The sequence below is a fragment of the Actinomadura sp. GTD37 genome, assembly GCF_041951365.1.
In the GTDB taxonomy this organism is placed as follows: Bacteria; Actinomycetota; Actinomycetes; order Streptosporangiales; family Streptosporangiaceae; genus Spirillospora.
Genome location: NZ_JBGNUS010000001.1, coordinates 381,897 through 436,542, shown reverse-complemented (window position 1 = coordinate 436,542; position 54,646 = coordinate 381,897). Strand labels below are relative to the sequence as shown.

Below are 54,646 nucleotides of genomic sequence, written 5' to 3'. Positions count from 1 at the left end.
TGCCCAAGGCCCGCACCCAGTTGCGCCGGAAGTTCGCCCGCCGGAGCAGCGCGCCTTTACCGCCGACGAAGATAAGCCCCTCGTCGCCGTCCTGCGCGAACGCCTTGACGTGCTCTTTCAGCTCAGGGAGCACGATTGCCGGAATCGGAAGCGTCCGCGCGCCCGCCTCAGTCTTCGGAGGCCCGAAGTGGAGCGGCTTACCCGTCACCTCCACCAGCGTCCGCTCAACCCGGACGGTGCCGGCCTTGAGGTCGACGTCCTTCCGCCGCAGCGCCACGGCCTCACCCCAACGCAGGTTCGCGAAGGTCGCGAGCAGGACGAGCGCCCGGTAACGACGGTCGATCGCCTCAGCTAGGGCGAACACTTCGGAGATGCTGAGGACGGGCCGCTCTGGCGAGTTCTCGGCCCCGCCGCCCTTGACCGTGCAGGGGTTCCGCTTGATCATGCCGTCACTGACCGCCGTGTTCATGATGGCCTTGAGCAGCCGATATGCCTTGGCCACCGTGACGGCACCGGTTCCGGAATCAAGGGGCGGCGGCGCTCGCGCCTTTGGCGCGGCCCGCCGCCCTGGACGAGCCCGCGTCATGGCGTCGAAGCCGTTCGGCGATTAGGACCAGGCCGTGAACGTGGCCAGGCATCGTCACATGTCACGGCAGGTTCGTGGAGTTGGTTACGCGTGCGCTACTGGGGAACCCCGTGGTTCCCCAGACCCCTCCTGGAGCCGGAGGGCACTCCCGCGCGGACCGCTCTGTCAGGGGTTGAGCGCCGTTCGCGCGGAAGCACCCTCCGGACAGGTCCGTTCGTCTGTTACGGAGCGCGGAACGACGGCAGACGGGAAGCTCAGGCGGGGCGGGGCGGGGCGGGGCGGGGCGAGGCATGCGCTATGGGGCGCCCGGATTCTGGTGCGCAGCCGCCTATATGGAGCGGCGTATTGGCAACATATCCAGTTTTATACACTTCGCGCGCCTAGGACTTAGGTGAGAGCACCTCGCGTAGCCGCTTGACCTCAGTCAGCCATTCCTGGATGGCCGTGCTCTCCTCCCAAAGGTCTCGCAACTCCGAGTTATTGGCGACAACTCGATCGAGTGCTCTGACCGCCAAGGGGCGTAGATCGGCGGGCAGTGGGGGTATCGGCTTTTCCGGTCCATAGACCGAATCGACCGGTTGACCGTTCGGGCACTGTGCGGCCACAAGGGCAGCGGCAGCCACCGCAGGGACGCCCTCGAAGCTATCCAGATAGGCTGTCTCGCGAAGAGCCGCCAAAAGCGCTTCTCGGATTGCCTCTGGCCGATCCTCCGCAGCCAGATCATCGAGTTCACATGCAAAGTCCGCCGCAGTGTCATTGCCGAACGGGCTCGTGTCCCAAGTTCCCATGGTCTCCACCTCTAGATAGACATATACAAGATATCGGTGATACAGAACCGGTGCCTCGGACGTTGTAGTTGACAGCAGCCGGGACAGCAACCAGGGAACGCCGCCGCACGTGATCAGCCCCCGGCACGAGGTCACGAAGGTGGGGAGAGTCGGTCGCCTGCAAGATCCGGAACATACGCGGAACCCGACAGGGATCAGCGACGGAGATACGCGTTCGTTCGCAGGTCAGCGCCCTCCGGGACCGCGTACGTGCCCGAGGGGGCGCTGATCAAGAGAGACTCGTGGTCACTTGCGGTGTGATCGGCGAGGAGGCCCAGGTCAGCGGGTCGCCAGGTCGGGCGGGTGGGGCCGCGATCGGCTTTGTGAGCGGGTATCAGGGGGGCCAATCCTCTAAACCCGCATGCAGAAACGCCCTCATCCGGATCACGGATGAGGGCGTTTGGGCATTCAGGTCATGGGGGCGGTGCTACCGGACGGTCGCGGTGCCGTCCGGCACGGTCATGGGACTGGTGCTGTGACCGGGAAGGTTCGACGTTTTGTGCTAGGGCTGCGGCCAGTAGCGCTTGTGCTGACTCGCGCATAAGGGTTGCGGCCTCCGTTCGTGACACGGCGGCGATATCGACCATCCAGACCCAAGCCTCGATTCCGCAGCCGGCGCGAATGGCGATAGCGAGTCGTCTGCGGTCGATGTGCGGGTGCGACTCGGTCAGTGGTGCCAGGGCGTCCTCGATCCATGCGATGGCCCTGCCTTGCCGCAGCACTGGGCGGGCGTCGCGCGGCGTCTGCGGTTCCTGATCCAGGGATAGCCGCAGCGCGGCTCGCAGTTGCGGCTCCCTGTTGCGCAAGATCTCCGTCTGCTCGGCGATGACCAGGTCGAGGCGGGCGTGGACGTCATCGGGTGCGTCCTGGTCGAGCAGGCTGGGCCGGTCGATGGCCGGTATCGCGGCCTGGAGGAGCTGTCTCTGGTTCGGGAAGTAGCGGTAGGCCGTGGTGCGGGAGATGCCGGCGGCGTCGGCCGACTGTTCCACGGTCGGGGTGTGTCCGCTCTCCAGCAGGGACCGGGCGGCCTCGACAAGGGCGTCGCGAGTGCGCTGCTTCTGCCGGATCCGCCCCGTCGACTCATATGGTACTGCCATCCCGTCATGGTACGTTAGTCCCATGAATGACGCTGTGGTCACCGACCCGCAGTTGTACCGGGTCGTGTGGGAGAACGAGCGTGTCCGGGTTCTGGAGTATCGCGATATGCCGGGTGATGCGACGCACCTGCACGCTCATCCGGACAGCGTCATGGTGACCCTGTCCTCGTTCCAGCGGGTGATCTCGGCTGGAGGCCGGGAGGTCCCGGTCAACCTGGAGGCGGGACAGGTCCGCTGGTTGGACGCGCAGGAGCACCAAGGCCGCAATGTCGGCCAGACCGCCACCCACACCGTGTTCATCGAGCTCAAGGAACCCCGTCCGGGTGCCCCGCGCCCGGACGCCGCATTGGGGCCGTCTGCCTCCTGAACACGGCTCGTCGTCCCACAGGGGCGGTGCCGCCAAGCCACCAAGGCGATCCGGGGTGAAGCACAGTTCGACCTTGTTCTTTTCGCCCAGCGGCGGATGTCCGTGCCGGTGTGGGCGGGGATTCAAGACGATGTAGATCGGGGCGCCGGCCTCCCGTCCATTGAGGGCCCAGGCAGGCGAGACCGATTTCGGTGAACCGATGGATCACTTCCCCTCTGTATCCCGCGAGCCGTAGTGATGCGGTGGCGCACTCGTTCTGGGAGTGGGAACCGGTGATCGGCGTCGACCGTCTCAGCGGCATGAGCGTGTCAACGACGATTCTGCCGCTGGCAGGAGTGGTTCTCGGGTCGGCTGGAACCCTGATCGGTCAATACCTCTCCACGCGTGTGGAGGCACGACGCGCGCGATTCGAGCAGGCCAACGCGGAACGCTCGGAGCGCAAGGAAGCGCTCATGGAGTTCCTCTCGGCGGCCCAGCAGGTGGAACTCTGCCTGGACCGGCTCTCCATGGGACAGCAGCTTGAGGATTCCGAGAAGTGGCAACGGCTGCACACGCTTTGGCTCGCTAAGAAGGTTCCGGAACTCGTGTGCTCGCCCCCGGTCGCGCAGGCGGCGCATGACTATACTTTCGCCCTCCATGCGCTGCTCCGGGGCCAGGACACCGAAGAGGGCACGCCGGCCAAGCGCGAACTCCGCTTCGCGTTCATGGAGGCCGCTCGCCGAGAACTCGGCACGGCGAGCGAGCCGCTGCGGAGGGATCCACCGGCGCAAGAACTCAGCCAGTAGTCATCTTCGAGTGGCTTGCCGAGGGCAGTGACAGCGGCATCGCAGAGCCCAGGTCAAGACCGGAATTGTGGCTTGGTGCTCGTGGCTGCGGGTCTTCTTGGGCGGGGGCCGGTAGCGCGGGACGTCGGGTGGGTGTGCTTCTTGGGGGCGGGCTGAAATGATTGCCGCATGTCGCGCGAAGTCGAGGGGGCGAGCGATGAGGAGCTTGCCCGCAGGGCGCAGTGGTTTGAGGGGTACGTCAACACTGTCTCCAACCACAGCATTCATCGGCCTGAGGACAGCGGGCCGTATGCATGTCCTTGCTGCGGCTATCTCACGCTCGCGAGCAGGGGCGACTACGAGATCTGCGGTGTTTGTTTCTGGGAGGACGACGGGCAGGACGAGCATGACGCCGGGGTGGTCCGTGGCGGGCCGAACGGGCGTTTGAGCCTGACCCGGGCACGTCAGAACTTCGCCCGGTTCGGTGCGTGCAAGGAGAGCATGTTGGGCAACGTCCGCGAGCCGCTTCCGCATGAGCATCCGCTCGCTGACCAGCCCTGACGGCAGTTCAGGCGTTACCTGTCCGAGGCGGCTTGGACGGGGCCGGTCTCTTCGCGGGTCAGTGGCGGCGGAGCATGCGGGGCCACAGGGCACCGAACAGGAGCGACTCCACGACGAATGCGATCAGGACGTATCGGGGCCAGCGTGGGCCGGACGGGTCGGCACCGGTGCGCTCGGTCGGCATGTCGGCGATCTTAATGGGGCACGACGCATTGGGCTTTAGACGTTGAGATCAACGGCCAAGCAGTGCCTGCCTTAATTGCGCGGTCAGGTGGGCGCGGAAATCCCGTGGCGTCGGGGACCTGTCGGGGTTGGGGATTGTCAGGTCGTCACCGGCGAAGCGCGGGATGACGTGCACGTGAAGATGAGAGATCACCTGGTCTGGGGCGTCGTTGTTGTTCAGGACGGTGGTCCCCACTGCGCCGAATGCCGCTGGAGCGATCCTGGTGAGCGTGGTCACCACGTTGAACACCTCGGCCAAGAGTGATGGCTCCACGGTGTGCAGGGTGGTCGCGTGCGTGACGGGGCAGACCAGGACGTGTCCGGGGTTGGCCGGTCGCTGTTTTTGTGCCATCGAAACGAAGACACGATCGGTTCGGAAGGCGACCATGTCTTGGTCTATGTCGCCACGGCCGATCAGGCAGAACGGGCAGTCGTCGTCCATGGGGAATGCTCGTATCGGGGGTGTTCGGGGCAAGTGCGGGTGCGGTCTACGTCGAGGTTCCGGGCTCGATAATAGGTGTTGGTGGTAGGGCCTGGGATGCCGAACGAGCCCTCCGTTTGCAGGTTGATTATGAGCCACATCGAGTGGCCGGCGAAGTTCGCGATGATCGTGGAACAGCCGCTGGAGGCGTTCCGGTAGGTGTCGAACCAGTTCCGTGCGTCGCCCTTGTATTCGAGGACGTCGCTTTCCGGGGCCCGACGCGGGGCTTCGGCATGCGCCTCTGCCGGAGGTCAGGAGGGCGGACGCCGCAACCGCACCAGCGGCCACCCCGAAGAATTTCCTGCGGTCTATCGCCATCCGGTCATGGACTGGTTCGTGTATGGGGAAGGCCCTTCCGGCCGCGAACCTAGGGCCTTCAGGGCTTTCACGGCCGGCGGCGTCCACCTACCGCGAAGCCCGGATGGGCGGTGCGTTCGCGTTGCCATAGGGAGCGGTAGAGGCCCGGCCGGGAGACGAGGTCGGCGTGGGTTCCGCGGTCGGCGACGCGGCCCTCGTCGAGCACGATGATCTCGTCGACGGCGTCCAGGCCGGCGAGGCGGTGGGTGACGAGGAGGGTCGTCCGGCCCTCGGTGGCGGCCAGCAGGTCGGCGGTGAGGTCGTCGGCGGTCGCGATGTCGAGGTGCTCGGCGGGCTCGTCCAGGAGGACGATCGGGAAGTCGGCGAGGAGGGCGCGGGCCAGGGCGATGCGCTGGCGCTGGCCACCGGAGACCTGGGCGCCGTGCTCACCGACGTGGGTGTCGAGCCCATGCGGAAGGGATTCGACCCAGTCGAGGATGCGGGCGCGGCGTAGGGCGTCGCGGATCTCGTCGTCGGTCGCGGTGGGGCGGGCCAAGCGGATGTTCGCCCCGATGGTCGAGTCGAACAGGTGGGCGTCCTGGGCGCACAGGCCGACGGCCTTGCGGACGTCGTCGCCGGTCAGCGAGTCCAGCCCTACCCCGTTGAGGGTCACCTTGCCGGACGCGGGTTCCAGGAACCGGAGCAGGACGGACGTCAAGGTCGTCTTGCCCGAGCCGGACGGACCCACGATCGCGCACCGGCGACCCGGCGTCAGGTCCAGGGAGACGCCGTCGAGCGCGTAGGGGGAGGTGGGCGTCCACCGGGCCCGGAGGTTCTCGACCTTGAGCGTGTACGGGGACGCGGGGAGCGGCGCCGGGTCGGCCGGGTCCTGGACGGGCGGCGGCGCGTCCAGGACGGCGAAGATCCGCGCGGCGGAGCGCCGGACCCGTTCCAGGTACTGGGCCGCCAGGGGCAGCCCGGCGACGACCTCGAACGCGGCCAGCGGGAGCAGGACGATCACCGCGAGCAGCACTCCGTCGAGGGCCCCGGAGCGGACGGCCGGCACTCCGACGGCGAGGCTGCCCCACACGGCCAGGCCGCCGGCGAGGGCGGAGACGGCCGCGCCGATGCCCGTGGCGGCGGCGGAACGGGCGGTGGCCCGTGTGAAGTCGCGGTCCAGGCGGGTGGCCTCGGCGAGCTGGGCGGGGGCCGCGCCGTAGGCGATGAGTTCGGGTGCGCCTTGGAGGATGTCGACGACGTGGGAGGTCAGTTCACCGCGCAGGTCGGTCGTCCGGCGTTCGGCCCTGCGCGCCATGGCGGAGGACAGCCAGGGGGCGGCGACACCGGCCAGCAGCAGGGCGAGCAGGAGGACGACACCCGCCGATGGGAGCAGCGCCCACGCGAGCCCTACCGAGGCCCCACCGACGACGGCGGCGACCGTGCACGGCAGCAGGACGCGCAGGAAGAGGTCTTGGACGGCGTCGACGTCCGCGACGAGCCGGTTCAGTAGGTCGCCGCCACGGAAGGCGGGGAGTCCGCCGGGTGCGAGCCGTTCCAGTCGTTCGTACACGCGCGCGCGCAGGTCGGCCAGGATGCGGAAGGTCGCGTCATGTCCGACGAGGCGTTCGACGTAGCGGAACACACCGCGTCCCAGCCCGAAGGCACGGACGGCCACGATCGCGACCATCAGAATGAGGACGGGTGGATGCTGCGCTGCACGAGAGATGAGCCACGCAGAGGTCGCCATGAGCCCGACCCCACTGCCGAGGGCCAAGACCCCGAACAGGACGGCGAGCAGCAGCCGTCCCCTGGCCGGACGGGCGAACTTGATGAGCCGCAGAATCACCGTGCCACCTCCACGGAAGCAAGGCCCCGGCCGCGTGCGGCCCTCGCCTGCGGGGCAGGCGAGACGGTTGGGGGCTGCGAGGTTTCACGTGAATCAATGAGGGAAACCGGCGCGGCGGCGCCGCTGCGGGGCCTCATGCCGTCACCGCCGCGGGCTCGACTGAGACGACCCGGTCGGCCAGCGCCATCAGGGCAGGCCGGTGGGCGACCAGGAGGACGGTCCGGCCGGTCTTCAGACGTTCCACGGCGTCGATCACCGCGGCTTCGCTCTCCACGTCCAGGTTCGAGGTCGGCTCGTCCAGCAGGAGGAGCGGCGCGTCGCGGAGGAAGGCGCGGGCCAGGGCGAGGCGCTGCCGCTGGCCCGCCGACAGTCCGGCGCCGCGGTCGCCGAGCCGCGTGTCGAAGCCCGCGGGCAGCGCCTCGATGAACGAGAGCGCGTTCGCGGCCTCGGCGGCGGCCCGCACCGCGGCCGGGGACGCGGCGGGGAGCCCCAGGCGGATGTTCTCGGCGACCGTCCCGGCGAAGAGGTGCGGGCGCTGCGGTACCCAGGCGATCTGGGCGCGCCACGCGTCCAGCGAGAATTCGCCGAGGTCGTCCCAGTCGACCAGGACCCGCCCCGAATCGGGCTGGACGAACCCGAGCAGAACCGACAGCACGGTCGACTTCCCGGCGCCGCTCGGCCCCGCCAGCGCGACCGTTTCCCCCGGGTGGACGGTCAATGAGAAGTCGTCGAGCGCGGGCCCCCGGTCGTAGGCGACCGTCACCCCGTCCAGGCGGAGGGTCGCGTGGGAGACGTCGGGAATGTCGGAGCGGGTCCCGGAGGCGGGCAGCGGCGTCTCGAGCACCTCGAAGATCCGCGACGCGGCGGTGAGGCCCTCGACGCTGGCGTGGTACTGCGCGCCGACCTGCCGCAGCGGCAGGTACGCCTCCGGTGCGAGGATCAGGACGAGCAGCGCGGTCTCCAGCCCGAGACCGCCCTCGACCAGCCGCAATCCGATCGACACGGCGACGAGCGCGACCGACAGGGTCGACAGCAGTTCCAGCACGAGGGCCGACAGGAACGCGATCCGCAGCGTCGACATGGTCGCGCGGCGGTGCCGGTCGGTGACCTCGCGGATCCGGTCGGCCTGGGCCCGCGCCCGGCCGAAGATCTTCAGCGTGGGCAGCCCGGCGACGACGTCGAGGAAGTGCGCGGCGAGGACGGAGAGCGTCCGCCACTGCCGGTCCATCTTCCGCTGTGTGGTGAGCCCGACCAGGATCGCGAAGACCGGGATGAGCGGCAGCGTCGCCGCGATCGTCACGGCCGACAGCCAGTCGCCGAGCAGGATGCGCAGCCCCACCGCCGCCGGGACGATCACCGCGAGGACGAGTTGCGGCAGGTAGCGGGAGAAGTAGTCGTCCAGCGCGTCGATGCCGCGCGTGGCGAGGGTGGCGAGTTCGCCGCTGCGCTCGCCGGACAGCCAGCGCGGCCCGAGGCCCAGCGCGCGGGCGAGCAGCCGGCCGCGCAGCTGCGACTTCACCGCGGCGGACGACCGGTGGGCGGAGACCTCCTGCAGCCAGGCGACCAGCGTCCGGCCGAGGACGACGGCGAGCAGGAGCAGGAGGGGAGTGCGCAGGTCGGCGAGCGACGCCCCGCCCAGGAACGTCCGCGTGAGCATGTCGGCGAGCAGCGTCGCCTGCGCGATGATCAGCCCGGCGGTGGCGGCGCCGAGCGCCACGGACGACACCAGGAAGACCCGTGTCGTCCGGGCGTACTTCAGCAGCCGGGGGTCGAGGGGTTTCACGGCACCGGCTCGGGCTTCTTCGCGGCCGGGATGTGCGCGGTGCCGATCCGCTTGCGGAACACCCAGTACGTCCAGCCCTGGTAGATCATCACGATCGGGGTGAACACCACCGCGACCCACGTCATGATCTTCAGCGTGTAGCCGGTCGACGCGGCGTTCTGCGTGGTCAGCCCGCCCGAGCCGAGGGTGGACGGCATGACGTCCGGGAACAGCGCGGCGAACAGGGTGACGACGGCGAGCACGATGGCGGCGCCGGTGCCGAGGAACGCCCAGCCCTCGCGCCCGCGCCGGTTGGCGGCGGCGGCGAGCAGCAGCCCGGCGGCGGCGCCGCCCGCGGTCAGCCAGGTCACCGGCTTGCCGTGCTGGAGCTGCGTGATCAGCAGGAAGCTTCCGCCGGCCGCGACGGCCGCGAAGACCGCGACGTTCGCGAGGCGGCGCGCCCGGAAGCGGATCTCGCCGGACGTCTTCAGCGCGAGGAACACCGCCCCGTGCAGGACGAACAGGATCGTCGTGGTGAGCCCGCCGAGCAGCGCGTACGGGTTGAGCAGGTCGGCGAGCGTCCCCGCGTACTCGTGCGAGGCGTCCAGCGGCACGCCCCGGACGATGTTCGCGAACGCGACGCCCCACAGGAACGCGGGCAGCAGGCTGCCCCAGAAGATCGCCTTGTCCCAGCGCGCCCGCCACCGCGCGCCGTCCCTCTTGCCGCGGTACTCGAACGCGACGCCGCGGACGATCAGCGCGATCAGGATGGCGAGCAGTGGCAGGTAGAAGCCGCTGAACAGGGTGGCGTACCACTCGGGGAACGCGGCGAACGTGGCGGCGCCGGCGACGATGAACCACACCTCGTTGCCGTCCCAGACGGGGCCGATGGTGTTGATGACGACGCGGCGCTCGACGTCGTCGCGGCCGAGGACGGGCAGCAGCATCCCGACGCCGAAGTCGAATCCCTCCAGGAAGAAGTAGCTCGTCCAGAGGAAGGCGATGATGATGAACCAGACGGTGGTGAGTTCCATGGCCGGCCCCCTCAGTAGGCGAACGCGAGCGAGCGCGCGTCGTCGGAGTCGGGATCGGAGTCGTCGCCGGAGCCGGTGGACGGCGGCGGCAGCACCTCGTCCTCGGTGGGCGGCCCGGCCTTCGCGTACTTCAGCATCAGCCCGCCCTCGATGACCATGAGGACGCCGTACAGCGCGGTCAGCGAGACGACGGAGATGAGCATCGACGTCGCGGGCACTCCGGGCGAGACGCTCGCGGACGTCTTCAGCACGCCGAACACCGACCAGGGCTGCCGTCCCATCTCGGTGAAGATCCAGCCGGCGGAGTTGCCGATGAACGGGAGCGTCAGCGAGAGCATGCCGGCCCGGTACACCCAGGGGCTGGACGGCAGCCGCCCGCGCCGCAGCAGCCACAGCCCGGCGAGGGAGACGAGCGCGGTGAGCATCCCGACCCCGACCATGATCCGGAAGTTCCAGTAGGCGATCGGGATGTTCGGCCGGTAGTCGCCGGGCCCGTAGCGCGCCTCCTCGGCGGCCTGGACGTCGTCGATGCCCTTGACCTCGCCGTCGAAGGTGCCGGTGGCCAGGAAGGACAGGACGCGCGGCACCTTGATCCCGAAGACCTCCTCGCGGCCGTCGGGCGTCCCGACGGTGAAGACCGAGAACGACGCGGGCTGCTCGGTCCTGTAGAGGGCCTCGGCGGCGGCCATCTTCATCGGCTGCTGCTCGGTCATGACCTTGCCCTGGAAGTCGCCGCTGATGGCGACGCCGATGGACGCGACCGCCGTGACGGCGAGGGCGAGCTTCAGCGACGGGCGGAACACCTCGACGTTCTTGCGGCGGGCGAGGTGCCAGGCGCTGACGCCGGCCATGAACATGCCGCCGGTGACGAACGCCGCCGTGATCGTGTGCGGGAACGCGACGAGCTGCGTCGAGTTGGTGAGCACGGCCCAGAAGTCGGTGAGGACGGCCCGTCCGGACTCGTGGTCGATCCGGTAGCCGACGGGGTGCTGCATCCAGGAGTTGGCGGCGAGGATGAAGTACGCCGACAGCAGCGTCCCGATGTGGACGATCCAGATGCACGCGTTGTGGAGCTTGGCGTTCAGCCGGTCCCAGCCGAAGATCCACAGGCCGAGGAAGGTCGACTCGACGAAGAACGCGAGCAGGCCCTCGATGGCGAGCGGCGCCCCGAAGATGTCGCCGACGAACCGGGAGTAGTCACTCCAGTTCATTCCGAACTGGAACTCCTGCACGAGGCCGGTGACGATGCCCATCGCGAAGTTGATCAGGAAGAGCTTGCCCCAGAACTTGGTGGCGCGCAGGTACTTGGTCTTCCCCGTCCGCAGCCAGGCCGTCTCCAGGCCGGCGACCAGCGCGGACAGCCCGATCGTCAGCGGGACGAAGAAGAAGTGGTACACGGTGGTGATCCCGAACTGCCACCGTGCGATGTCGACCGAGTCCATGGCTCCAGACGCCTCTCCGGCTCATCTACTACAAGCTGTAGTACTACATCCTGTCAGTAATACTACGACCTGTAGTACTACGGCCGGTCGTAACGTCCCTCACAGGTGAGCACGGCCTGGAGCCCTGTCGTCGGCACCCGTCCGGACCGGCGGTTTCGCCGGGCCCTGCCCCTAGCGAAGGGCGCCGTACACGCCGGCGGCGACGGCTCCGTAGGCGAGATGGGGCACCGCGTCGACGGCCCAGTCGGTGGCCGACCACTCGCGCGGGTCCGTCAGCCCCAGCGCGGTCATCGGCGCGCTCGACCCGACCATCGCGAGCGCGGTCAGCAGTACGGCCGCGACCGGCAGCGGAACGCCGCGCCGCCCGGTGAGCACGCCGTAGGCCAGCCCGGCGCCGAGGCCGGTGCCGAAGCCGAGCATCGGCCCGAGCCCCGCCTTCCGGTTCTCCGCCTTCTCCCCGTCGCCGAGTTCGACGCCGGTCATGTCGGCGATCTTCTCCACGCTCCGCTCGGGCGTGCTGCTGGCCGGACGTCCCCGGACCGCCATGTCGAGATACGTCACCATGTTGAGTGCGGTGGTCCCGGCCGCCCCGGCGACCAGTCCGCGCGTCAGTCTGTCCATGCCCTCGCGCTACCCGCACATCGGCCGAACCCACCACGAACGCTCTTTGCGCGGGGCCGCCCGCCGCCCGCATGGACGTCCGGGCAGCGGGTAGCCCGTGCGCAGGCCGAGAGGACGGGGCCGGGGAAGTCGGCCGTGGAGCAGGGCGGACGAGGGAGACCGGATGAGGGATTCGATCCGGCTCGGCAGCATCGCCGGCATCAGGATCGGCCTGAACTACAGCGTGCTCGTGATCGTGGTGATCCTGGTCTTCGGGCTGTCGTTCGGCAGGTTCCCGACGGTGTACCCGGGCTTCGCCATGTGGGCCTACATCGTGGCGGGCGTCGTGAGCGCGGTCCTGCTGCTGGTGTCGCTGCTCGTCCACGAGCTGGCGCACGCGGTCGTCGCGCGCCGCAACGGCATCGAGGTCGCCGGCATCACGCTGTGGCTGCTCGGCGGCGTCGCCCAGCTGCGCGGGGAGCCGCGGAGCGCGGGCGCGGACCTGCGCATCGCCGTCGTCGGGCCGCTCGCCAGCCTGGTCGTGGGCGGGATCTTCGCGATCGCGGCCGTGCTGGCCTCGGCCGCCACCGGGCCCGGCCTCGGCGTGGAGACGCTCGCCTACCTGGCGGGCCTCAACGGGATCCTCGCCGTGTTCAACCTGGTCCCCGCGGCGCCGCTGGACGGCGGCCGGGTCCTGCGGGCGTTCCTGTGGTGGCGCCGCGGCGACCGGACCGCCGCCGCCGTCGTCGCCGCCCGCGCCGGCCGCGTCTTCGGCTTCGTCCTGATCGCGCTGGGTCTCATCCAGTTCGTCGTCGACGTCGGGTTCAGCGGACTCTGGCTGGTCCTGATCGGGCTCTTCCTCGTCGGGGCGGCCAGCTCCGAGGAGCAGCAGGCGCGGGTCAACGCGGCCCTGCACGGCGTCCGCGTCGGCGACGTGATGACGCCGGACCCCGCCGTGGCCGACGCCGGGAGCACGGTGCAGGACCTCATCGACGAGGTCGTCCTCACCCACCGGTTCTCCACGTATCCGCTGGTCGAGGACGGTCGCCTGGCGGGCCTGGTGACGTTGAACCGCGTCCGCTCGGCGCCGCCGGAGGAGCGCGCGACGCTCCGCCTCGCCGACATCGCGTGCCCCCCGGACCAGGTCCCGACCGCCCACCCCGACGACTCGCTGACCGACCTGCTGCCCCGCATGGACGGCTGCACCGACGGCCGCGCCGTCGTGCTGGGCGCGGGCGGCCAGGTCGTGGGCCTGGTCAGCCCGAGCGACATCAGCCGGGCGATGCAGGCCGGCGACTTCCGCGGCAGCCGCCCGTATCCGCCGCCGCGCGGCGCCGACCTGACCGTCCCGCACGAGAAGCCGCCCCGGCCGCCCTGACCCGGCGCCCCGGTGCGCCGGCTCAGGTGTCGCTGGTGACCTGCTCGGACACCGCGACGGCCGCGGGCTCCCGGCGGTGGACGCCGGAGGCGCGGCGTCCGGCCGGGATGGCGGACGCGATGGCGCCGGCCAGCAGGGCGACGCCGCAGCCGATCAGCAGGCCGACCCGGAAGCCGTTCTCGGACGCCAGCTCGTGGCCGCCGAGGTCGGTGGTCATCTGGGCGAGGACGACACCGATGACGGCCGCGCCGATCGAGGTGCCGAGCGAGCGCATGAGGGTGTTGAAGCCGTTGGCGGCGGCGGTCTCGCTGAGCGGCACCGAGCTCATGATCAGTGCGGGCATCGCGCCGTAGGCGAGCCCGACCCCGCAGTTGATGATCATGAGGCCGACCATGAGGCCCCAGGCCGCGCCCATGAGCGCGAGGGACGCGCCGTATCCGGCGGCCACCACCAGGATGCCCACGACGAGGGTGAACTTGGGGCCGCGGATGTCGGTGAGCTTTCCGCCGAGCGGGGACACGAGCATCATCACGATGCCGGCGGGCGCCATCCACAGGCCCGCGGCCAGCATCGACTGGCCCAGGCCGTAGCCGGTCGCCGAGGGGTACTGCAGCAGCTGCGGGACGATCAGCATCGAGGCGTACATGCCGACCCCGACGAAGATCGAGGCGAGGTTGGTCAGCAGCACCCGGGGACGGGCGGTGGTGCGCAGGTCGACGATCGGCTGCTTGGTGCGGATCTCCCAGGCGCCCCAGGCCAGGAGCACGAGGATCGCGGTTGCGAACAGGCCGATCGTGGTGGCGGACGCCCAGCCCCAGTCGGCGCCCTTCGACACGGCCAGCAGCAGGCAGACCAGGCCGATGCCCAGCCCGACCGCGCCGGGCGCGTCGAAGCGCTCCCCCTTGGCCCCGGCGGGCACGTTCGGGATCAGCCGCCAGATCAGCACCGCGATGGTCACGGCCAGCGCGGCCGACCCCCAGAACAGCACGCGCCAGCTGGCGTACTCGGCGACCGCCGCGGCGATCGGCAGGCCGAGTCCGCCGCCGATGCCCATGGACGCGCTGACCACCGCGATGGAGGAGCTGAGCTTCTCCGGCGGCACGACGTCGCGCAGCAGGGCGATGCCGAGCGGCACCATGCCCATGCCCATGCCCTGGAGGCCGCGTCCGACGATCATGGGGACGACCGAGGACGACAGCGCGCACACCACCGAGCCCGCGATCAGCGGGACCGCGCAGACCAGCAGCATGGGGCGCTTGCCCACCAGGTCGCCGAGGCGGCCGAAGACCGGCACGCAGACGGCGCCCACCAGCAGCGTGACCGTGATGACCCACGCGCTGTTGGAGGGCGAGGTGTGCAGGATCTTGGGCAGGTCCGCGATGAGCGGCGTGACCAGTGTCTGCATGACCGCCGCCGTGATGCCGGCGAGTGCCAGCGTGGCGACCACGCCGCCCGAACGGGCGGCGGGTTCGGGAGCGTCCATGACGCGACTCCTCGGATTCTCGTCGTATGCGTCCGGCCGTCGACCGGAACCAAATATGCACAGTACACGTAGTATGTATGAAGCACACGGTATGTGTGTTGCATACCTCTCCGCAGTGGCGGAGATCTCTCTGCGAGGATGGAGCCGGGACGCCCCCGACAGGGCGGGCGTCCCGGCGGGAGGAGGCGCATCGGCCATGGTGAGGCCCACGCACGAGGTCGAGTACGAGCAGATGCTGCTCAGCCGGCACGAGGTCATGCGCCACCGGGCCGGGCGGCTGGAACGCAGCGCCTACGTCCTGCTCAGCCGCATCCGCCTCCAGGGGCCGATGTCCATCGGGGAACTGAGCGACGCGTTCGGGCTCGACGCGTCCACCCTCAACCGGCAGACCGCCGCGGCGATGCGCGCCGGACTCCTGGAGCGCATCCCCGACCCCGCCGGGGGCATCGCCCGCAAGTTCCGCATCACCGGCGAGGGCGCCCGCCTCCTCGACGAGGAGCGCGCCTTCGTCATGAGCGGCCTCGACAAGGTCATGGCCGACTGGCCCGACGAGGACATCGCCACCTTCGCCGCCTACCTGCGCCGCTTCAACACCGACATAGAACGGCTCAGCGGACGCCCCTGGCCCCGTCCCGCCGACACGGACCGGTCGGCGGACGCCAGCCTGAACGCCTGACCCCGGAGCCCACCGGCCGGACGCCCTCGCCGCCTCGGAGGCGACCGGCCGGCGTTCCCGCGGAGGTCCGGGCGTTCACAGCGTGCGCAGCGCCTCGGTCGGCGAGAGGCGGGCCGCGCGCAGGGCCGGCAGCAGGCCGGCGATCGCGCCGATCACGATCGCGGCGCCGATCCCGCCGCCCCACGCCTGGGCCGGGACGACGACCGCCCAGCCCTTCGTGCTCGCGTAGACCGCGGTGGTCAGCGCCCCGGCCGCGACCCCGGCCACCCCGCCGAGCAGCGCGAGCATGACCGCCTCGGACAGGAACTGGGTGCGGATCTGCCCCCGGGTCGCGCCGAGCGCCCGGCGCAGCCCGATCTCCGAGCGCCGCTCCAGCACCGAGATGATCATGATGTTGGCGACCCCGACCGCGCCCACGATCAGCGCCACCACGCCGAGCCCGAGGAACAGGCTGTCGAACGCGCCCTCCGCCGCGGCGCGCGCGGTCAGCGCGTCGGACGGCTGGCCGACGTCGACGTCCCCGGGCGACTCGGGGTTCGCGGTCTGCGCGAGCACCCCCTGCACCGCGTTGACCTCGTCCGTGCGGGCCCGCACGTACACCGTCGTCGGGGGGCCGGCCACCGGCCCGCCCTTGTCGACGGCCGCGTAGCCGAAGTAGCGCTCGGCGGCCGGGTAGCCGATCAGCGCACTGGTGTCGACGTCGGTGGACAGCGCCGCGGGTTCGAGGATGCCCGCGACGTAGAACCACTGGTTCTCCAGCCAGATCCGCTGCCCCGGCTGGACGCGGTCGATCCCGAGGCGCCGCGCGGCGAGCGCGCCGAGCACCGCGACCGGCTGCCGCTCGGTCGCCGCGTTCAGCCAGCGGCCCTGCGCGACGCCGGTCCCGACCACCTCGGGGAGGTTGAGGCTGGCGGCCGCCACCTTCAGGGCGTTGGTGTTGATCGCCGGGATCAGCGGGCTGCGGTACACGTTCGCGTTCGGGACGGTGGCGGCGTGCGCCGTGTCCAGGACGCCGGGGATGTGGGAGATCCGCTGCGGCGCGGCGACCGGGAGCTGCGCCGTCCCCCCGGTGACCGATGTGCCGGTGTTGGCGGTCAGCAGGTTCGTGCCGAGCCGGTCGATCTGCGCCAGGAGCCCGGCCTGGGACGACGCGGACAGGCCGAGCACCGCCACGATCGCCGCGGTGCCGATCGCGATGCCGAGCGCGGACAGTGCGGCCCGCAGGCGGCGGGCCCGGATCCCGGCCCCGGCCACGCGCATCTGGTCCGACAGCCTCATACGCCCTCCGTCGAACGCGCCGCGCTGTCGGCGACGATCCGCCCGTCGAGGACGTGCAGCTGCCGGGGCATCCGGGCGGCCAGCCCGCCATCATGCGTGATCAGGAGGATGGTCGCCCCGCCGGCGTTGAGCTCGTGCAGCAGCTCGATGATGGCCGCCCCCGTCCCGCTGTCGAGGTTCCCCGTCGGCTCGTCGGCGAGCACGATGGCCGGGCGTCCGACCAGGGCGCGGGCGATCGCCACGCGCTGGCGCTGCCCGCCCGAGAGCTTGCCCGGACGGAAGCCCGCCCGGTCCGCCAGCCCGACCCGGACGAGCGCCTCGGCGGCGCGCTCGCGCCGCTCGGCCCGTCCCGCGCCGCCGTACAGCAGGCCGTCGGCGACGTTCTCCAGCACGGTCGTGTGCTCGGACAGGTGGAACTGCTGGAAGACGAACCCGATGCTCCGCGCCCGCAGCGCGGCGAGCCGCCGGTCGGTGAGCGCCGCGACGTCCTCCCCGTCGATCCGGACCGTGCCCTCGCTGGGCCGGTCGAGCGTGCCGAGGATGTGCAGCAGCGTGGACTTCCCCGATCCCGACGGGCCGACGATCGCGACCAGTTCCCCGCGCCGCACGGTGAAGCTCACTCCGCGCAGCGCGTGGACGGCGGGTTCCGTCCCGTAGGTCTTCGTGACGCGCTCCAGTTCGATGACATTCGGCGCGCTCCCGGGGGAGAGGGGCCGCGCCCCCGAACGACTCGTCTCGCTCACGTCGCCGGCACCACCACTCGGTCGCCGGCCGTCAGGGCGCCGGAGACCTGCACCCGTCCGTTGGCATGGTCGAACAAGCCCAGCGTGACCGGGACGAACCGGGTCGGGCCGCCGTCCACCGCCGCGACCTCGACCGCGTACCCGCCGCCGGCCCGGCCGACGAGCGCGGTCACCGGGACGCTGAGCGCGTTCTCGACCCCGTCCGTGGTGATCTGCACCTGGACCGGCGCCTGGTCGAGGGTCCCGGCGTCCTTCGGGTGCTTGAGCGTGATGTAGACCGGCAGTGTGGCGGGCTCCGCGTCGGAGTCGTCCTTGCCGGAGGACGCCGCGACCGTGCCGACCCGGCTCACCACGCCGGGCGTTGTCCGGTTGTCCGGCAGCGTGATCTGCGCGCTGTCGCCCTTCCTGACCTCCGACTGCTGGGAGGGGTCGAGTTGCACGACCACCTCGCGCCGGTTCGACGACGCCTCCATGATCGGACGTCCCCGTGCCGCGCCCGTGCCGTTCCCGGCCGTCACCTTGCCGATCCGCAGCGGGCCGGGCAGGAACACCGCCTGGCCGAGGTCCAGCCTGCCGGTCACGTCGGCGCCGCGCCCGTCCTGAAGCTTCTCCAGGGCCGCCGCGGTCGCCCAGCCGAAGTGCCCGGAACCGCGATCGAGCCCGGACCCGCCGGCGTAGCCCTCGTCCACCAGGGTCCTGTTCAGCGCCCGGACGTCCTTGCCCTCGTCGCCCACGGCCAGGCCCCGGTAGGCGGGCGTGCTCCCGCAGATCAGGATCACCGGCTTCTGGTCGACCTTGTACAGCGTCTCGCCGCAGTCGATCTGGGCGCCCGCCGCCGGCACCCGGGTGTACGTGCCCTTCGCCTGGTTGACCACCGGGTACGGCGCCCCGCCGGGGCCGCCCGCGTACGAGAGCGTCCCGCCCTGGCCGACCTGCGAGGAGAGCGGACCCTGCTGGACCGCCACGAGGGACGTTCCGCCGGGCACCGCCTCCGTCCCGCCGCCATCGTCGTCGGACGAGCCCGCCATGGCGACGGCCGCGACGGCCGCGGCCACGACCGCGAGCACGGCACCCCCGCCGATCACCCTGCGGCGACTGGGCCGCCGCCTCGGCCGGACGGGCGCGTCCCGCGTCCCCGGCCCCGATTCGGTCATCTTGATGCTCATCGAGTCCCGCCCTCAGCCGCCGGCGCCCTTGGCGCCGCCGGCTTCGAGGGGGCGGCAGGCTTCGACGGCCTTCCGGAACTGCGGTGTCCTGCTGTCGATGGCCCCCTTCTTCATCAAGATGCGCCCGTTCTGCGGGTCGGGGAAGTTCGGGACGCCGTTCTGGCGCATGCACTGCGTCCACTTCAGCATCTTCGCTTGGAGTTCGGCGTTCTCCGGCGTACCGGGCCGGTTCTGGGGCGGCTCCAGCGACTGGCATGCCCGCACCGCCTTCTGGAACGCCGGAGAGTCGCGGTCCGGGAGGTTCGCGCCCGCGTCCTGGCCGGGGTCGGGGTAGCCCGGGAGCCCGTTCCCGCGCATGCACTGCGCGTGCTCGATCCCCTGGTCCGCCGTGGCACTCGCCTTCACACCGGATGACCCGGACGAGCCGGACGAGCCGGTCTCAGAGGCTCCGGAGCCTCCGGAGCCCCCGCATCCGGCGGCGGTCAAGGCGAGGGCGGCGGCCAGCAACACAGAGGCCCTGTTCATCGTTCCCCTTCCGAGGGACATCGCTTGCGGGAGACATCGCTTGCGAGAGACATGTCTAGGGAAGGAGCGGTCACATGGCGGTGCGAGAGGCTGTGACCCGGCTGTGACCGCGCATCGGGCACGCTGACCGGCGATGAGAGTCCTGGTGGCCGAAGACCACGCGGAGCTGGCGGACTCCGTGGCCCGGGTCCTGCACCGCGAGGGGATGGCGGTGGACGTCGCCCTCGACGGCCGCGCCGCCCTCGACCGCACCGCGCTGACCGACTACGACGTGGTCGTCCTGGACCGCGATCTCCCCGTGGTGCACGGCGACGACGTCTGCCGCGCGCTGGTCGCCGACCCCGGCCGCCGGACCCGCGTCCTGATGCTCACCGCGTCTGGCACGATCGCCGACCGGGTCGAGGGGCTGAGCCTGGGCGCCGACGACTACCTGCCGAAGCCGTTCGCGTACGCCGAGCTGGTCGCGCGGATCCGCGCCCTCGGGCGGCGGGCGCAGCCGGCGCTGCCGCCGATCCTGGAGCACGGCGACCTGCGGCTCGACCCGGCCCAGCGGGTCGTCACCCGCTCCGGGCTGCGGCTGGCGCTGAGCCCGAAGGAGATGGCGGTGCTGGAGTACCTGCTCGCCGCGGGCGGACGCGTCGTCTCCGCCGAGGAACTGCTGGAACGCGTCTGGGACGAGGCGGCGGACCCGTTCACCACCACGGTCAAGGCGACGATCAACCGCCTGCGCGCCAAGCTGGGGCCCCCGCCGGTGATCGAGACCGTCCCGCAGAGCGGCTACCGGATATGAGGCCGCTCGTGCGCAAGGCGCCGCGGACGGTCCGGATGCGCCTCACGCTGCTGTACGGCGCGCTGTTCGCCGTCTCCGGCACGGCCCTGCTGGCGATCACGTTCGTGCTCCTCCGGAGGAACACGATCTTCAAGGTGCGGGTGTCGTGCTTCGACATGAAGGCCGAGGACTGCGCGTCCCGCCTCGGCCTGCCGGCCGAGGCGGCCGATTCGGTGGGCGCCTGGCGGGACCAGCAGGAGCAGACGCTGACGCACGGGTTCCTCACCCAGGCCGGGATCGCCCTGGCGATCATGCTGGTGGTCTCCCTGGTGCTCGGCTGGTTCGTCGCGGGGCGGGTGCTGCGCCCGCTGCGCACGATGACCACCACCGTGCGGCACATCTCGGCGCGCAACGTCCACGAGCGGCTGGCCTTCACCGGCCCCCGCGACGAGCTCAAGGACCTCGCCGACACCGTGGACGGCCTGCTCGGACGCCTGGACACCGCGCTCGGCGCGCAGAAGCGCTTCGTCGCCAACGCCGCGCACGAACTCCGCACCCCGCTCACGCTCGAACGCGCGCTGCTGGAGGAGACGCTCACCGACCGGCGGCCGACCGTCGACACGTTCCGCGCGACGTTCGACCGCGTCCTGGCGATCAGCGACCAGCAGGCGCGGCTGCTGGAGTCACTGCTCACCCTCGCCACCAGTGAGCGGGGGCTGGACGGCCGGGTCCCCGTGGACCTCGCCGCGCTCACCGAACAGGTGCTGGCCGACCGGCGGGAGGCCCCGGCCGGCGGCCCGCGCCTGTATCCGCGCATCGCACCCGCCGCGACCACGGGCGACCCCGCCCTGGTCGAACGCCTCGTGGCCAACCTGGTCGACAACGCCGTCCGGTACAACGTGCCCGGCGGGAGCGTCGACGTGGCGACCGGTTCGCGGGACGGGCAGGCCGTGATCAGCGTCAGCAACACCGGCCCGGTCGTCCCGCCGGAGCAGGTGGCCCGGCTCCTCGAACCGTTCCAGCGGCTGGACCGGACCGCGCGCGGCGACGGGCACCACGGCCTCGGCCTGTCCATCGCGCGGGCGATCGTCCTCGCGCACGGCGGGACCCTCAGCGCCATCCCGCGCCGGGACGGCGGCCTGGTCGTCCGGGCCGCCTTCCCGTCCCCGCATCACGGTTGAACGCGGCCACCGCCGTCCAGACGGCCGTGCGCGTTGTGGCGGGTTCGACACCTGGACTCGTTCACCGCGCCAGGCGGGGTGTTCCCGCGGCCCGCCGCTGTCGGGCTGCGACGGCTGCGAGATCCCTCGCACGACGGAGGTGAACATGCCCGCACCGATCCGATACTGGGTGGATGTCGAATCGGTTCCGCGATCTCGGTCGCCTTCGGGCGCGTGCGGGTGTCGGCCGCCTCGTGGACGTGCTGGTCGCCGCGGCGGTCGCCGTCCCGGTGTTCGTGCCGTTCGCCACGGCGCCGGAGGTGACGCCGCTCGGGGTGGTGTTCAACCTGGGGACGGTCGTGCCGCTGGCGTGGCGGCGGCGGGCGCCCTTCGCGACCGCGCTGGTCGTGGCGTGTTCCGCCATGGGGGTGTCGCTGCATCACCAGCCGGGCCAGGTGCTGCAGTACGGCGCCCTGGTGGCCATCTACACCCTCGCGGACCTGGGGCGGCATCGCTGGCAGCGGTGGGGGTTCATCGGCGCGATCGTGGCGTCGATCCCGCCCGGCGCGCTGCTCGTCAAGGGCAACGACGCGGGCGAGTTCATGTTCACGCTGCTGCTGCCCATGACGGCGTTCCTGCTGGGCACGCTGGCGCGGACCGCGCGGGAGCGGTCGGCGGAACGGGCCGCGCAGTTCGCACGTGAACGCGAGGCCCTGGAGCGTGAACGCGAGGCCGAGGCGGCGCGGGCGGCGGCGGAGGAACGGGCCCGCATCGCCCGCGACATGCACGACGTCCTCGCCCACGCCGTCAGCATCATGGTCGTGCAGGCCGAGGCCGGTCCGGTCGTGGTCCGCTCCGATCCCGACCGGGCCGAGCGGGCCTTCGACGCGATCGCCGACGCGGGCCGGGACGCGATGGCGCAGCTGCGCCGCACGCTGGGCGTCCTGAAGGAGGACCAGGACCACGGCGTACGGGCGCCGCAGCCGACCATCGGCGCGCTGCCCGGCCTGGTCGAGCACGTCGGCCGCACCCAGGTCCGCGTGCGGCTCACGGTCGAGGGCACACGCCGCGACCTGCCCGCCGACGCCGACTTGGCGGCGTACCGCATCGTGCAGGAGGCGCTCACCAATACGGTGAAGCACGCCGACGCGCGGGCGGCCGAGGTCCGGCTCCGCTGGACCGACCACGAACTGGAGATCTCGGTGACCGACGACGGGCAGGGCCACGACGGGGATCCGGGCTGGCGGCGCGGCGGCGACGGCATCATCGGCATCCGCGAACGCGTCGCCGCCTGCGGTGGCACGGCGCACGCCGGCCCGCTGCCGGGCGGCGGGTTCCGGGTCCTGGCGCGTCTCCCCTACGCCGCGGCGGTGACCGCGTGATCCAGGTGGTGCTCGCCGACGACCAGGAACTCGTCCGCAGCGGCTTCGCGATGATCCTGGACGCCCAACCCGACATCGAGGTGGTGGCCGAGGCGGGCGACGGCACCGCCGCGATCGCCGCCGTCCGCGAACACGGCCCCGACGTCGTGCTGCTCGACATCCGCATGCCGGGCCTGGACGGCATCGAGGCCGCGAAGGCCGTGTGCGCCGAGACCCGGACCCGCGCGCTCATGCTCACCACGTTCGACCAGGACGACTACGTCTACGATGCGCTCTACGCAGGCGCCAGCGGGTTCCTGCTCAAGGACGTGCGCCGCGACGACCTCGTGCACGCGGTCCGGGTGGTCGCGGCGGGGGAATCACTGCTCGCGCCCAGCGTCACCCGCCGCCTCATCTCCGACGTCACCCGCAACCGCCCGCGCGCCGGCGCGACCGCCTCCGACCGCCTGTCGGTCCTGACCGAACGCGAGCGCGAGACCCTGGGCCTCCTCGGCCGCGGCCTGTCGAACGCCGAGATCGCCGCGGCCATGGTCGTCAGCGAGCACACCGTGAAGACCCACGTCAGCAACGTCCTGGCCAAACTCGGCATCCGCGACCGCGTCCAGGCCGTGATCGCCGCGTACGAGACCCGGCTGATCGAGCCTTCCTGAGGGGGAGGCTCCGCCGCGCGGGGGAGCCGCACCCCGGTCCTCCGCCGCGCGGCCGATCCCCGAAGACCGCTCGCGGCGGCGATCCGCCCGGCCGCCGGATTCCCGAAGATCGAGAACGTGGCAACGCAGCCCTCGAACGCCGCGGTGATCTGCTCGCCCTCGTCCCGTTCGCCCGCGAGCAGAGGCCGTCCGCCCCGGTGCCAGGGCCCGCGTGACGGCCTAGCCCAACCCATCTCACATGACCCAGCACTACCGGATTCACAGGGGAACACACATGACCAAGCAAAGGCATGCACTGCGCGGCGCACTGACCCTGGCCGTGGCGGCCGGTGTCGCGGTGAGCGCGCTGACCGGCACCGGCACGGCGCAGGCCCGCGGCACCGCGTCCGGACCCGGCGGCGCCGACCGTGCTCGGCTGTCGCAGCTCCTGCACCGGCTGACCACGGTCGACGGCGGACCCGGAGCGCTCCTCCACCTGCGGGACCGACGCGGCGACACAGTGCTGACCAGCGGCGTCGCGGACGTGAACAGCCGCGCGCCGGTACCCCGCGACAGCAGTTTCCGGATCGGCAGCATGACCAAGCCGTTCGTGGCCACGGTCGTACTCCAGCTCGTCGGAGAGCACCGCGTCTCGCTCGATGCGCCGGTGGAACGCTACCTGCCCGGCGTCGTCCGCGGCGAAGGCAACGACGGGCGGAACATCACCGTCCGCCAGTTGCTGCAACACACCAGCGGCCTGTCGGACTACCTCTCCCACCTCAACCCGCAGGACATCCTCAAGGACCCGCTCGCCCATCACGACACACGCGACCTGGTGGGCATCGCGCTCGCCCACCCACCGACCTTCGCGCCCGGCACGGGCTGGCACTACTCCAACACCAACTACCTGCTGGCAGGCATGCTCATCGAGAAGGTGACCCGCAACACCTGGAACGAGGAGGTCCGCCGGCGCATCATCACCCCGCTGGGCCTGCGCGCCACCTCCGCACCGGCTGACGACCCGGCGATCCCTGGACCGCACCCGCGCGGATATGTGCGGCCGGGCCCGGACGCACCGCTCATGGACCTCACCGCGTTCAATCCGTCGGTCGCGGGCTCCGCCGGAGCGATGATCTCCAGCGGCGGCGATGTCGACCGTTTCCTCGACGCGCTCGTCGACGGCCGACTGCTGCGCCGGGCCCAGCTGCAGGAGATGATGCGAACCCGGCCCACCGGCGACTCCGGCGGACGGGCGTACGGCCTCGGCCTGGAGAGCAGGCCCCTGCCCTGCGGCGGCCTGTACTGGGGACACGGCGGCGACGTCTTCGGGTACGAGACCGTGGGCGGCGCCACCGTCAACGGCAGCCAGGCGACGGTCATGGTGAACGTCGACCCGGGTGGTACGGACGCACAGAGCGACGACATGCGGACCGCCGTCCAGACCGCGCTCTGCCATGGCCGGTCCGCTCTCGCGGGTCTCCGGCCGCCGGGTTCTGGAGTCACCGAAGACTGACCACGAAAGGCAAAGACCCCGGAGCTTGCCGCTCCGGGGTCCGTCCGCCACTGTGGGGCTACGACTTTCGTCTGCACCCGACCGGAGCAGCCCTTGGACGGCCGCCACGGCGTCCTTCGCGGCACGCACCGAGCCCAGGGCCCGCCGCGCCTCGTCCAGGAGAGCCCGACCCGGCGCGGTCAGTTCCATGTTCCTGGTGCTTCTGACGAAGAGCGTCGCCGCGAGCTCGCGTTCCAGGGCGCGGACCGAGGCCGACAGCCCGGACTGGGAGATCAGCAGCCGTTCGGCCGCGCGCGTGAAGTGCCGCTCCTCGGCGACGGCGACGAAGTACTCCAGGTGCCTGAGCTCCACGATTCAGAAGGCTGACTCGTGAATCCGAGCGGTTTCTTCTATTGGACAGGACAATCGGAGGGCTGCTGAACTGGGCCGCACGATGACGGAGCCGCCGACGCGGCAGAGCGAAGCAGGGATTTCGAGATGGAGATGCGCGTGCTCGGGCGGACCGGCGAGCCGGTCGGTGTCGTGGGACTCGGCGCCTGGCAGCTGGGAGCCGACTGGGGCGAGGTCGGCGAAGACCAGGCCATGCGGGTGCTGTCCGCCGCGGCCGACGCGGGCGTGACGTTCATCGACACGGCCGACTGCTACGGCGACGGACGCAGCGAGCAGCTCATCGGCAGGTTCCTCAAGTCGAGGGACGGCGTCACCGTCGCCACCAAGATGGGCCGCCGGGTCATGCCGCAGCGTCCGGAGAACTACACGCTGGACGCCTTCCGCGACTGGACCGACCGGTCCCGGACGAACCTCGGCGTGGACCGGCTGGACCTCGTCCAGCTGCACTGCCCGCCGTCGGCGGTCTACTCCTCCGACGCCGTCTTCGACGCGCTCGACACGCTGGTCGGCGAGGGGCGCGTCGCGGCGTACGGGGTCAGCGTGGAGACCCGCGCCGAGGCCCTCGCGGCGATCGCGCGTCCCGGGGTCGCCACCGTCCAGATCATCCTGAACATGGTGCGGCTCGGCCCGCTGCGGGAGGTCCTCCCGGCCGCGCGCGAGGCGGGCGTCGGCATCATCGCCCGCGTCCCGCTGGCCAGCGGGCTGCTGTCCGGACGCTACGACGAGGACACCGTGTTCGGCGCGGACGACCACCGCTCGTTCAACCGGCAGGGCCGGGCATTCGACATCGGCGAGACGTTCGCCGGAGTCGACTTCGCCACCGGCCTGGAGGCCGTACGCCGGCTGGCGCCGCTGGTGCCCGCCGGGACGGCCATGGCCCAGTTCGCGCTCCGGTGGATCATCGACCAGGCCGGTGTCAGCGTGGTCATCCCCGGCGCCCGCACACCCGAGCAGGCACGCGGCAACGCGGCGGCGGCCGACCTGGCGCCCCTGCCACGGGAGGCGATGGAAGCGGTCACGGACGTCTACGACGACCTCCTCGCCCCCCAGGTGGCCCACCGCTGGTGACCCCGAGCGGGCGCCGTCCAAGGTGCTCATGGTTCGCGCCATCGACGGGCAGCCGCCCGTCGATCGCCCAGACGGCCAGCGCGGACGCCGCGAATCCGGCCCCGAGGAGACTGGAGCCCGCCCAGCCCGCACCCGGAACGAGACCCCTGCAACGACGAAGACCCTGGAGCTTGCCGCTCCAGGGTCTGTCCGTCACTGTGGGGCTACGACTTTCGTCTGTACCCCGAGGAGAGTGAGTGGGCTACTGACGAAACTCCCTGACCAGCAGCGCCGCAGGTCCCCTCCAGCCCGGATTCCACGCTAAGGAAGATCATCTTCCACGGTCCTCCACTGGTCAGCGGGTGGTGGGGAAGAAGAGCGCGTCGGTGAATCTGTGGACCTCGGCGGCCAGATCGGGGAGCGTGCCAGTGACGTGCTGGACGACGAGTTCCGCCATGCCGCCGAGGTAGGCGATGATGAGCATGTCGTCCGGTGCGCGGCCGAGTACCGCCGCCACGAGCGCGGCGAGTTCGCGGAGCGCCTGGTTGCGGCGGGCGAGGATCGTCGGACCGCCGCCCATGGCATCGATCGCGAGTATCCGGGTCAGGTGCGGCTCCGTGTCCAGCAGGCCGAGCGCCGTCGTCAGGGTCTCGTGCAGTCGCTCGCGCGGATTCCCGGCGCCGAGATCCACCTGGTCGATGAGGTCGTCCAGGTCGTCGTAGACGGCGAGGAACGCGCTCTCCTTGTCGTCGAACAGCTCGTAGAACGTCTTGGTCGAGACCTGGGCGCGGCGGGTGATGTCACCGATCGTGACCTTTCCATACCCCCTGTCCACCACGGCCTCCGCTGCGGCACGCAGGATGCGGACGCGCTGGACCGATTTGACCTGGTCGCGGCCGAGAGCATGCCGATGCCGCGGAAGAGACGAGTAAGTAGGCACTTGCGGCTCCATGTCCATCACCCTATCTTGAGAAAATAACCATTTTCTCTAAGGGGCTGGTGTCATGATCTCGGGTCTCTTCGACGACGCTTCGGCCATCCGCAAGGTGACCGCCGAGCCGCATACGCTCCTCGGCGGTACAGCCGCGCTTCTGCTGCAACTCGCCCACCCGAGCGTCGCGGCGGGTGTCTCCGAGCACAGCGAGTTCAAGCAGGACCCGCTGCGCCGGCTCTTCTCGACACTCGACTACCTGGGGATGGTCGTCTTCGGCACCAAGGAGGAGGCGCACCGGATCGCCTGGCACGCGATGCGTGCCCACGATCGGGTGAAGGGCCCGGGGTACTCGGCACATGACGCCGACCTGCTGACCTGGGTCTTCGCCACGCTTTCCGAAGGCGCCCGCGACCTTCAGGAGCGGCTGCACGGACCCCTGGCCCCAGACCTGGCGGACCAGTACTACCGGCAGACCGTCTTGCTGGCCACGCTGCTCGGCGCGCCGCAGGAGGCGGTCCCCGAGGACCAGGCCGCCTTCCGCGCGTACTGGCATGAGCAGATCACCACCTTGCACGTCAGCGATGTGGCTCGCCAGGAAGCTAGAGCGATCCTCTGTCCACGCCCCTTGGTGCTACGGCTCGGAGCTCCGCTCAACCGGCTCATCACCGCCGGTCTCCTGCCCGAGGAGATCCGCCGCCAGTACGACTTGCCGTGGACACCGTTCCGAGAGCGTCTCTTCCGTGCGCTCATCACCTCGATGTCCCTGGTACTGCGCGTGACACCGGCGCCGATCCGCCGGCTGCCCACCAGGTGCCTGATGGCCTTGGCGCGCCGCACCCGCTGGAAGAAGTACTCCGCTCCGACGACCAAACGGGGACAGGACCGGGTCAGGGGGGCCGTGTGACCGCGGGATCGCTCGCGCAGGCACCGTCCCACCTCGGCCCGGAATCGCTCCTTTGGCGCTACGCCGGGGACAGGCGTTACGGACTGGTCATGCCGCGGGCGGCGACGCTGCAAATGCTGCATCCAGCGATCGCGGCCGCCGCCGAGCAGCACTCCCGCTTTCCAGGCTCGTTGTGGGCACAGCAGGCCCGAGCCGTGCCGCAAGCGATCGGAGTCGTCTATCAGGACGCCGCGGCCGGGGCGAGAGTCCGCCGGCTGCACGGGGAGATCAAGGGGCGCGACGGCCAAGGCAGGCGCTACCACTCACTCACCCCGGACGTCTTCTTCTGGGAGCACGCCACGTTCGTCGACGCCCTGATGACGGCGATCGACCTCTTCGACAGGCCGCTCTCCGGCGAAGAGCGCGAACGTCTCTACCAGGAATGCTGTATCTGGTACCGGAGATACGGGGTCAGCGACCGCGTCGTCCCACCCGACTACGGCTCGTTCGTCGACTACTTCGACGCCGTCTGCGAACAGATCCTCGAACCGAACTCCGTCTTCGACGTCTACTTCGAGCAAATCCTGCGGCCGGACGCCTGGCTGCCGCGGCTGCTGCCCGCGGGCCTGGTCCCGGTCCTGCTGCCGCAGCCCGTCCGGCACCTGGCGGGCTCGGCGGTCTCATCCGCCGACGAGCGCAGATTCCGCCGCTTCGCCCGCACCGTACGGCTGAGCTGGCCGGTCCTTCCCTCGACCCTGCGCTACTTCCCCGTCGCAAGGCGGGCCTTCGACCAGAAGGGACCGCCGCATGCCCGCTGAGCGCGCCGCCCGGTCAATCCGAAGGCCGAGCAGGCGCGATCGAGAACCACCGGGTCGTCACCACCCTCCACGGCCACCGGCCTTTCGGGACGGACGACGACCGCTTCGTACGGCAATGGGTTTCCACGCTGATGACCGCGATCGGAGCATCGCCATGACGCCCCTGGACCTGAACGGCCCGGACTTCATCGCCAACCCCTACCCCGCCTATGCCTGGCTCCGCGACGTGGCGCCGGTCCACCACCTGCCCGCTCTCGATCTGTGGCTGGTCAGCCGGCACGACGACGTCGTGGCCGTGCTACGCGATGCCGAACGCTTCTCCTCCGACCTCGGCAACTCCGCGAGCTTCGATAACAACCCCTTCAACCCGGCGATGAAGGCGTCGGGGCCGCTGACGCGGCTGCTGAAGTCGCTACCGCCGGGACGGACGCTGCTGACCAGCGACCCGCCGCAGCACACGCAGCTGCGGCGCAAGGTGGCCAAGGCATTCACCCCGCGCCGGATCGCCGCTTTGGAACCGCGCATCAGGGCGATCACCGAACGGCTCGTGGACGACCTCGACGGCGACCTCGTCCGCGATCTGGCCTCGCCGCTGCCGACCATCGTCATCGCCGAGATGATGGCCATCCCCGCCGACCGGAACGACGACTTCAAGCGCTGGTCGGACGACCTGGTCAACGGGCTGCTCACCGGCGGCAGCAGGATCAAGATGGCCAGGAGCGCGATCGAGATCTCCTGGTTCTTCCTGCGGACCGTGCGGGCCAGGCGGCGCCGGCCGGGCGACGACCTGATCAGTCTCCTTGTCACCCGGGACGAGGACGGCGACGGCCTCACCCTCCCCGAATTGATCAACTTCTGCGTCCTGCTGCTCGTCGCGGGCAACGAGACCACCACCAACTTGATCTCCAACGCGATGCTCGCCCTGTTCGACCGCCCCGACCTGTGGCGGCAGATCGGCGACGACCCGCAACTGGCCCAGGCCGCGGTGGAGGAGGCCCTGCGCTATGACGGGCCGGCCCAGGGGCTGCTCCGCATCGCCACCACCGACGTCGTCATCGGCGAGACCACAGTCCCCCAAGGCGCACGTGTCCTACCACTGGTCGGCTCGGCCAACCGAGACCCGCGCCACTGGAGCGACCCCGACGCCTTCCGGCTGGACCGAACCGCGGGAGACCACGTCGCCTTCGGCTCGGGCATCCACTTCTGTATCGGTCACGCACTCGCCCGCCTCGAAACCCGTATCGCGCTGGAAACCCTCGCCCGGCGCCTGCCTCACCTGGCCCCCGCCGGAACGCCGGACCGCATCGGCAGCCCCGTACTACGCGGACTCCGCTCCCTTCCCGTCACGGTCAGACCCGCACTCCAGCCCGCCAAACCACTACGAATCTATCGGGACCTCGCAGACCGCCCCCCGACCCGCCGAACCCACACCTGATCCCCCACGGCCCCATCACCGACCGCCCACCGCCCGGCTCATAGCGTCGACGCCATATTCGGTTCCTGCAGGCACAACAGACTGGCCTCCGCAACGACGAAGCCCCCGGAGCTTGCCAGCTCTGGGGCCGTTTCGTCACTGTAGGAGTACGACATTCGTCTGTACCCCCTGTTCGGCGGTGCTCGTCTGATGGTGGTGGGTGGTCTGGATGAGGAGGAGGGCGTTGTCGTCGTGTCGTTGGGCGGATGTGGGCGCGTGTGTCTGGAGGGTGTCGGCGAGGGTGTCCATGGGCTGGTCGGTGGCCTGGGCGAGGTGGCGTGCGAGGTCGGCGGTGGTGTCGTCGATGTCGGTGCCGGGGATCTCGACCAGTCCGTCGGTGTAGAGGGCTAGGACGGTGCTGGGTGGAATGGGGATCTCGGTGGTGGTGTAGTCGGCGTCGGGGTCGATGCCGAGCAGCAGGCCGGGTGGCAGGTCCAGGGTGTCGGCGCGTCCGTCGGGGTGGCGGATCAGAGGCGGCGGGTGTCCGGCGGTGGCCAGGTGGACGCGCTGGTGGGTGAGGTCGAGTCGGGCTACCAGGCAGCTGGCGAACAGTTCGGATTCGAGGCCGATCAGGAGGCGGTTGGTGCAGGCGAGAATGTCGCCGGGGGGCATGCCGAGGGCGGCGTGGGCGTGGACGGCGCCGCGGACTTGGCCCATGAGCGCGGCTGCGGTGATGTTGTGGCCTTGGACGTCGCCGATCGCGGCGATGGCGCTGGCATTGTCGATGTGGATGAGGTCGTAGAAGTCTCCGCCGATGTCCATGCCGTAGCCGGCGGGCAGGTAGCGTGCGGCCAGGTTCAGGCCGGGGACACGGGGCAGGGCCTGGGGCAGCAGCGCCGATTGCAGGGTGTGCGCGAGTTGGTATTTGGTGTCGTAGAGGCGGGCACGGTCCAGGGCTTGGCCGATGAGCCCGGCCAGCGCCATCCATATCGCGCGTTCTGCGCGTGAGTAGTGGCGTGGATGGTCGTAGGCCAGCACAAGCGAGCCGATGGTGTCGCCAGAGGCGATCAGGGGGAGGAAGGTCCGCGCGTCCAGGCCTTCCTGGGGGATGGCCTGGGGGTGGGCGTGTTCGAGGTCGTTGAAGGTGTCGAAGAAGGCGGGTTCACCGGTTGCCAGGGTCCGCGCGGCCGGCGTTCCGGAGGTCACGGGTGTGCCGTCGAGGCGGTTCACCAGATCGGTCATTCCGCGGTGGCCGATGACGTGCAGTTTGCCTTCCTGCGGTGTTATCAGTGCCATGGCCTGAGGACCGAAGGCCGGCACGATCTGGCCGGTGACCAGATCGACGACGTCTTCGACCCCTGCGGCTTCGGTGAGGGCGGCGGTCAGGTGCATCATCTGGTAGACCGCGTCCACTCCGGCCCTTTCCGGGGTGGGCAGTTCCTGGTGGGCTTCGGCGGGTTGGTGGTTCGCGGGTGTCTGGCCGGGCGGGGCGGGACTGATCTGGATGCTGATCCCGGAGGAGTCGGGGTACAAGCGGAAGATCAGCCGGCTGTCCGGTGGTCGCAGCGCGGTGAAGGTGATGGGCTCGTGGCTGAAGATCGCGGCGCGGTGTCGGTCTTCGAAGTGGGCGGGGTCCTGCAGCCATGGCAGTACCTCCCACGGACGCGCCCCCCGCAGGTCGCCGGCGCCGGCGCCGAGCAGATCGACCGCGGTGGAGTTGATGAAGACGAGGCGGCCGTCCAGGTCAAGAGCGCAGCAGCCCACCGGGAGACGTTCGGCGAAATCGGCCGCGGCCGCGGCCGCATCTTCCTCGGGTGTGCTGGTGTGAGGTGCTGGCAGTAGGTGCGGCCGGCTCGGGCAGAGCAGCGGCCGGCCGTGTCGGGCGCTCTGCCGCGCCAGCCGGACGACGTGACGGCAGAAGGCTTCTATCGTGTCCTGTTCGTGGCGGCTCAGCTCTCGCTGGTGCGAACCTGGCCACAGCAGCACCAGGCCACCGACCACAGTGGCGCCCTCGGTGATCGGCGAGGCGGCCAGCATGTAGTCATAGGGGAACGCGAGCCCAAGGCGTGGATAGCGGCTCGCAATCTCCTCCGGCCCGCTCAGCCACACCAGCCGCCCCTGGCGGATGGCCTCTGAGAGGGGAAGCGGGTCGTCCAGCGCCACCTGCTCCCACGGAGCGAGCATCTGCCGGGGTGCTCCGTAGAGCACCGCCAGCCGCAGCACCCGCTCTCCTGGCGACAGGAGAAAGACCATGCCGACCGAAGCCTCGACTTCCGTCATCGTCTCGGCCGCGACGGCCTTGAGCTGCTCCAAGCCGGCACCCGTACCGAGGCGAAGCAGGGTTTGGTGTCGCATGTTCCTCACTGCCGGCCGGCGGACGGACCTGAAGGCCAAGTCGACCTGGATCCACGGCCGATGCGCTCACCTGTGCGCTGTACCGGGCATCCAGCCAAGTCCCGCGACTCCACCGCCAGGAGCACAGGCCTTTCGCGGGCTCCCGCCCGCACAACCGGAACGCTCCCGGGCAGCCCGGTAAATTGGATCTTCGTCATGGCGCCCCCAAAGACTCGGCCGTGTATCTCCCCAGCTCCACATACCCACTCCTTCAGCGCCGAATTATCGAGGCAGTGTCCCCGGGGTACTGACGAACTCTTTGATCAGCGGCAACGCAAGGCCCTGCTCCACCGGATTCCACGCTAAACAAGATCATCTTCCACTCTCCGAAGCAAGAGCGGTGGAGAGGGTGGCCTAGCCACGCCTCCCTGATCAGCCGAGCTGATTGCGGTCACTGAGTTGCCGACGCCAACGGCCATCCCCAAGGACACCGACCCCTGCTGCTGCCCTGCCACCACCTCGGCATGCCGACCCGTTCCGACGCAGCCGGTCCGATCCCCGAAGTGTCCAACAGCCGGTGCTGATGATTCGCGCGCTAGGGGTTCCTCGGATGCGAATGACCATGACATCCCGGCGCGCTGTCGCGCTCCCCCCGCAGCACCGCGCTGACAGTGGAAGGCATCAGACACCGGCTCTCGTCCTGGCGCACCACCGCACGCTGCAAAAGGCCACGGCTCGCCAGCAGATCGCGCAGCGCCTGCAGCATCGAGGGGTAGCTGTCCAGATCCCACGGCGGTCCGCCGTTGGCCTGGCTTGTCCGGCCGTCCCGCCGCACCACGACCGCCTGCTGCCAGAGCTCCCTGGTCTCGGTGACGTCCACGCCCAGCACCTCGGCCATGGCCACGATCAAATGCAGCGACGGCGCCTGACGCCCCGACAGCGCCCGCGAGATCCTGGACCGGTCCCCTCACCTCCACCGATCCCGGCGCTGGCTGGTACACCCGAGAGGGCGACCACCGAGACCCCGATATCCCCCAGGAGATACGACCAGAACAGCCGGTCGCGGCCAACCGCGGCCGCGTGCACCAGCGCCGTCCGAGCGGAGGGCGCAAGCCCAAGATCATTTTCGGCTACGATGCCGCCTTCGCCGTGCTCCGCAACCCACACCACACGCCCCAGATCGGAACAGACGGTTGTGGAGACTCCAAGGCATCCCCTGCCCTCGTCATGAGCATGACCCTCGACAAGCCTGGCCACAACCCCGGACCGAACGGGGTCGACATCCTGCGCAACATCCAACATCGAGGCCACCCAGCCGGCGACCTGGGTGCAGACAACCTCTACGACAGCTGCAAAGAGGACAAGTGGAGGCTGCCCCTCCGCGCCATGGGGTACCGCCCCACCTACGCCTACAGGTCCAACCAACTGGGCATCCAGGCCAGCGCGCACGGCGCGATCATGGTGGAAGGCACCTGGTACTGCTCCTCGATGGCGACCCACTTGATCACCGCCACGCAAGACCTGCGCGCCGCCAAGCACAGTCCCAACAAGATCGACAAAGAGACCTGGGTGGCGCGCATCGCCGCCCGTGCCCACTACGCCCTTCCCGGCAAAGGCAAGCCCGACGCCGAAGGACACCAGCGGTATCAATGCCCGCACGTCCGCGGAAAGGTGGTGTGCCCGGTGAAGAAGCTGCTCACGAACAGCGACCCGGGGCTGCCCCTGGTTGATCCCCAGCCCACGCCAGCCGGGCCTCCCAGGATCTGCAGTCAGACCAGCATCACCGTCGCCCCCGAGGACGGGGCCAAGCACTGGCAGCCGCGGGCCTACGGCAGCGCACAGTGGCAGAAGATCTACTTTCGGCTGCGCAACGCCGTTGAAGGCATCAACGGCTACGCCAAGGACGACGCCCGCGAAGCCATCGAGCGGGCGGGCCGCCGGCGCATCCGCGGCATCGCCGCGCAGAGTCTGCGCTGGCCTTCCAACTCGCGCAGGTCAACCTCCGCAAGATCCGTGCCTGGCTGGACACCCTTCCCGGCAAAGACGGACAACCCCGACGCCGCGCTCGCCGACGAGCATCCAACGCCACAGTGCACCCGTGAGCCCTTCAGCGCTCCGAAACCCCGCCTCGCCGGCTGCGATCAAGACCCGTGGGCTCCCTCGACACGTCCTGAGAAGCAGAAGAGCCCCCGCGCTGTCGCGTGGGGGCTCTTTCCGTCACTATGGGGCGAAGACTTACGTCATCGACCCTGAGTGGGCGAGGAGGGATTTGAACCCTCACATCCTTTCGGACACACGGACCTGAACCGTGCGCGTCTGCCGTTCCGCCACCCGCCCAGGGGTGCCGTCCCGTTTCCGGGTGCCTGAAAAGGCTAGCACGCGCGGGGCAGTGGTTAGGTATCCAGATACTTCGAGCGAACCTTCGCACCGATACGATCGTCTACCAGTGGGGAAGGGAGGTGCCCGTGGGCGTCATTCAGCGCTTCGAGCGACGGCTTGAGGGCATGGTCGAAGGGGCCTTCGCCCGTGCCTTCAAGTCCGAGCTGCAGCCGGTCGAGGTGGCCAGTGCTGTGCAGCGCGAGATGGACGATAGGGCGGCGATCGTGGCGCAGGGCCGGACGCTCGTGCCGAACGACTTCGTCGTGGAGATCTCTCAGCAGGACGGGCAGCGGCTGCAGGTCTACGCCGACAGTCTGAGCCAGGAGCTGGCGAACCTCGCGCGCGAGTACGCGAAGGAGCAGGGGTACTCCTTCGTGGGTCCCGTGCGGGTGCGGTTCGAGAACGCCGGGGATCTCGCCACGGGCATGTTCCGGATCCGGTCAGGGGTGATCCGGGGCTCGACGGTGGAGGGCGGGGAGATCCGCCGGCCGGTGAGCGATGTTCCGCAGGGCGGCAGGGGCGGTGTCTTCGGGGGGCATCCGCGGCTGCTGGTGACGACGGCAGTGGAGGGCTCGGAGACGACTCAGCGCACCTATGAGATCAACACCCCCGTGACTCTGCTGGGTCGTGGCACGGACTGCGACCTGCGCCTCGTCGATCCGGGCGTTTCCCGGCACCATGCCGAGATCCGCGTAGAAGGTCCCGAAATCGCTCTCGTGGACCTAGGGTCGACCAACGGCTCGTTCGTGAACGGGCAGCCGATCCGGCGGGTGACGCTGGTGGACGGCTCCCGCGTCACGATGGGCCGGACAACCCTTGTGTTCCGCCGCGATAGGGAGTAACCCCGACTCCGATGTCCCCATTCACCCTCACGCTGATCAAGCTGGCGTTCCTCGCGGTGCTGTGGCTGTTCGTCATCCTGGCCGTCGGCGTGATCAGGGCAGACCTGTTCGGCTCGAAGGCGGCGACGAAGGCGGCCGCGCGCCCGTCGCCGTCCCGGCCGCCCAAACCGGCCCGGCAGCCGAAGCCGCCGCGAGCCCAGCGCAGCGCCCAGCACGGCGCCCCGACGAAGCTGGTGGTGGTCCAGGGCGAGCGGGCCGGCACCGTCATCGACCTCACGGGGGTGCCCATCACCATCGGCCGGGCGAATGACGCCACTCTGGTCGTGACCGACGACTACGCTTCGAGCCGGCATGCCCGAATTTTCGCGCAGGACGGTCAGTGGATCGTGGAAGATCTCGGTTCGACCAATGGGACGTACCTCGGACGCACGAAGGTGAGCCGGCCGATGCCGGTCCCGCCGGGCGTACCGGTCCGTATCGGCAAGACCGTGATCGAGTTGCGCAAATGACTCTGGGAATCCGCTACGCCGCACGCTCCGACGTCGGCATGCTGCGCGAGGGCAACGAGGACTCGGCGTACGCGGGCGCGCATCTGCTCGCGGTGGCCGACGGAATGGGCGGGCACGTCGGCGGCGAGATCGCGAGCGCCGCGGCGATCGAGGCGCTGCGCGCACTCGACAAGGACCTGCCGGCGCCGGAGCTGCTGGCCGCGCTGGAGCACACGGTCAAGGCCGCCAACGACAACCTGCACCGCATCGTCGAGTCCGACCCCGCCCTCCAGGGCATGGGGACGACGCTGACGGCGATGCTGTGGGCGGGCAACCAGGTCGCGCTGGTCCACATCGGCGACTCGCGCGCCTACCTGCTGCGCGACGGCAGCCTGTTCCAGATCACGCACGACCACACGCTGGTCCAGTCGCTGGTGGACGAGGGCCGCATCAGCCCGGACGAGGCGGCCTCGCATCCGCAGCGCTCGCTGCTGCTGCGGGCCCTGGACGGCCGCGGGGAGGTCGATCCCGACCTGTCGCTGCGCGAGGCGGTGGCCGGCGACCGGTACCTGCTGTGCTCGGACGGCCTGTCGGGCGTCGTCACCGCGGAGACGATCTTCCAGGTGCTGACGGACGTGGACGATCCGGAGCAGGCCGTCCGGCAGCTGATCGACCTGGCGAACCGCGGCGGCGGCCCGGACAACATCACCTGCGTCGTCGCCGACGTGGTGGATCTGGAGCGCCGGCCGCCGACGGGCGGTCCCGGCCACGCGGTGGGCGCGGCGGCGAACGCCGCTCCGCCGGAGCCGCCGGGCGGCGGGCCCGGTGCGAACACCACGGTGGCGGACACGCCGGCCGGGCGGGCGGCGCAGCTGCGTGACACGCGGCCGCAGCCGCCCGTCGCCGTCGACGAGCGTCCGCCGCCGCCGCCCGCGCCGATGGCCGACCCGATGGGCGGCCCGCCGCCGATGCAGCAGGCGCCGATGGAGCGGCCGAAGCGGGGCGGCGCCCGCCGCTGGACGTGGCTGGTCGTCGTCGCCGGGGTCGTCGTCGTCGGCCTGGTCGCGGGCGGTTTCGTGCTCGTGCAGAACATCCGGAACGGCTACTACATCGGCCAGGAGAAGGGGAACGTCGTCCTGTACCGGGGGACGCCGCAGAAGGTCCCCGGCCTGAGCCTGTCCCGCGAGGCCGACGCGAAGAACCTCCAGCCGCTGAAGGTGGCCGACCTCCCGGAAACTCTCCGGCAGCAGGTCGAGGACACCATCCCGGTGGACGGCCCGGCCGGGTGGGAGGAGCTGGTCAAGCGCGTCTGCCGGTACTCGTTCGCCGACCAGGCCGGCAAGGTCGGCGTCGTGCGCGGCCGCGGCCAGAAGGAGTGCGCGGAGACCAGGATCCAGGCAAGCGACCTCCCACTCGCCCAGCTGCCCCTGTCGGATGCCGCGAAGGTGCGCAAGGGCGAGTTCGTGTTCATCGGACAGGACGCGGCCACGGCCGGGCTGGACGGGCTGAAGACCCGCCGCGACCAGTGCGCGAACAACGAGGCGGGCAAGGCCAAGGACTGCCCCTCCGGCGGGGGGAGTTCGTAGATGCACTCGATCGGGGAGCAGATCAGGGCGCGCCTGCCGTACCAGCAGCGCAACGGGGCCTCGCTGTCCCTGCTGATCTTCGCGATGGTGCTGACGCTGTCGGCGTTCGCGGAGGTCGGGCTGGCCCGTGACCGCACGATCCCCGCCGGGCTGTTCGTGTACGGCGGCGGTCTCGCGGTGCTCGCGCTCATCGCCTACTTCGCGCAGACGAAGTTCACCCCGTACGCCGATCCGCTGCTGCTGCCGCTGGCGGTGGCGCTGAACGGCCTCGGGCTGACGATGATCTACCGGCTCGACCTGGACACCAGCGCCGACCGCAAGGTCGCCGCCGCGGCGGGCAAGAAGCTGCTGCCGGACGCCGCCGACGCGCCCGGCCAGCTGATGTGGACGTTCGTCGGCATCCTGCTGTTCGTCGCCGCAGTCGTGATCATGCGCGACACCGACAAGACGGACGCGCGGCTGTCGTTCACCCCGAAGACGGCGCAGCGCTACACGTACCTGATCGGCCTGACCGCCGTCATCCTGCTGCTGCTGCCGATCGTCCCGGGCATCGGCGCGGAGATCAACGGCGCCCGGGTATGGATCCACCTCGGCCCGTTCTCGGTGCAGCCGGGCGAGTTCGCGAAGCTGCTGCTGGTCGTGTTCTTCGCGGGCTACCTGGTGAACAAGCGGCAGGCGATGTCGCTGATCGGCAAGAAGGTGGGCCCGGTCAGCCTGCCGCGGGGCCGCGACCTCGGCCCGATCATGGTGATCTGGTTCTTCTGCCTGGGCGTCCTGTTCCTGCAGAAGGACCTCGGCACCGCGCTGCTGTTCTTCGGCCTGTTCATCTCGATGCTCTACATCGCGACGCAGCGGGTCTCCTGGGTGGTGATCGGCGTCGGGCTGCTCGCGGTGGGCGTGTTCGTCGCGACGCTCCTGCCGTTCATGGGCCACGTGAACCAGCGCATCGACATCTGGCAGAACCCGAAGCCCTACTTCGACGGCGGCTGCCTGCTGGAGAGCGGCAAGGTCGTCCCCGTCAACCCCGACACCGACATCTACAAGCAGAACGCCGTCGAGGGCGTGATCTCGCCGGGCTTCACGGCCTGCGCGAAGCTCGGCGGCGAGTACTCCGACAGCGCGCAGCTGATGAAGGGGCTGTTCTCGCTCGGCCAGGGCGGCGTCCTCGGCACGGGGCTCGGCCAGGGCGAGCCGTGGCGGACGCCGCTGTCGTTCAGCGACTTCATCTTCGACTCGCTGGGCGAGGAGCTCGGGCTGACCGGGCTGATGGCGCTCCTCCTGATGTACGCGTTGATCGTGCAACGCGGGATGAAGACGGCCGTGGCGGCGCGGGACCCGTTCCTCAAGCTGTTCGCGGGCGGTGTGTCGTTCGTGCTCGCCCTCCAGGTCTTCGTGATCGTCGGCGGTGTCACCCGGCTCATCCCGCTCACCGGTCTCACGACGCCGTTCCTGTCCCAGGGCGGGTCGTCGCTGATGGCCAACTGGATCCTGATCGCGATCCTGGTTCGGATGAGCCACGACGCGCGCAAGCCCGCCCCGCAGGCGATCCAGGACGAGGGCATGACCCAGATCGTGAGCACGAGGTGACTTCCCCCCAATGAACATGGACAAGCCGGTTCGACGGGTGGCGATCTTCGCGCTGCTGCTGTTCTTCGGGCTGATGGCGCAGATCAACTACGTCCAGGGCAGCCAGGCGGAGGACCTGCGGACCGACGCCCGCAACAGCCGGCAGTACGCGGACGTGTTCAACTCGCCGCGGGGGCAGATCTCCGCGGGCGGCGAGGTGCTGGTGACGTCCAAGGAGACCGGGAAGGACAACCCGAAGTACGGCCGGTCCTACAAGGACGGGGCGGTCTTCGCGCCGGTCACCGGGTACTTCAACGGCAGCGCCACGCAGGTCGAGCGGGCCTACAACTCGCTGCTGGGCGGCAAGGACAAGCGGATCACGCAGCAGCACTGGTTCGACGTGTTCATCGGCAAGAAGGCGGACGGCGCGAACGTCGAGCTGACGATCGACCCGGCCGCGCAGCGCGCCGCGTACGCGGCGCTGAAGGCGCGGACGCAGCCGGGCCGCCGCGGCGGCGCCGTGGTCATCGACGTGAAGTCGGGCGCGGTGAAGGTGGCGGCGTCGTGGCCGTCGTTCGACCCGAACGAGGTGGCGCCGCAGACCGGTGAGAAGGGCGGGAAGCGGCTGGAGCAGCTGGACAAGGGCGACGGCGTCATCAAGCCGCTGGTGGACAACGCGCTCAGCCAGACGTTCCCGCCCGGTTCGTCGTTCAAGACGCTGGTGTCGGCGCTGGCGATGCAGCAGCTCGGCATCAGCAGCTCCTCGACGGTGAACACGGGCCAGCTGGTCCTGCCGGAGTCGGGGCGTCCGCTGCCGAACTCGCACGACAGCGGCAACTGCGGCGGGTCGGCCCCGCTGCGCGGCGCGTTCGCCGAGTCCTGCAACACGACGTTCGCGAAGATGGCGCTGGACATGGGCATCCAGGATCTGCACAACGGCGCCGCGAAGTTCGGGTTCGGCAAGCGGGTGGAGCTGGAGCCCGACTTCTACTCGGCGGAGAGCGACGTCCCGGTGGCGTACACGGACGCGAACGGCAAGTCCACCCCGACCGGCCAGGACGGGACGGCCCGGTCCGGCATCGGTCAGGAGAACGTGCGCGCCACGCCGCTGCAGATGGCGATGGTCGCGGCCGCGGTCGCCAACGAGGGCAAGATCATGAGCCCGTACGTGGTGGAGAAGGTGCGGGCCAAGGACCAGAGCGAGCTGTACGGCGCGTCGCCGCAGGAGTTCGCGAAGGCGATGAGCGGCGACCAGGCCGGGCAGCTGGAGGACATGATGCGCGCGGTGGTCACCGAGGGCACCGCGAAGAACCTCCAGGGCATGCGGATCGCCGGTAAGACCGGTACCGCCGAGCAGGGCCCCGGCAACCCGAACGCCAACTGGTTCGTCGGGTTCAGCCCGGTGGAGAATCCGCGTTACGCGTTCGCCGTGATGACCGAGGCGCCGGGCTCCGGCGCCGGCAACGCGGGCCCGATCGCCGGGACGATCATGGCGAAGGTACTGCAGAAGTGAGCACGGGCCTCGTCCTGGGCGACCGGTACCGGCTGCTGGAGCGGCTGGCCACCGGCGGGATGGGCGAGGTCTGGCGCGCGTCGGACGAGCGGTCGGGCCGGCAGGTCGCGGTGAAGCTGCTGCGGCTGGAGTTCGGCTCGGACATGCGGGCGCGCGACCGGTTCGAGTCGGAGGCGCGGTTCGCGGCGGAGCTGCGGCACCCCGGGATCGCGCGGGCGTTCGACTTCGGGGAGCACAGCGGCCGGACGTACCTGGTGATGGAGCTGGTGCCGGGCGAGCCGCTCGACGAGATCCTGGTGCGCGACGGCGGGCTGCCGCTGGAGGCCGTCCTGGACCTGGTGGTGCAGGTGGGACGGGCGCTGACGGTCGCGCACGAGGCCGGGATCGTGCACCGCGACATCAAGCCGGCGAACCTGATGGTGTCGCCGAACGGCGTCGTGAAGATCACCGACTTCGGGATCGCCCGGCGGCTGGCGGCGGCGTCGCAGACCCAGACCGGGATGGTCATGGGGACGGCGCACTACATCTCGCCGGAGCAGGCGCAGGGCAAGGAGCTGTCGCCGAAGGCGGACCTGTACTCGCTGGGCGTGGTGGCGTACGAGTGCCTGACGGGCGCGCCGCCGTTCGACGGGTCGACGCCGGTGGAGGTGGCGCTCCAGCACGTCCGGGTCGCGCCGGCGGAGCTGCCGGGACGGGTGCCGCCGGCCGCCCGCGAGCTGGTCATGGAGATGCTGGCGAAGGACCCGGTGGACCGTCCGCGGGACGCGGGTACGGTCGCGGCGCGGGCGCTGGCGATCCGGGCGTCGCTCAGCATGCGCCGGTCCGGTGCGGCGGCCGAGGGTATTACCAGCAGAAACGTCATCGTTACCCAAACGGCTGCTTTGTCGGGATTTGACGCTGACCTACCGGCGGATAACCTCACCAACGGGGCAGTGCAACGACGCACGGCACTGACGTACGCGTCGGTGGCGGCGGTCCTCGTGCTGGTCTGCGTGATCGTCGTCGGCTCGCTCTGGAAGGGGCTGGCCTTCGCGGGCGGCGGTGACGACGAGCGGGATCCACCCGCCTCCCCGGCCACCAGCCCGGTGGGCGGCGACATCGTCGACGACCCGGCGGCCACTCCCACGCACCGGGCGAGCCGGACTCCCCGGCGACCGGCTGTCACCCCACGGCACCGGACGCATAGGATCCGTCCGTCAACGCGAACGACGCCCAGGACGTCCCCTTCACACAAACCATCTACGAAATCGCCCAGGGCGACGCCCACCGCCCCAGAGCCAACACCCACACCGACGGGGAGCACCACGACTCCGTCAACTTCGAGCCCGGCTCCCTCGCCGACCCAGAGCGGGAAGCTAGGTTCGGAGGACAAGGTGTAGACGTACGAGGGAAAGTGCACATATGAGTCAACCTCGGCTGCTCGGCGGCCGCTACGAGCTCGATTCGGTGATCGGGCGGGGCGGCATGGCCGAGGTCTACCGTGCCCGAGACCGGCGCCTGGACCGCGTGGTCGCGGTCAAGACGCTGCGGTCGGACCTCGCCCGTGATCCCACGTTCCAGGCGCGGTTCCGGCGCGAGGCCCAGTCGGCCGCGTCGCTGAACCACCCCTCGGTCATCGCCGTGTACGACACCGGCGAGGACATGATCGGCGACACCTCCATCCCGTACATCGTGATGGAGTACGTGGACGGGAGCACGCTGCGCGATCTCCTGCGGGAGAACCGCGCGCTGATGCCCGAGAAGGCTCTGGAGATCACCGACGGGATCCTGCGCGCGCTGGACTACAGCCACCGCGGCGGGATCGTGCACCGCGACATCAAACCGGCCAACGTGATGCTGACCCGGCAGCACGAGGTCAAGGTCATGGACTTCGGCATCGCCCGCGCCATGGCCGACTCGGCGTCCACGATGACGCAGACCGCGCAGGTGATCGGCACCGCGCAGTACCTGTCGCCGGAGCAGGCGCGCGGGGAGCGGGTGGACGCCCGCAGCGACATCTACTCGACCGGTTGCGTCCTGTACGAGCTGCTCACCGGCAAGCCGCCGTTCACCGGCGACTCCCCGGTCGCGATCGCCTACCAGCACGTCCGGGAGGAGCCGGTCCCGCCCTCGCAGGTGGACCCGCAGATCCCGCAGTGGGCGGACGCGATGGTGCTGAAGGCGATGGCGAAGGAGGCCGACCACCGCTACCAGAACGCGAACGAGTTCCGGCAGGAGATCCAGCGCGTCCTGCAGGGGCAGCCGGTGGCGTCGACGGCGGCGTCCACGATGCTGATGGGCGGCGCGCAGCCGCAGGGCACCCAGGTCATGGGCGCCTACCCGCCGGGCGCCACGCAGGTGCGCCGCCCGCAGGACGACGGCTACGGGATTCCGCCCGCGCACTACGACGACGAGCTGCCCGAACGCGGCGGCGCCGGCAAGAAGGCGGCGCTGTGGGTGGGGCTCGCCGTGCTGTTCATCGGCGGTGCGGCGCTCGTCGGCTGGATGCTCAGCGGCGGCGGGGGCGACAAGAACACGCAGGTCGCGATCCCGCAGAGCATCGTCAACGTCTCGCAGAGCGACGCGACCGCGGAGCTCACCAAGCTCGGTTTCCAGGTGGGCGAGCCGAAGACCGACTTCAGCGACGACATCCGCAAGGGCTACGTCATCGGCTCCGACCCGGAGCCCGGCACGAACGCGGCCAAGGGCGCCACGGTGACGCTGCTGATCTCCAAGGGCGAGAAGCCGCCGACGGAGATCGAGGTACCGAACGTGGCCGGGCAGCCGTACGCGACGGCGAAGAAGCTGCTGGAGGCGAAGGGCTTCGAGGTCGAGAAGAGAGCCGAGTCGAGCGACACCGTGCCGCGGCTCAACGTGATCAGCACCGACCCGGCCGGCGGCACGAAGGCGCCGAAGAACTCGACCGTCACGGTGGTGTTCTCCAACGGCCCGACGAACCTGAAGGTGCCGACGCTGTTCAACAACAGCCAGCGGGCCGCGTGCGGCAAGCTGGAGGGGCTCGGGCTGAAGTGCAACGTGCAGAAGGGCACGCCGCCGCCGGACAAGCAGGTCGCGCCGGGCTTCGTCTACGACCAGCAGCCGGGCGAGGGCGCCACGGTCGCGCCGGGCGACACCGTGACGATCTTCGTGGCGGAGAATCCGCCGCCGACTCCGACCCAGCCGGGCGGCACCCCGACGCCGGGGTTCCCGGGTTTCCCGGGCGGCGGTGACGGCTGAGCCGTGTGAGCGCCGCCCAGGCGGCGTCCCGCGAGTGACGGGGCCCCGGTTCTCCCTCAGGGAGGCCGGGGCCTTTCACGTGCCGCGGACCCGCGCGGTGAGGCCGGGTCAGCGCGGTGAGGCGGGGGCGGCGCGGTGCGGCGGGGGCGGCGCGGTGCGGCGGGATCCGGGCATGAGAAAGGGCTTCCGCCACTCGGGGGCAATGGCGGAAGCCCTCGTTATGGTCTTCGTCACGCGGCCGTAGAACGTTACGGATTTCAACCGAAATTTTCTCAACTTTCCGGCGGCCCCCGTCCGGCCGTCAGTCGCCCGGGATGGCGGAGCCGGAGGGGGCCGGGGTCTGGACGACGCCGTGGTCGAACTGGATCGCGGCCTCCAACCGGGGGAACGCCACGTACCAGAGGACGGCGGCGACCGCGAGCACGACGCCGAGCGCGGTCGCGGTCTTGGCGGGCCACGCGCCGGGAAGGCGCTGCCAGATCCAGGCGTACACGGGACCTCCTACTTTCCGGCGGCGGGCGTCACCCGGGGCAGGGCCTCGGCCAGCTCGCCAAAGACGATCATTCGTTCGGCGGCGGAGTACTTGGGATGGCAGGTGGTGAGGGTGAGGAGCCGCCCGGTCGGCCGCCGCTTCGGGTGGAAGGGGACGGGCGCGGTGACCTCCGTCGCGGACGGCTTGACGATCTTGCGGTCGGTGACCGTGTAGACGTACTGCTCATTGCGGGTGTCGATGAGGATCTTGTCGCCGCGGTCGAGTTCGCCGAGGCGGTTGAACGGCGCGGAGTAGGTCGTCCGGTGCCCGGAGACCACGAAGTTGCCGAGCCCGCCGGGCAGCGCCGTGCCGGGGTAGTGCCCGGGGCCCTTGCGGAGGTCGGCGCGGGTGACGCCCTCGACCACGACGAAGTGGTAGTCCTTGCCGAACCGGGGGATGCGGATCACCGCGAGCCCCTTGCCGAGCTTCACCTGCTCGGTGGTCACCTTCGCGGCGCGCCAGTTGTTCAGCATCTCGTCCTGGAGGCGGTCCTGCTGGCCCTGGGTGTACCGGCCGGTGCCCCACAGCTCGTAGGTGACGAACAGCATGACGATCAGGCCGGCGGTGATGCACAGCTCGCCCACGCCACGGAGCACCGTCCGCACCTGTGCCTCCTCCTTCGCCGGTTCCCGCGCCCGGGGTCAGCCGCTCGGCCTGGCCGGCACCGTAGCGTGCTTCATCGTCACGTTGCCGGTGTAGGGCGGCAGCGTGGCCCGTTCCACGGTCCGCTCCGAGTAGCCGAGCCCGTACGCGCGGACGTACTTGCGGTAGACGGCGATCTCGGGGGACGCGCCGAGCGCCGCGCGGAGCCGGTCCGGGTCGCCGACGGCGGTGATCCGGTACGGCGGGGAGTACACGACGCCCTGGAGGATCAGCGTATTGCCCACGCACCGGACCGCGCTCGTCGAGATGACCCGCTGATCCATGATCTGCATCGCGCGGGCGCCGCCGGCCCACAGGGCGTTGACGACGGCCTGGACGTCGGCCTGGTGGACGACGAGGTCGTCGGGGTGGACGCCGCGCGGCAGCTCGTCCGATTCGGGCAGCGGCGCGTCGTCCAGCGAGACGCGGACGGCGGGGCCGGTCAGCGGGGTGAACCCGGCGCCGGCCGCGAGCCGGTCGGCCTCCGCCCGCGCACTTTTCACGCGCGCGTCGTGACGTCCGGCCTCCCGGGAGATACCGTCGATCTGGTCGCGGAGCCGCCGGTACTCGGCGCGCTCCTCGCGGCCCCGGCGCTGTTCGGCGGTGATGAGCTCGGTGATCCTGGTGCGGCCCTCTTCGCGCAGGCTCGTGCCCCGGGCCGTGCTCGCGCTCGCCGCGAACAGGGTCCCCGCGAGGAGCGTGAGAGCTGGGATGATGCTTCCCCACGCCGAACGCCGTACGCTCATCATCCAGAACTGCTCATCAGACAGTGTTCACCAGCGACTACGCTAACCGACAAAACACCCATGCGCGGTCCGGCGCTCCGGCCGCCGGACGCACGAGGAGATCGATCCCACCGTGGCCAAGTCGAAAGTGCGCAAGAAGGCCGTTTACACCCCCCCGCAGCGGTCCAAGGCTCCCGAGGTCAGCCCGCGCTGGCTGGTACCCACGATGGTCGGGCTGTGGCTGATCGGCCTGATCTGGATCGCCGTCTTCTACGTGACGGCGAGCACGGGCACCGACGTGCCGTACATGACCGACCTGCACAACTGGAACCTGGGGATCGGCTTCACGGCGATCATCCTCGGCGTGGTGCTGTCGACGCGCTGGCGCTGAGCCGGGTTATCCACAGGCTGGGGAACTCGGACCCCGGCTTTCCCCAGGTTTTCCACAGGTCTTTTCCACAGGGTTCGGGTGCACCCTCGGGCCGGGCCGCGCGGACGCCGTCGCGGATCGACGGCGCCCGCGCCGCCGCGGCTACACGCCCGAACTCAGCTCGGCGGTCCTGACGACCACGAGCGCCGCGAGCACCGCGAGCATGAGCAGCGGCGCCCCGATGTGGAACAGCCGCCGCCGCGCGGCGGGAGCGTACGCGTAGGCGGCGGCGAGCACCGCGCCGACCGCGAGCCCGCCGACGTGGCCCTGCCAGGAGATCCCCGGCACCGAGAACGTGATCACCAGGTTGATCACCAGCAGCACCACGATGGGCCCGACCGGCCCGCCCAGCCTGCGGCCGATCACGAAGTAGGCCCCGAACAGCCCGAAGATGGCGCCGGACGCGCCGACCGCCGAGTCCTGCGGGGCGCCGACCAGGTACAGCAGCACCGACCCGCCGAGGCCCGACAGCACGTAGAGGGCCAGGAAGCGCCACCGTCCGAGCATCTGCTCCAGCGCGGGGCCGACGGCCCACAGCGCCCACATGTTGAACAGGATGTGGGTGATGCCGAACGACCCGCCGCGCTGGTGCAGGAACATCGTGGTGAACAGCCGGTACCACTCGCCCTCGGCGACCCCGCCCACGTGGCCGTCCGGCAGGACGGCCCGGCCGAGCATCATGAACTCCCAGACGACGCGCCACGACGCCAGCTCGGCGAGGTACGCCGCCACGCACGCGCCGATGAGCGTGTACGTGACGACCGGAACGGCGGACGCGGCCGCCCGCCCCCCGACGGCCGTCCGCCGCACCGCCTTGCGGGCGCCCCGGTTGCCCTCGGCGACGCACTCCACGCACTGGTGCCCGACCGACGCGTCCCGCATGCAGTCGGGGCAGATGTAGCGGTCGCACCTGGTGCAGCGCACATACGTCTCGCGCCCCGGGTGCCGGTAGCAGGTCGGCACCGAGGTCTCGGGGGCGGGACTGTGGTCTGTGCTCATCTGTCGCTCCGTGGGCCGTGCGGGCGGTCACCCGTCGCGGGGTCTCACTGTGGAAACGCCTAACGGCGCTCGATCGTCACCGATTCCACGACGACGTCCTGCTCCGGACGGTCGTTGCGGCCGGTCGGCACCTTGCCGATGCGGTCGACGACGTCCGTCCCCTCGATGACCTTGCCGAAGATGGTGTGGCGTCCGGTCAGGTGCTGGGTGTGGCTGACGTCGAGCGTGATGAAGAACTGGGAGCCGTTGGTGCCGGGCCCCGCGTTCGCCATCGCCAGCAGGTACGGGCGGTTGAACTTCAGGTCCGGGTGGAACTCGTCCTTGAACTCGTAGCCGGGCCCGCCGGTGCCGGTGCCGAGCGGGTCGCCGCCCTGGAGCATGAACTGGTCGATGACGCGGTGGAAGATCGTCCCGTTGTAGAGCGGGGCGTCGGACTTCTGCCCGGTGCGCGGGTCGGTCCAGGTCCGGGTGCCCTCCGCCAGTTCGACGAAGTTCGCCACGGTCTCCGGCGCCTGCTCCGGGTAGAGCTGGATCACGATCTTGCCGAGCGACGTGTTGAGCGTCGCGAAGATCTCGTTGGCCACGCTGGCCGCCTCCTCATGAGGTGGATGTCTGAACCCTGCACGTTACGGTCTCGGTCATGCGCAAATCGACTACCCGGCGTGAACAGGCGGTCACGCTCACGGGGTTTACCTCTCGATCGCTGGGAAGGCTGCATGACAGGACCTCGCAAACAGGGAGGTTAGCGTGTCCCTAATGATCAGTATGCGCCGGAAGCCGCAGGACGAAGTCATGACCCGGTTCGGTCGCGTCCAGGAGGCGGCCCGGCACGGTGCCGAGGTGTGCCGGCAGAGCGCGTCCAGCACGGCGGAGCGGATCGCGCCCGTCGCGGAGGAGCGGCTCATGCTCGTCCGCGGGTGGGGTGCACCGCGGCTCAGGCAGGCGGCCCGGTACGTGGAGTCCGGGATCGCCCCGCGGGTGAGCACGTTTCTGAGCGATGTCGCCGGACGGGTCGAGCCGCCCAAGCGGTCCGGGCTCGGACGCGGCACGCTCATGGCGATGATGGGCGTCGTCGCAGCCGTCGGCGCGGCCGGTGTGGTCGCGACGCGGCGCGGCGTCATCCGCGATATGACCAAGGGTTCCGGTGAGCACGCGGAGGACGCCACATCGGCCGACTCCATGACGGTCTCCGGCGCCGATGTCGACGGTCAGGTGCATTCGCCGCACTAAGCGCGCAACGGGAGGGTCCGGCCGGCGACGGCCGGGCCCTTCGCCGTGCGCGGGCCCGCCACCGCGGTGCACGGGCGTTGCTACCACCCGGTACCGTAACGCCATGTCGCCGAAAAGCTCCATCGGGCAGGTGCTGGCGGCCCGCGCGAGGCAGCGGGCGCGCCGGGGCGTGCACACGGCCGTGCACCGCACCTGGGCCTGGATCCAGCGGCACGGCGAGATCACCCCGCACACTCCCGGCCGGCGCAGGTTCGCCTACCTCGGCGAGGGCGCCTGCATCGGCTTCCCGGTCGGCTCGATCTACGGCGAGCCGTGGATATCGATCGGCGACCACACCCTGGTCGGCACGCACGTCACGATCTCGGCCGGTTTCGTCCCGGGGCTCGACCTCGGCCCGGACGTCATCGTCCGGATCGGCGCGAGCTGCTCCATCGGGCGCGGCACCCACATCGTCGGCCACCAGTCCATCGCCATCGGCGACGACGTGTTCACCGGCCCGAACGTCTACATCACCGACCAGAACCACACCTATGGCGACCTCCACGCGCCGATCGGCCGGCAGTGGCCGGAGAACAACCCGGTCGTGATCGGGGACGGCTGCTGGATCGGCACCGGCGCGATCATCCTGCCGGGCACCCGGCTGGGCCGTAACGTCGCCGTCGCGGGCGGCGCCGTCGTCCGCGGGGAGTTCCCCGACCATTCGGTCATCGGCGGCGTCCCCGCCAAGGTCCTGCGCAGCCATGACAAGGAGAACGGCTGGCAGCCGCCGCTCCGCAACGACCCCTTGATGTCCTTGGACGAGCTTGCCGCCCTCTCCGTGAACGGCCTGGAGGGGCTTCAGATCCTCCAGGACAAGCTCCGCGAGGAGTCCGCCGTCCGTGACGAGGCCCTCCGCGAGGACGACACCCTCCAGGAAGAAGCCGGCTGACCCCCGCCAGCGGGTGACGGAATTCACGGCCGGGACCACCGTCATCGGCGCGTGGACGGCGAGCAGCATTGCCCCGCCAGACGCACTGACGCACGCGAGAAGCCCCGCCCGGCGGTGCCGGACGGGGCTTCTCGGATACGTGGCCCCTCAGGGCCGAGGATCAGTTGTAGCGGGCCGCGCGGCGCTCGCCGCCGTTGGAGGAGGGGGCGCCGCCGCGGCGGGCCCCGTGGGAGCCGCCACCGGTGCGGGGGCCGCCGCCCCGGCGGTCACCGCCGGAGTAGGCGCGGTGCTCGCCGCGGCCGCCGCCGTCCTGCCGGTCGTAGGTGCGCGGACCGCGGCGCCGGCCGCCGCCGCCCTGGCGGCCCCGGCCGCCCTCGCGGCGCGGACGCTCCGGAATGAGCGGCTCCTCGATCGGGATGCCGGACGGCTGCCGGGCCCCGGTCAGCTTGACCAGCTCGGAGTCGCCGGAGCTCACCCGCACGCGCGGCGCGTTGATCCCGGCCCGGCGCGTCATCGCGGACGTGGAGCGCACCTGGTGCGGCAGGACGAGCGTGACGACGGTGCCGCGCTCCCCGGCGCGGGCGGTGCGTCCCGCGCGGTGCATGTAGTCCTTGCTGTCGGCGGGCGGGTCGACGTGCATGACCAAGGTCACGTCGTCGACGTGGATGCCGCGCGCGGCGACGTCGGTGGCGACCAGCACGCTGATGGAGCCCTCGCGGAACTCGGCGAGCGTGCGGGTGCGCAGGCCCTGGCTCTTGCCGCCGTGCAGGCCCGCCGCGCGGACGCCGACCTGGACGAGCTGCTTGGCGAGCCGGTCGACGCCGTGCTTGGTGCGGGCGAACAGGATCGTCCGGCCCTCGCGGTTGGCGATCTCGGCCGTGATGGCGCTCTTCTCCTTCGGCGCCACGAGCAGGAGGTGGTGGTCCATCGTGTCGACGGACTCGTCCACCGGGCCGATCGCGTGCGTGACCGGGTCGCTCAGGTACCGCCTGACGAGGACGTCGACGTCCTTGTCGAGGGTGGCGGAGAAGAGGAGGCGCTGGCCGTCGCGCTTGGCGGCGTCCAGGATGTCGGTGACGTCGGGCAGGAAGCCCATGTCGGCCATGTGGTCGGCCTCGTCCAGCACGACGATCTCGATGTCGGACAGGTCGCAGGCGCCCTGCCGCATCAGGTCCTTCAGCCGGCCGGGCGTGGCCACGAGCACCTCGACGCCGCGGCGCAGCGCGTCGATCTGCTTGAACATCGAGGTCTGGCCGATGACGGTCTTGAACCGCAGCCCGAGGCCGCGGCCGAGCGGCTCCAGGTTGGTCTGCACCTGCTGGGCCAGCTCGCGGGTCGGCACGAGGATCAGCGCCAGCGGGCGCTTCGGGGCGGCCTTGCGGTCGGCGAGGCGGGAGAGCAGCGGCAGGCCGAAGGCCAGGGTCTTGCCGGAGCCGGTCTTGCCGCGCCCGAGGACGTCGCGTCCCGCCATGACGTCGGGGATCGCGGCGGCCTGGATCGGGAACGGGGCCGCGATGCCCTGGCGCTCCAGGGCGTTCACCAGCACCGGCGGGATGCCGAGCTCGGCGAAGGTGGGAACCTGCACCTCGTCCGCGGTAGCGGGCATGGTCGGGTTCTGTGCAGCGTCAGCTGTGGTCACGCATTACCTTCCGAGAGGGGGGCACGTCTCGGGAGGCACCACGATGCACGCGGCCTGCAAGGACGAGCCTGACGCCAGGGGGCGTCGAAGATTGATTCCTAGAGTCTAACGTCGCCGGGGGACGTGCTTATGCCCCGTCCCGGCCGGAACATGCGGCGGGTTCCGGCTCAGCAGCCGCAGGAGGCGTCTTCGGCGGGCGCGGTCAGCGGGTCGGCGGGCCGCCGCGCGACCGCGCCGGCGCCGCTCTCGACGGGGAACCCTTCGCGCGCCCAGTACTCGAATCCGCCGATCATCTCCTTGACCGGGCGGCCGAGCTCGGCGAACGCCAGCGCCGCCTTCTGCGCGCCGTTGCAGCCGGGTCCCCAGCAGTAGACGACGACGGCGGCGGTGCCGGGAATCAGCGTGCCGGCACGGTCCGCGATCTCGGCGGTGGGGAGGTGGACCGCGCCCGGGATGCGGCCCTGCGCCCAGCTCTCGGCGCTGCGCGTGTCGACGACGACGATGCCGGGCGCTCCCGCGGCGAGATGCGCGGCCACGTCGGACACGTCCGTCTCGAAGGCCAGGCGGGCGGCGAAGTGCCGCCGGGCGTCCTCGGCGGTGACGGTGCTCATCGGGTGCTCCGTGTGTTCGGGGATGGAACCGATCCTCGTGTGCCGGGCCGTCCTCCGGGAGTGGCGTGAACGCCTGCCATCGCTAAGATCCCGCCATGCTCACCGTTCTCCCCGTCCGGCGGCACACGATCTCGGTGCTGGCGTTCGACGGCATGGCGCCGTTCGAGCTCGGCTCCGTCGTCGAGGTGTTCGGGCTGACCCGGCCGGAGCTGGACGTCCCCTGGTACGACCTGCGGGTCTGCTCGCTGGAACGCGGCCCGATGCGGGCGGTCGGCGGCTTCACGATGACGGCCGAGCACGGGCTGGACGCGTTCGCGTCGGCGGACACCGTGATGGTCGTCGCCGTCCCCGACGTCCGGCGCGACCCGCCGGAGGAGGTCGTCGCGGCGTTGCGGGACGCGCACGCGCGCGGGGCCCGCGTCGTGTCGATCTGCTCCGGCGCGTTCGCCCTCGCCGCCGCCGGCCTGCTGGACGGACGCGAGGCCACCACCCACTGGCAGTACGCCGATCTGCTGCGCCGCCGCTACCCGAACGTCCGCGTGACCCCGGACGTCCTCTACGTGGACGGCGACGACGTCCTGACGGGCGCGGGCAGCGCCGCGGGACTGGACATGTGCCTGCACCTCGTCCGCAAGGACCACGGCGCCCGCGTCGCCAACATGGTCGCGCGGCGGCTGGTCGTCCCGCCGCACCGGGAGGGCGGGCAGGCGCAGTTCGTGGAGGCCGCCGTCACCCGTCCGGCGGAGGACGCCCCGGTCGCGCGCAGCATGGCCTGGGCGCTGGCCCATCTCGCCGAGCCCATCACGGTCGCCCGCATGGCCCGCGAGGCGTGCCTCGCCCCCCGCACGTTCATCAGGCACTTCAACCGGCAGACGGGGACGAGCCCGCTCCGCTGGGTCATCGCCCAGCGCGTCCTGGCCGCGCTGCCGCTACTGGAGGGCGGCGCCACACCGATCGAGGAGATCGGCGCGGCCGTCGGCTTCGAAAGCCCGGCGACCTTCCGCCACCACTTCACCCGAGCGATGAAGACCTCCCCCTCCGCCTACAGGCGCACCTTCACTACGTGAGCCCGCCATCCTCGGAAAGGGAATCGAGCCCGCTCAGCGGGTGGGGGTGGGGGTCTGGTGGTCTATTTCGCGGCCCATGACGACGACCATCTCGTTGAAGGCCGCAGTGCCGTAGCGGGCGTGGAGGGCGGGGTAGACGTTCTTGCGGGCGGCTTCGCGGAGCATCCAGCTCAGGTCGTTGTAGGCGACCCGTTCGCCGCGGCCCAGCCGGTCGTGCGCGTCGCGGGTCACCCGGAGCAGCTCCGGATGCGCCGCGGACTCGGAGAGGATCATGCGCGTCGCGTCCCTGAGTTCCATGCCGCGCAGTGTAGGCGGCACGGTGTAGGCGGCACGGTTTAGGCGGCACAGCTGGATTCGCTGGGGTTTCGGGCGGGTCGGGGGCGCGCCCGAATTTGCAATGCCTGCCTGATTTGCCGGGTTCTCGCAGGTCGGCGGAATCGGCTCCTTCCACCGTGCGAGGGGGCTGGTTAGCATCACGCTGCGCGTCCGGCGCCGAGTGCCGCCGTGCTCCCCGGGCACTCGTCCGCGCGCCGGTCCGCCCGCCCCGCCGACCTCACCCCCGAGAGGACCCCCCGCCATGCAACGACGCATTCTCGGCGCGCTCGCCGCCGCCTGCCTCGGGACCGCCGCGCTGACCGCCCCGCCCGCTTCGGCCGCGCCCGCACCGCCCAGGGCCGCCGTCGACTACACCGGGATCGTCGCGCTGAGCAACTGCTCCGGCTCGCTGGTGCGCACGCCGAACGCCGCCGACAGCGACCCGGCGCTCGTGCTGACCAACGGCCACTGCTACGAGGGCGGCATGCCGTCCGCCGGGCAGGTGATCAAGAACCGGGCGTCCAGCCGCACGTTCACGCTGCTGAACCCCAGCGGCCAGGGCTCGCTCGGCACGCTGCGCGCGACGACGATGCTGTACGCCACCATGACGGACACCGACGTGGCCCTGTACCGGCTCAACCAGAGCTACGCGAGCATCCGCCAGACGTACGGCACGCCCGCCCTGGAACTGTCGCTCGCCCATCCGACCGCCGGCGCCGACCTGCGCGTGGTCTCCGGCTACTGGCGGCGAACGTACTCGTGCGACCTGGACGGCTTCGCCTACCGCCTCCGCGAGGACCAGTGGACCTGGAAGGACTCGGTGCGCTACACGTCCTCGTGCGACGTCATCGGCGGCACCTCCGGCTCGCCGGTCATCGACGCGGCGTCCGGCAAGGTCATCGCCGTGAACAACACCATCAACGAGAGCGGCGGCCGCTGCACGCTGAACAACCCCTGCGAGGTGGACGAGGCGGGCAACATCACGGTGCGCCCGAACATCGGCTACGCGCAGGAGACCTACATCCTGGGCGCCTGCATCGCCCCCGGCAGCGTCATCGACTTCACCCGCTCCGGCTGCCTCGTCCCCCAAGGCAGCTGACCTGGAGGTCCGAGCCGGCTGAGGTCCTCCGCAACCGTCCGGTGGCGGGCGGGGTTCAAGGGGCGCATGTCCGATCGGGCGTGCTCGCTCTTTGAGAGGGGAACTCATGGACCTGCGGCTTGCCGGACGCGTTGCGGTCGTCACCGGGGCGTCGAAGGGGATCGGGCTCGCGGTCACGCGGACGCTGCTGGACGAGGGCGCCCGCGTGGCGGCCGTGTCGCGCAAGGCGGGCCCGGAGCTGGACGAGCTCGCCGGGCCGAACCTGCTGCACGTGCCGTCCGACCTCATGGACCCGGACGCCCCGGCGGCGGCCGCTGCACGCTGAACAACCCCTGCGAGGTGGACGAGGCGGGCAACATCACGGTGCGCCCGAACATCGGCTACGCGCAGGAGACCTACATCCTGGGCGCCTGCATCGCCCCCGGCAGCGT

General features: G+C 70.8%; 54 protein-coding genes, 1 tRNA gene and 1 pseudogene (1 of these 56 running past the window's edge). 28 read left to right on the top strand and 28 right to left on the bottom strand.

What is annotated here, in order from left to right; translation table 11 throughout:
- The 3 genes from ACA511_RS02150 to ACA511_RS02140 all read right to left on the bottom strand — a co-directional run.
- Positions 1 to 502, bottom strand: the 5' portion of a protein-coding gene (locus ACA511_RS02150) for a tyrosine-type recombinase/integrase (protein ID WP_375022297.1). Its footprint begins 260 nt before the window's first position; only the first 502 of its 762 coding nucleotides appear in the window; it begins with the start codon at positions 500 to 502; its stop codon lies off the left edge, out of view.
- Positions 503 to 966: 464 nt separating this feature from the next.
- Positions 967 to 1,374: a DUF4259 domain-containing protein gene (locus ACA511_RS02145; protein ID WP_375022296.1), complete on the bottom strand. Its 408-nt coding sequence runs from the start codon at positions 1,372 to 1,374 to the stop codon at positions 967 to 969.
- 452 nt (positions 1,375 to 1,826) lie between these two features.
- Positions 1,827 to 2,510, bottom strand: a complete 684-nt coding sequence (locus ACA511_RS02140; RefSeq protein ID WP_375022295.1) for a TetR/AcrR family transcriptional regulator — start codon at positions 2,508 to 2,510, stop codon at positions 1,827 to 1,829.
- Between the two features lie 22 nt (positions 2,511 to 2,532).
- On the opposite strand from ACA511_RS02140, the gene ACA511_RS02135 reads away from it, so the two are divergent.
- From ACA511_RS02135 to ACA511_RS02125, 3 genes are all read left to right on the top strand, one after another.
- Positions 2,533 to 2,877: a hypothetical protein gene (locus ACA511_RS02135; RefSeq protein ID WP_375022294.1), complete on the top strand. Its 345-nt coding sequence runs from the start codon at positions 2,533 to 2,535 to the stop codon at positions 2,875 to 2,877.
- Between the two features lie 272 nt (positions 2,878 to 3,149).
- On the top strand, positions 3,150 to 3,662 hold the full coding sequence (locus ACA511_RS02130) for a hypothetical protein (RefSeq protein WP_375022293.1): 513 nt from the start codon (positions 3,150 to 3,152) through the stop codon (positions 3,660 to 3,662).
- Positions 3,663 to 3,830: 168 nt separating this feature from the next.
- On the top strand, positions 3,831 to 4,202 hold the full coding sequence (locus ACA511_RS02125; RefSeq protein WP_375022292.1) for a CPCC family cysteine-rich protein: 372 nt from the start codon (positions 3,831 to 3,833) through the stop codon (positions 4,200 to 4,202).
- Between the two features lie 58 nt (positions 4,203 to 4,260).
- Here the strand turns inward: ACA511_RS02125 and ACA511_RS02120 are convergent, their stop codons facing one another.
- The 7 genes from ACA511_RS02120 to ACA511_RS02090 form a co-directional block, all read right to left on the bottom strand.
- Positions 4,261 to 4,386 carry a hypothetical protein gene (locus tag ACA511_RS02120; protein ID WP_375022291.1) on the bottom strand — a complete coding sequence of 42 codons (126 nt, stop codon included), beginning with the start codon at positions 4,384 to 4,386 and terminating at the stop codon, positions 4,261 to 4,263.
- A gap of 48 nt (positions 4,387 to 4,434) precedes the next feature.
- Positions 4,435 to 4,866 (bottom strand): HIT family protein, encoded by a 432-nt coding sequence (locus tag ACA511_RS02115; protein WP_375022290.1) that lies wholly within the window; start codon positions 4,864 to 4,866, stop codon positions 4,435 to 4,437.
- Between the two features lie 424 nt (positions 4,867 to 5,290).
- A complete protein-coding gene (cydC, locus tag ACA511_RS02110; RefSeq protein ID WP_375022289.1) occupies positions 5,291 to 7,048 on the bottom strand; it encodes a thiol reductant ABC exporter subunit CydC in 1,758 nt (585 codons plus the stop codon).
- A 133-nt stretch (positions 7,049 to 7,181) separates the two neighbouring features.
- Positions 7,182 to 8,831 (bottom strand): thiol reductant ABC exporter subunit CydD, encoded by a 1,650-nt coding sequence (cydD, locus tag ACA511_RS02105; protein WP_375022288.1) that lies wholly within the window; start codon positions 8,829 to 8,831, stop codon positions 7,182 to 7,184.
- Entirely contained in the window at positions 8,828 to 9,844 is a 1,017-nt protein-coding gene (cydB, locus tag ACA511_RS02100; protein ID WP_375022287.1) for a cytochrome d ubiquinol oxidase subunit II, read from the bottom strand. Before cydB ends, cydD begins: the two co-directional genes overlap by 4 nt.
- Before the next feature lie 11 nt (positions 9,845 to 9,855).
- Positions 9,856 to 11,286 carry a cytochrome ubiquinol oxidase subunit I gene (locus tag ACA511_RS02095; protein ID WP_375022286.1) on the bottom strand — a complete coding sequence of 477 codons (1,431 nt, stop codon included), beginning with the start codon at positions 11,284 to 11,286 and terminating at the stop codon, positions 9,856 to 9,858.
- A gap of 171 nt (positions 11,287 to 11,457) precedes the next feature.
- A complete protein-coding gene (locus ACA511_RS02090; RefSeq protein ID WP_375022285.1) occupies positions 11,458 to 11,907 on the bottom strand; it encodes a hypothetical protein in 450 nt (149 codons plus the stop codon).
- Between the two features lie 163 nt (positions 11,908 to 12,070).
- Between ACA511_RS02090 and ACA511_RS02085 the strand changes: the two genes are divergently transcribed.
- Entirely contained in the window at positions 12,071 to 13,264 is a 1,194-nt protein-coding gene (locus ACA511_RS02085) for a site-2 protease family protein (protein ID WP_375022284.1), read from the top strand.
- Positions 13,265 to 13,286: 22 nt separating this feature from the next.
- Here ACA511_RS02085 and ACA511_RS02080 read toward each other — a convergent pair whose 3' ends face one another.
- The gene (locus ACA511_RS02080; protein ID WP_375022283.1) at positions 13,287 to 14,747 is read right to left on the bottom strand and encodes an MFS transporter; all 1,461 of its coding nucleotides are present in this window, start codon (positions 14,745 to 14,747) and stop codon (positions 13,287 to 13,289) included.
- 196 nt (positions 14,748 to 14,943) lie between these two features.
- Between ACA511_RS02080 and ACA511_RS02075 the strand changes: the two genes are divergently transcribed.
- The gene (locus ACA511_RS02075) at positions 14,944 to 15,423 is read left to right on the top strand and encodes a MarR family winged helix-turn-helix transcriptional regulator (protein WP_375022282.1); all 480 of its coding nucleotides are present in this window, start codon (positions 14,944 to 14,946) and stop codon (positions 15,421 to 15,423) included.
- Between the two features lie 75 nt (positions 15,424 to 15,498).
- On the opposite strand, the gene ACA511_RS02070 is transcribed toward ACA511_RS02075, so the two are convergent.
- Genes ACA511_RS02070 through ACA511_RS02055 form a run of 4 tightly spaced genes read right to left on the bottom strand, consistent with a single transcriptional unit; the run spans position 15,499 to position 19,015 of the window.
- The gene (locus ACA511_RS02070; RefSeq protein WP_375022281.1) at positions 15,499 to 16,701 is read right to left on the bottom strand and encodes an ABC transporter permease; all 1,203 of its coding nucleotides are present in this window, start codon (positions 16,699 to 16,701) and stop codon (positions 15,499 to 15,501) included.
- Positions 16,698 to 17,444 (bottom strand): ABC transporter ATP-binding protein, encoded by a 747-nt coding sequence (locus ACA511_RS02065; RefSeq protein WP_375022280.1) that lies wholly within the window; start codon positions 17,442 to 17,444, stop codon positions 16,698 to 16,700. The genes ACA511_RS02070 and ACA511_RS02065 overlap by 4 nt, the downstream gene beginning before the upstream one ends.
- Positions 17,441 to 18,610, bottom strand: a complete 1,170-nt coding sequence (locus ACA511_RS02060; protein ID WP_375022279.1) for an efflux RND transporter periplasmic adaptor subunit — start codon at positions 18,608 to 18,610, stop codon at positions 17,441 to 17,443. The genes ACA511_RS02065 and ACA511_RS02060 overlap by 4 nt, the downstream gene beginning before the upstream one ends.
- Positions 18,611 to 18,622: 12 nt before the next feature.
- Positions 18,623 to 19,015, bottom strand: a complete 393-nt coding sequence (locus tag ACA511_RS02055) for a hypothetical protein (RefSeq protein ID WP_375022278.1) — start codon at positions 19,013 to 19,015, stop codon at positions 18,623 to 18,625.
- Between the two features lie 253 nt (positions 19,016 to 19,268).
- On the opposite strand from ACA511_RS02055, the gene ACA511_RS02050 reads away from it, so the two are divergent.
- From ACA511_RS02050 to ACA511_RS02030, 5 genes are all read left to right on the top strand, one after another.
- Positions 19,269 to 19,925 carry a response regulator transcription factor gene (locus ACA511_RS02050; protein WP_375022277.1) on the top strand — a complete coding sequence of 219 codons (657 nt, stop codon included), beginning with the start codon at positions 19,269 to 19,271 and terminating at the stop codon, positions 19,923 to 19,925.
- Positions 19,926 to 19,933: 8 nt separating this feature from the next.
- On the top strand, positions 19,934 to 21,085 hold the full coding sequence (locus ACA511_RS02045) for a sensor histidine kinase (RefSeq protein WP_375022276.1): 1,152 nt from the start codon (positions 19,934 to 19,936) through the stop codon (positions 21,083 to 21,085).
- Positions 21,086 to 21,258: 173 nt separating this feature from the next.
- Positions 21,259 to 22,446: a sensor histidine kinase gene (locus tag ACA511_RS02040; RefSeq protein ID WP_375022275.1), complete on the top strand. Its 1,188-nt coding sequence runs from the start codon at positions 21,259 to 21,261 to the stop codon at positions 22,444 to 22,446.
- Positions 22,443 to 23,096, top strand: coding sequence for a response regulator (locus ACA511_RS02035; RefSeq protein ID WP_375022274.1), 654 nt, complete (start codon positions 22,443 to 22,445; stop codon positions 23,094 to 23,096). Before ACA511_RS02040 ends, ACA511_RS02035 begins: the two co-directional genes overlap by 4 nt.
- A gap of 274 nt (positions 23,097 to 23,370) precedes the next feature.
- Positions 23,371 to 24,588 carry a serine hydrolase domain-containing protein gene (locus ACA511_RS02030; RefSeq protein ID WP_375022273.1) on the top strand — a complete coding sequence of 406 codons (1,218 nt, stop codon included), beginning with the start codon at positions 23,371 to 23,373 and terminating at the stop codon, positions 24,586 to 24,588.
- Between the two features lie 177 nt (positions 24,589 to 24,765).
- Here ACA511_RS02030 and ACA511_RS02025 read toward each other — a convergent pair.
- Positions 24,766 to 24,939, bottom strand: a pseudogene (locus ACA511_RS02025) (LysR family transcriptional regulator); the annotation flags it as partial.
- 126 nt (positions 24,940 to 25,065) lie between these two features.
- Here ACA511_RS02025 and ACA511_RS02020 point away from each other — a divergent pair.
- Entirely contained in the window at positions 25,066 to 26,046 is a 981-nt protein-coding gene (locus ACA511_RS02020; RefSeq protein WP_375022272.1) for an aldo/keto reductase, read from the top strand.
- A gap of 334 nt (positions 26,047 to 26,380) precedes the next feature.
- On the opposite strand, the gene ACA511_RS02015 is transcribed toward ACA511_RS02020, so the two are convergent.
- Positions 26,381 to 26,977 carry a TetR/AcrR family transcriptional regulator gene (locus tag ACA511_RS02015; RefSeq protein ID WP_375022271.1) on the bottom strand — a complete coding sequence of 199 codons (597 nt, stop codon included), beginning with the start codon at positions 26,975 to 26,977 and terminating at the stop codon, positions 26,381 to 26,383.
- 52 nt (positions 26,978 to 27,029) lie between these two features.
- Between ACA511_RS02015 and ACA511_RS02010 the strand changes: the two genes are divergently transcribed.
- The 3 genes from ACA511_RS02010 (at position 27,030) to ACA511_RS02000 (ending at position 30,095) form a co-directional block, all read left to right on the top strand.
- Positions 27,030 to 27,863, top strand: coding sequence for an oxygenase MpaB family protein (locus ACA511_RS02010; protein WP_375022270.1), 834 nt, complete (start codon positions 27,030 to 27,032; stop codon positions 27,861 to 27,863).
- Entirely contained in the window at positions 27,860 to 28,660 is an 801-nt protein-coding gene (locus tag ACA511_RS02005; RefSeq protein ID WP_375022269.1) for an oxygenase MpaB family protein, read from the top strand. Before ACA511_RS02010 ends, ACA511_RS02005 begins: the two co-directional genes overlap by 4 nt.
- Positions 28,661 to 28,814: 154 nt before the next feature.
- Complete coding sequence (locus tag ACA511_RS02000; protein ID WP_375022268.1) at positions 28,815 to 30,095, top strand: cytochrome P450; 1,281 nt, start codon at positions 28,815 to 28,817, stop codon at positions 30,093 to 30,095.
- A gap of 135 nt (positions 30,096 to 30,230) precedes the next feature.
- Here ACA511_RS02000 and ACA511_RS01995 read toward each other — a convergent pair whose 3' ends face one another.
- Positions 30,231 to 32,387, bottom strand: coding sequence for a SpoIIE family protein phosphatase (locus tag ACA511_RS01995; RefSeq protein ID WP_375022267.1), 2,157 nt, complete (start codon positions 32,385 to 32,387; stop codon positions 30,231 to 30,233).
- Positions 32,388 to 33,003: 616 nt separating this feature from the next.
- Positions 33,004 to 33,360: a hypothetical protein gene (locus ACA511_RS01990; protein ID WP_375024669.1), complete on the bottom strand. Its 357-nt coding sequence runs from the start codon at positions 33,358 to 33,360 to the stop codon at positions 33,004 to 33,006.
- A 281-nt stretch (positions 33,361 to 33,641) separates the two neighbouring features.
- Between ACA511_RS01990 and ACA511_RS01985 the strand changes: the two genes are divergently transcribed.
- Positions 33,642 to 34,661 carry a hypothetical protein gene (locus tag ACA511_RS01985; protein WP_375022266.1) on the top strand — a complete coding sequence of 340 codons (1,020 nt, stop codon included), beginning with the start codon at positions 33,642 to 33,644 and terminating at the stop codon, positions 34,659 to 34,661.
- Position 34,662: 1 nt separating this feature from the next.
- On the opposite strand, the gene ACA511_RS01980 is transcribed toward ACA511_RS01985, so the two are convergent.
- Positions 34,663 to 34,745: transfer RNA gene (locus tag ACA511_RS01980), tRNA-Leu, on the bottom strand.
- A gap of 128 nt (positions 34,746 to 34,873) precedes the next feature.
- On the opposite strand from ACA511_RS01980, the gene ACA511_RS01975 reads away from it, so the two are divergent.
- From ACA511_RS01975 to pknB, 7 genes are read left to right on the top strand one after another with little or no spacing between them, the layout of a single operon-like run.
- The gene (locus ACA511_RS01975) at positions 34,874 to 35,629 is read left to right on the top strand and encodes an FhaA domain-containing protein (protein WP_375022265.1); all 756 of its coding nucleotides are present in this window, start codon (positions 34,874 to 34,876) and stop codon (positions 35,627 to 35,629) included.
- An 11-nt stretch (positions 35,630 to 35,640) separates the two neighbouring features.
- Positions 35,641 to 36,138 (top strand): FHA domain-containing protein, encoded by a 498-nt coding sequence (locus ACA511_RS01970; RefSeq protein WP_375022264.1) that lies wholly within the window; start codon positions 35,641 to 35,643, stop codon positions 36,136 to 36,138.
- Complete coding sequence (locus ACA511_RS01965; protein WP_375022263.1) at positions 36,135 to 37,703, top strand: PP2C family protein-serine/threonine phosphatase; 1,569 nt, start codon at positions 36,135 to 36,137, stop codon at positions 37,701 to 37,703. The genes ACA511_RS01970 and ACA511_RS01965 overlap by 4 nt, the downstream gene beginning before the upstream one ends.
- Positions 37,704 to 39,290, top strand: coding sequence for an FtsW/RodA/SpoVE family cell cycle protein (locus tag ACA511_RS01960; RefSeq protein WP_375022262.1), 1,587 nt, complete (start codon positions 37,704 to 37,706; stop codon positions 39,288 to 39,290). It abuts the gene before it with no gap.
- Between the two features lie 10 nt (positions 39,291 to 39,300).
- Positions 39,301 to 40,782 (top strand): penicillin-binding transpeptidase domain-containing protein, encoded by a 1,482-nt coding sequence (locus ACA511_RS01955; protein ID WP_375022261.1) that lies wholly within the window; start codon positions 39,301 to 39,303, stop codon positions 40,780 to 40,782.
- Positions 40,779 to 42,161 carry a serine/threonine-protein kinase gene (locus ACA511_RS01950; protein ID WP_375022260.1) on the top strand — a complete coding sequence of 461 codons (1,383 nt, stop codon included), beginning with the start codon at positions 40,779 to 40,781 and terminating at the stop codon, positions 42,159 to 42,161. The genes ACA511_RS01955 and ACA511_RS01950 overlap by 4 nt, the downstream gene beginning before the upstream one ends.
- Positions 42,162 to 42,183: 22 nt before the next feature.
- Complete coding sequence (pknB, locus tag ACA511_RS01945) at positions 42,184 to 43,998, top strand: Stk1 family PASTA domain-containing Ser/Thr kinase (protein ID WP_375022259.1); 1,815 nt, start codon at positions 42,184 to 42,186, stop codon at positions 43,996 to 43,998.
- A gap of 301 nt (positions 43,999 to 44,299) precedes the next feature.
- On the opposite strand, the gene ACA511_RS01940 is transcribed toward pknB, so the two are convergent.
- Genes ACA511_RS01940 through ACA511_RS01930 form a run of 3 tightly spaced genes read right to left on the bottom strand, consistent with a single transcriptional unit; the run spans position 44,300 to position 45,918 of the window.
- Positions 44,300 to 44,491: a hypothetical protein gene (locus ACA511_RS01940; protein WP_375022258.1), complete on the bottom strand. Its 192-nt coding sequence runs from the start codon at positions 44,489 to 44,491 to the stop codon at positions 44,300 to 44,302.
- Positions 44,492 to 44,499: 8 nt separating this feature from the next.
- Positions 44,500 to 45,135, bottom strand: coding sequence for a class E sortase (locus ACA511_RS01935; RefSeq protein WP_375022257.1), 636 nt, complete (start codon positions 45,133 to 45,135; stop codon positions 44,500 to 44,502).
- A 36-nt stretch (positions 45,136 to 45,171) separates the two neighbouring features.
- Positions 45,172 to 45,918, bottom strand: a complete 747-nt coding sequence (locus ACA511_RS01930) for a DUF881 domain-containing protein (protein WP_375022256.1) — start codon at positions 45,916 to 45,918, stop codon at positions 45,172 to 45,174.
- Positions 45,919 to 46,030: 112 nt separating this feature from the next.
- Here ACA511_RS01930 and ACA511_RS01925 point away from each other — a divergent pair, with 112 nt between their 5' ends.
- Complete coding sequence (locus ACA511_RS01925; protein WP_375022255.1) at positions 46,031 to 46,288, top strand: cell division protein CrgA; 258 nt, start codon at positions 46,031 to 46,033, stop codon at positions 46,286 to 46,288.
- A gap of 141 nt (positions 46,289 to 46,429) precedes the next feature.
- Here ACA511_RS01925 and ACA511_RS01920 read toward each other — a convergent pair whose 3' ends face one another.
- Both ACA511_RS01920 and ACA511_RS01915 read right to left on the bottom strand, forming a co-directional pair.
- Positions 46,430 to 47,326, bottom strand: coding sequence for a rhomboid family intramembrane serine protease (locus ACA511_RS01920; protein WP_375022254.1), 897 nt, complete (start codon positions 47,324 to 47,326; stop codon positions 46,430 to 46,432).
- 59 nt (positions 47,327 to 47,385) lie between these two features.
- A complete protein-coding gene (locus ACA511_RS01915; RefSeq protein ID WP_375022253.1) occupies positions 47,386 to 47,910 on the bottom strand; it encodes a peptidylprolyl isomerase in 525 nt (174 codons plus the stop codon).
- A gap of 208 nt (positions 47,911 to 48,118) precedes the next feature.
- On the opposite strand from ACA511_RS01915, the gene ACA511_RS01910 reads away from it, so the two are divergent.
- Positions 48,119 to 48,556 (top strand): hypothetical protein, encoded by a 438-nt coding sequence (locus ACA511_RS01910; protein WP_375022252.1) that lies wholly within the window; start codon positions 48,119 to 48,121, stop codon positions 48,554 to 48,556.
- Positions 48,557 to 48,659: 103 nt separating this feature from the next.
- On the top strand, positions 48,660 to 49,484 hold the full coding sequence (locus ACA511_RS01905; RefSeq protein WP_375022251.1) for an acyltransferase: 825 nt from the start codon (positions 48,660 to 48,662) through the stop codon (positions 49,482 to 49,484).
- Positions 49,485 to 49,644: 160 nt separating this feature from the next.
- Here ACA511_RS01905 and ACA511_RS01900 read toward each other — a convergent pair whose 3' ends face one another.
- Positions 49,645 to 51,090 (bottom strand): DEAD/DEAH box helicase, encoded by a 1,446-nt coding sequence (locus ACA511_RS01900; protein WP_375022250.1) that lies wholly within the window; start codon positions 51,088 to 51,090, stop codon positions 49,645 to 49,647.
- Between the two features lie 200 nt (positions 51,091 to 51,290).
- Positions 51,291 to 51,734: a rhodanese-like domain-containing protein gene (locus ACA511_RS01895; protein WP_375022249.1), complete on the bottom strand. Its 444-nt coding sequence runs from the start codon at positions 51,732 to 51,734 to the stop codon at positions 51,291 to 51,293.
- Between the two features lie 95 nt (positions 51,735 to 51,829).
- Between ACA511_RS01895 and ACA511_RS01890 the strand changes: the two genes are divergently transcribed.
- Positions 51,830 to 52,801 carry a helix-turn-helix domain-containing protein gene (locus ACA511_RS01890; protein ID WP_375022248.1) on the top strand — a complete coding sequence of 324 codons (972 nt, stop codon included), beginning with the start codon at positions 51,830 to 51,832 and terminating at the stop codon, positions 52,799 to 52,801.
- Between the two features lie 33 nt (positions 52,802 to 52,834).
- On the opposite strand, the gene ACA511_RS01885 is transcribed toward ACA511_RS01890, so the two are convergent.
- Positions 52,835 to 53,098, bottom strand: a complete 264-nt coding sequence (locus ACA511_RS01885) for a hypothetical protein (RefSeq protein WP_375022247.1) — start codon at positions 53,096 to 53,098, stop codon at positions 52,835 to 52,837.
- A gap of 280 nt (positions 53,099 to 53,378) precedes the next feature.
- On the opposite strand from ACA511_RS01885, the gene ACA511_RS01880 reads away from it, so the two are divergent.
- Both ACA511_RS01880 and ACA511_RS01875 read left to right on the top strand, forming a co-directional pair.
- Complete coding sequence (locus ACA511_RS01880) at positions 53,379 to 54,215, top strand: serine protease (protein WP_375022246.1); 837 nt, start codon at positions 53,379 to 53,381, stop codon at positions 54,213 to 54,215.
- Positions 54,216 to 54,321: 106 nt separating this feature from the next.
- Positions 54,322 to 54,540: an SDR family NAD(P)-dependent oxidoreductase gene (locus ACA511_RS01875; protein WP_375022245.1), complete on the top strand. Its 219-nt coding sequence runs from the start codon at positions 54,322 to 54,324 to the stop codon at positions 54,538 to 54,540.
- Positions 54,541 to 54,646: the final 106 nt, after the last annotated feature.

What these genes read in the sequence shown, in the direction of transcription:
- ACA511_RS02135 (WP_375022294.1), top strand. Translation starts at nt 2,533, where the DNA reads ATGAATGACGCTGTGGTCACCGACCCGCAGTTGTACCGGGTCGTGTGG.
- ACA511_RS01895 (WP_375022249.1), bottom strand. Translation starts at nt 51,734, where the DNA reads ATGAGCACCGTCACCGCCGAGGACGCCCGGCGGCACTTCGCCGCCCGC.
- ACA511_RS02010 (WP_375022270.1), top strand. Translation starts at nt 27,030, where the DNA reads ATGATCTCGGGTCTCTTCGACGACGCTTCGGCCATCCGCAAGGTGACC.
- ACA511_RS01985 (WP_375022266.1), top strand. Translation starts at nt 33,642, where the DNA reads ATGACCCTCGACAAGCCTGGCCACAACCCCGGACCGAACGGGGTCGAC.
- ACA511_RS02095 (WP_375022286.1), bottom strand. Translation starts at nt 11,286, where the DNA reads ATGGACTCGGTCGACATCGCACGGTGGCAGTTCGGGATCACCACCGTG.
- ACA511_RS02085 (WP_375022284.1), top strand. Translation starts at nt 12,071, where the DNA reads ATGAGGGATTCGATCCGGCTCGGCAGCATCGCCGGCATCAGGATCGGC.
- ACA511_RS02050 (WP_375022277.1), top strand. Translation starts at nt 19,269, where the DNA reads ATGAGAGTCCTGGTGGCCGAAGACCACGCGGAGCTGGCGGACTCCGTG.
- ACA511_RS02015 (WP_375022271.1), bottom strand. Translation starts at nt 26,977, where the DNA reads ATGGAGCCGCAAGTGCCTACTTACTCGTCTCTTCCGCGGCATCGGCAT.
- ACA511_RS01965 (WP_375022263.1), top strand. Translation starts at nt 36,135, where the DNA reads ATGACTCTGGGAATCCGCTACGCCGCACGCTCCGACGTCGGCATGCTG.
- ACA511_RS01920 (WP_375022254.1), bottom strand. Translation starts at nt 47,326, where the DNA reads ATGAGCACAGACCACAGTCCCGCCCCCGAGACCTCGGTGCCGACCTGC.
- pknB (WP_375022259.1), top strand. Translation starts at nt 42,184, where the DNA reads ATGAGTCAACCTCGGCTGCTCGGCGGCCGCTACGAGCTCGATTCGGTG.
- ACA511_RS02140 (WP_375022295.1), bottom strand. Translation starts at nt 2,510, where the DNA reads ATGGCAGTACCATATGAGTCGACGGGGCGGATCCGGCAGAAGCAGCGC.
- ACA511_RS02070 (WP_375022281.1), bottom strand. Translation starts at nt 16,701, where the DNA reads ATGAGGCTGTCGGACCAGATGCGCGTGGCCGGGGCCGGGATCCGGGCC.
- ACA511_RS02020 (WP_375022272.1), top strand. Translation starts at nt 25,066, where the DNA reads ATGGAGATGCGCGTGCTCGGGCGGACCGGCGAGCCGGTCGGTGTCGTG.
- ACA511_RS02120 (WP_375022291.1), bottom strand. Translation starts at nt 4,386, where the DNA reads ATGCCGACCGAGCGCACCGGTGCCGACCCGTCCGGCCCACGCTGGCCC.
- ACA511_RS02090 (WP_375022285.1), bottom strand. Translation starts at nt 11,907, where the DNA reads ATGGACAGACTGACGCGCGGACTGGTCGCCGGGGCGGCCGGGACCACC.
- ACA511_RS02060 (WP_375022279.1), bottom strand. Translation starts at nt 18,610, where the DNA reads ATGAGCATCAAGATGACCGAATCGGGGCCGGGGACGCGGGACGCGCCC.
- ACA511_RS01960 (WP_375022262.1), top strand. Translation starts at nt 37,704, where the DNA reads ATGCACTCGATCGGGGAGCAGATCAGGGCGCGCCTGCCGTACCAGCAG.
- ACA511_RS01880 (WP_375022246.1), top strand. Translation starts at nt 53,379, where the DNA reads ATGCAACGACGCATTCTCGGCGCGCTCGCCGCCGCCTGCCTCGGGACC.
- ACA511_RS01910 (WP_375022252.1), top strand. Translation starts at nt 48,119, where the DNA reads ATGACCCGGTTCGGTCGCGTCCAGGAGGCGGCCCGGCACGGTGCCGAG.
- ACA511_RS01875 (WP_375022245.1), top strand. Translation starts at nt 54,322, where the DNA reads ATGGACCTGCGGCTTGCCGGACGCGTTGCGGTCGTCACCGGGGCGTCG.
- ACA511_RS01885 (WP_375022247.1), bottom strand. Translation starts at nt 53,098, where the DNA reads ATGGAACTCAGGGACGCGACGCGCATGATCCTCTCCGAGTCCGCGGCG.
- ACA511_RS01900 (WP_375022250.1), bottom strand. Translation starts at nt 51,090, where the DNA reads ATGCCCGCTACCGCGGACGAGGTGCAGGTTCCCACCTTCGCCGAGCTC.
- ACA511_RS02115 (WP_375022290.1), bottom strand. Translation starts at nt 4,866, where the DNA reads ATGGACGACGACTGCCCGTTCTGCCTGATCGGCCGTGGCGACATAGAC.
- ACA511_RS02040 (WP_375022275.1), top strand. Translation starts at nt 21,259, where the DNA reads ATGTCGAATCGGTTCCGCGATCTCGGTCGCCTTCGGGCGCGTGCGGGT.
- ACA511_RS01955 (WP_375022261.1), top strand. Translation starts at nt 39,301, where the DNA reads ATGAACATGGACAAGCCGGTTCGACGGGTGGCGATCTTCGCGCTGCTG.
- ACA511_RS01890 (WP_375022248.1), top strand. Translation starts at nt 51,830, where the DNA reads ATGCTCACCGTTCTCCCCGTCCGGCGGCACACGATCTCGGTGCTGGCG.
- ACA511_RS01970 (WP_375022264.1), top strand. Translation starts at nt 35,641, where the DNA reads ATGTCCCCATTCACCCTCACGCTGATCAAGCTGGCGTTCCTCGCGGTG.
- ACA511_RS01905 (WP_375022251.1), top strand. Translation starts at nt 48,660, where the DNA reads ATGTCGCCGAAAAGCTCCATCGGGCAGGTGCTGGCGGCCCGCGCGAGG.
- ACA511_RS02030 (WP_375022273.1), top strand. Translation starts at nt 23,371, where the DNA reads ATGACCAAGCAAAGGCATGCACTGCGCGGCGCACTGACCCTGGCCGTG.
- ACA511_RS02000 (WP_375022268.1), top strand. Translation starts at nt 28,815, where the DNA reads ATGACGCCCCTGGACCTGAACGGCCCGGACTTCATCGCCAACCCCTAC.
- cydB (WP_375022287.1), bottom strand. Translation starts at nt 9,844, where the DNA reads ATGGAACTCACCACCGTCTGGTTCATCATCATCGCCTTCCTCTGGACG.
- ACA511_RS02075 (WP_375022282.1), top strand. Translation starts at nt 14,944, where the DNA reads ATGGTGAGGCCCACGCACGAGGTCGAGTACGAGCAGATGCTGCTCAGC.
- ACA511_RS02080 (WP_375022283.1), bottom strand. Translation starts at nt 14,747, where the DNA reads ATGGACGCTCCCGAACCCGCCGCCCGTTCGGGCGGCGTGGTCGCCACG.
- ACA511_RS02145 (WP_375022296.1), bottom strand. Translation starts at nt 1,374, where the DNA reads ATGGGAACTTGGGACACGAGCCCGTTCGGCAATGACACTGCGGCGGAC.
- ACA511_RS02125 (WP_375022292.1), top strand. Translation starts at nt 3,831, where the DNA reads ATGTCGCGCGAAGTCGAGGGGGCGAGCGATGAGGAGCTTGCCCGCAGG.
- ACA511_RS01930 (WP_375022256.1), bottom strand. Translation starts at nt 45,918, where the DNA reads ATGAGCGTACGGCGTTCGGCGTGGGGAAGCATCATCCCAGCTCTCACG.